General features: G+C 74.8%; 49 protein-coding genes and 3 pseudogenes (1 of these 52 cut by a window edge). 25 read left to right on the forward strand and 27 right to left on the reverse strand.

Translation table 11 applies throughout. The features are described 5' to 3' along the window. Window positions 1-106 precede the first annotated feature (106 nt). From ACIF8T_RS22175 to ACIF8T_RS22185, 3 genes are all read right to left on the reverse strand, one after another. Window positions 107-607 (reverse strand): MarR family transcriptional regulator, encoded by a 501-nt coding sequence (locus ACIF8T_RS22175; RefSeq protein ID WP_400037598.1) that lies wholly within the window; start codon window positions 605-607, stop codon window positions 107-109. A gap of 80 nt (window positions 608-687) precedes the next feature. Further along, window positions 688-1,554 carry an NADP-dependent oxidoreductase gene (locus ACIF8T_RS22180; RefSeq protein ID WP_400037985.1) on the reverse strand — a complete coding sequence of 289 codons (867 nt, stop codon included), beginning with the start codon at window positions 1,552-1,554 and terminating at the stop codon, window positions 688-690. Window positions 1,555-2,039: 485 nt separating this feature from the next. Then, the gene (locus ACIF8T_RS22185; RefSeq protein ID WP_400037600.1) at window positions 2,040-3,437 is read right to left on the reverse strand and encodes an FG-GAP and VCBS repeat-containing protein; all 1,398 of its coding nucleotides are present in this window, start codon (window positions 3,435-3,437) and stop codon (window positions 2,040-2,042) included. A 325-nt stretch (window positions 3,438-3,762) separates the two neighbouring features. On the opposite strand from ACIF8T_RS22185, the gene ACIF8T_RS22190 reads away from it, so the two are divergent. Further along, on the forward strand, window positions 3,763-5,430 hold the full coding sequence (locus tag ACIF8T_RS22190) for a multicopper oxidase family protein (protein ID WP_400037602.1): 1,668 nt from the start codon (window positions 3,763-3,765) through the stop codon (window positions 5,428-5,430). Window positions 5,431-5,520: 90 nt separating this feature from the next. Here ACIF8T_RS22190 and ACIF8T_RS22195 read toward each other — a convergent pair. Continuing rightward, window positions 5,521-5,754 (reverse strand): annotated as a pseudogene (locus ACIF8T_RS22195) (glyoxalase); the annotation flags it as partial. Window positions 5,755-5,917: 163 nt separating this feature from the next. After that, window positions 5,918-6,424, reverse strand: coding sequence for a hypothetical protein (locus ACIF8T_RS22200; RefSeq protein WP_400037604.1), 507 nt, complete (start codon window positions 6,422-6,424; stop codon window positions 5,918-5,920). Between the two features lie 273 nt (window positions 6,425-6,697). Here ACIF8T_RS22200 and ACIF8T_RS22205 point away from each other — a divergent pair, with 273 nt between their 5' ends. Together ACIF8T_RS22205 and ACIF8T_RS22210 are read left to right on the forward strand one after the other, a co-directional pair. Then, a complete protein-coding gene (locus ACIF8T_RS22205) occupies window positions 6,698-7,834 on the forward strand; it encodes an endo-1,4-beta-xylanase (protein ID WP_400037606.1) in 1,137 nt (378 codons plus the stop codon). Between the two features lie 142 nt (window positions 7,835-7,976). After that, entirely contained in the window at window positions 7,977-9,272 is a 1,296-nt protein-coding gene (locus ACIF8T_RS22210) for a PP2C family protein-serine/threonine phosphatase (protein ID WP_400037987.1), read from the forward strand. Between the two features lie 252 nt (window positions 9,273-9,524). Here ACIF8T_RS22210 and ACIF8T_RS22215 read toward each other — a convergent pair whose 3' ends face one another. Together ACIF8T_RS22215 and ACIF8T_RS22220 are read right to left on the reverse strand one after the other, a co-directional pair. Further along, complete coding sequence (locus ACIF8T_RS22215; protein ID WP_400037608.1) at window positions 9,525-10,274, reverse strand: SDR family NAD(P)-dependent oxidoreductase; 750 nt, start codon at window positions 10,272-10,274, stop codon at window positions 9,525-9,527. Window positions 10,275-10,598: 324 nt separating this feature from the next. Then, entirely contained in the window at window positions 10,599-12,050 is a 1,452-nt protein-coding gene (locus tag ACIF8T_RS22220) for a WGR domain-containing protein (RefSeq protein ID WP_400037610.1), read from the reverse strand. 135 nt (window positions 12,051-12,185) lie between these two features. Here ACIF8T_RS22220 and ACIF8T_RS22225 point away from each other — a divergent pair, with 135 nt between their 5' ends. The 5 genes from ACIF8T_RS22225 (at window position 12,186) to ACIF8T_RS22245 (ending at window position 17,570) form a co-directional block, all read left to right on the forward strand. Beyond that, complete coding sequence (locus ACIF8T_RS22225) at window positions 12,186-12,719, forward strand: hypothetical protein (RefSeq protein ID WP_400037612.1); 534 nt, start codon at window positions 12,186-12,188, stop codon at window positions 12,717-12,719. Window positions 12,720-12,930: 211 nt separating this feature from the next. Next, window positions 12,931-13,233, forward strand: coding sequence for a DUF1540 domain-containing protein (locus ACIF8T_RS22230; protein ID WP_400037614.1), 303 nt, complete (start codon window positions 12,931-12,933; stop codon window positions 13,231-13,233). Between the two features lie 106 nt (window positions 13,234-13,339). Next, on the forward strand, window positions 13,340-13,648 hold the full coding sequence (locus ACIF8T_RS22235) for a UBP-type zinc finger domain-containing protein (RefSeq protein WP_400037616.1): 309 nt from the start codon (window positions 13,340-13,342) through the stop codon (window positions 13,646-13,648). Between the two features lie 201 nt (window positions 13,649-13,849). Further along, a complete protein-coding gene (locus ACIF8T_RS22240) occupies window positions 13,850-16,546 on the forward strand; it encodes a GNAT family N-acetyltransferase (RefSeq protein ID WP_400037618.1) in 2,697 nt (898 codons plus the stop codon). A 442-nt stretch (window positions 16,547-16,988) separates the two neighbouring features. Further along, window positions 16,989-17,570, forward strand: a complete 582-nt coding sequence (locus tag ACIF8T_RS22245; protein WP_400037620.1) for a hypothetical protein — start codon at window positions 16,989-16,991, stop codon at window positions 17,568-17,570. Between the two features lie 77 nt (window positions 17,571-17,647). Here ACIF8T_RS22245 and ACIF8T_RS22250 read toward each other — a convergent pair whose 3' ends face one another. Continuing rightward, a complete protein-coding gene (locus ACIF8T_RS22250) occupies window positions 17,648-18,202 on the reverse strand; it encodes an ATP-binding protein (RefSeq protein WP_400037622.1) in 555 nt (184 codons plus the stop codon). A gap of 213 nt (window positions 18,203-18,415) precedes the next feature. Between ACIF8T_RS22250 and ACIF8T_RS22255 the strand changes: the two genes are divergently transcribed. Continuing rightward, on the forward strand, window positions 18,416-18,745 hold the full coding sequence (locus tag ACIF8T_RS22255; protein WP_400037624.1) for a deoxyxylulose-5-phosphate synthase: 330 nt from the start codon (window positions 18,416-18,418) through the stop codon (window positions 18,743-18,745). Between the two features lie 84 nt (window positions 18,746-18,829). On the opposite strand, the gene nhaA is transcribed toward ACIF8T_RS22255, so the two are convergent. Both nhaA and ACIF8T_RS22265 read right to left on the reverse strand, forming a co-directional pair. Further along, window positions 18,830-20,128 (reverse strand): Na+/H+ antiporter NhaA, encoded by a 1,299-nt coding sequence (gene nhaA / locus ACIF8T_RS22260; protein ID WP_400037626.1) that lies wholly within the window; start codon window positions 20,126-20,128, stop codon window positions 18,830-18,832. Between the two features lie 387 nt (window positions 20,129-20,515). Continuing rightward, window positions 20,516-21,361 carry a GntR family transcriptional regulator gene (locus ACIF8T_RS22265; RefSeq protein ID WP_400037628.1) on the reverse strand — a complete coding sequence of 282 codons (846 nt, stop codon included), beginning with the start codon at window positions 21,359-21,361 and terminating at the stop codon, window positions 20,516-20,518. A 315-nt stretch (window positions 21,362-21,676) separates the two neighbouring features. On the opposite strand from ACIF8T_RS22265, the gene ACIF8T_RS22270 reads away from it, so the two are divergent. The 5 genes from ACIF8T_RS22270 to ACIF8T_RS22290 all read left to right on the forward strand — a co-directional run bounded on the left by ACIF8T_RS22270 (window position 21,677) and on the right by ACIF8T_RS22290 (window position 27,947). Next, complete coding sequence (locus tag ACIF8T_RS22270; RefSeq protein ID WP_400037989.1) at window positions 21,677-22,909, forward strand: extracellular solute-binding protein; 1,233 nt, start codon at window positions 21,677-21,679, stop codon at window positions 22,907-22,909. A gap of 56 nt (window positions 22,910-22,965) precedes the next feature. Then, on the forward strand, window positions 22,966-23,946 hold the full coding sequence (locus tag ACIF8T_RS22275; protein ID WP_400037630.1) for a carbohydrate ABC transporter permease: 981 nt from the start codon (window positions 22,966-22,968) through the stop codon (window positions 23,944-23,946). 77 nt (window positions 23,947-24,023) lie between these two features. Then, window positions 24,024-24,833, forward strand: coding sequence for a carbohydrate ABC transporter permease (locus tag ACIF8T_RS22280; RefSeq protein ID WP_400037991.1), 810 nt, complete (start codon window positions 24,024-24,026; stop codon window positions 24,831-24,833). A gap of 44 nt (window positions 24,834-24,877) precedes the next feature. Further along, on the forward strand, window positions 24,878-26,437 hold the full coding sequence (locus ACIF8T_RS22285) for a beta-N-acetylhexosaminidase (RefSeq protein WP_400037632.1): 1,560 nt from the start codon (window positions 24,878-24,880) through the stop codon (window positions 26,435-26,437). A gap of 85 nt (window positions 26,438-26,522) precedes the next feature. Further along, window positions 26,523-27,947, forward strand: coding sequence for a cellulose binding domain-containing protein (locus ACIF8T_RS22290; protein ID WP_400037634.1), 1,425 nt, complete (start codon window positions 26,523-26,525; stop codon window positions 27,945-27,947). A 290-nt stretch (window positions 27,948-28,237) separates the two neighbouring features. On the opposite strand, the gene ACIF8T_RS22295 is transcribed toward ACIF8T_RS22290, so the two are convergent. Next, a complete protein-coding gene (locus tag ACIF8T_RS22295) occupies window positions 28,238-28,447 on the reverse strand; it encodes a hypothetical protein (RefSeq protein WP_400037636.1) in 210 nt (69 codons plus the stop codon). Between the two features lie 270 nt (window positions 28,448-28,717). Between ACIF8T_RS22295 and ACIF8T_RS22300 the strand changes: the two genes are divergently transcribed. Beyond that, window positions 28,718-29,446, forward strand: a complete 729-nt coding sequence (locus ACIF8T_RS22300) for a GAF and ANTAR domain-containing protein (protein ID WP_400037638.1) — start codon at window positions 28,718-28,720, stop codon at window positions 29,444-29,446. 51 nt (window positions 29,447-29,497) lie between these two features. Here ACIF8T_RS22300 and ACIF8T_RS22305 read toward each other — a convergent pair whose 3' ends face one another. Both ACIF8T_RS22305 and ACIF8T_RS22310 read right to left on the reverse strand, forming a co-directional pair. After that, window positions 29,498-29,857, reverse strand: coding sequence for a hypothetical protein (locus tag ACIF8T_RS22305; RefSeq protein WP_400037993.1), 360 nt, complete (start codon window positions 29,855-29,857; stop codon window positions 29,498-29,500). A gap of 146 nt (window positions 29,858-30,003) precedes the next feature. Next, a complete protein-coding gene (locus ACIF8T_RS22310; RefSeq protein WP_400037640.1) occupies window positions 30,004-31,401 on the reverse strand; it encodes a DHA2 family efflux MFS transporter permease subunit in 1,398 nt (465 codons plus the stop codon). Between the two features lie 102 nt (window positions 31,402-31,503). On the opposite strand from ACIF8T_RS22310, the gene ACIF8T_RS22315 reads away from it, so the two are divergent. Then, window positions 31,504-32,118, forward strand: a complete 615-nt coding sequence (locus ACIF8T_RS22315) for a helix-turn-helix domain-containing protein (protein ID WP_400037642.1) — start codon at window positions 31,504-31,506, stop codon at window positions 32,116-32,118. Between the two features lie 4 nt (window positions 32,119-32,122). Here the strand turns inward: ACIF8T_RS22315 and ACIF8T_RS22320 are convergent. Then, window positions 32,123-32,517, reverse strand: a pseudogene (locus ACIF8T_RS22320) (AfsR/SARP family transcriptional regulator); the annotation flags it as partial. Window positions 32,518-32,943: 426 nt separating this feature from the next. Next, complete coding sequence (locus ACIF8T_RS22325) at window positions 32,944-33,165, reverse strand: hypothetical protein (RefSeq protein WP_400037644.1); 222 nt, start codon at window positions 33,163-33,165, stop codon at window positions 32,944-32,946. On the opposite strand from ACIF8T_RS22325, the gene ACIF8T_RS22330 reads away from it, so the two are divergent. The 3 genes from ACIF8T_RS22330 to ACIF8T_RS22340 are packed head-to-tail and all read left to right on the forward strand — an operon-like array spanning window position 33,158 to window position 35,543. Beyond that, window positions 33,158-33,496, forward strand: coding sequence for a hypothetical protein (locus tag ACIF8T_RS22330; protein ID WP_400037646.1), 339 nt, complete (start codon window positions 33,158-33,160; stop codon window positions 33,494-33,496). The two genes, ACIF8T_RS22325 and ACIF8T_RS22330, sit on opposite strands and share 8 nt — an antisense overlap. 53 nt (window positions 33,497-33,549) lie before the next feature. After that, a complete protein-coding gene (locus ACIF8T_RS22335) occupies window positions 33,550-34,239 on the forward strand; it encodes a response regulator transcription factor (RefSeq protein WP_400037648.1) in 690 nt (229 codons plus the stop codon). Continuing rightward, complete coding sequence (locus tag ACIF8T_RS22340) at window positions 34,236-35,543, forward strand: sensor histidine kinase (protein WP_400037649.1); 1,308 nt, start codon at window positions 34,236-34,238, stop codon at window positions 35,541-35,543. Before ACIF8T_RS22335 ends, ACIF8T_RS22340 begins: the two co-directional genes overlap by 4 nt. A 6-nt stretch (window positions 35,544-35,549) precedes the next feature. On the opposite strand, the gene ACIF8T_RS22345 is transcribed toward ACIF8T_RS22340, so the two are convergent. Next, window positions 35,550-36,419, reverse strand: coding sequence for a CAP domain-containing protein (locus tag ACIF8T_RS22345; RefSeq protein WP_400037651.1), 870 nt, complete (start codon window positions 36,417-36,419; stop codon window positions 35,550-35,552). Window positions 36,420-36,639: 220 nt separating this feature from the next. Between ACIF8T_RS22345 and ACIF8T_RS22350 the strand changes: the two are divergent. Then, a pseudogene (locus ACIF8T_RS22350) lies at window positions 36,640-37,002 on the forward strand (sialidase); the annotation flags it as partial. Between the two features lie 162 nt (window positions 37,003-37,164). Here ACIF8T_RS22350 and ACIF8T_RS22355 read toward each other — a convergent pair. From ACIF8T_RS22355 to ACIF8T_RS22380, 6 genes are all read right to left on the reverse strand, one after another. After that, complete coding sequence (locus tag ACIF8T_RS22355; protein WP_400037653.1) at window positions 37,165-37,857, reverse strand: glycoside hydrolase family 11 protein; 693 nt, start codon at window positions 37,855-37,857, stop codon at window positions 37,165-37,167. 260 nt (window positions 37,858-38,117) lie between these two features. Beyond that, window positions 38,118-39,683, reverse strand: a complete 1,566-nt coding sequence (locus ACIF8T_RS22360; RefSeq protein WP_400037655.1) for a M28 family metallopeptidase — start codon at window positions 39,681-39,683, stop codon at window positions 38,118-38,120. Window positions 39,684-40,303: 620 nt separating this feature from the next. Next, on the reverse strand, window positions 40,304-41,377 hold the full coding sequence (locus ACIF8T_RS22365) for a hypothetical protein (protein ID WP_400037657.1): 1,074 nt from the start codon (window positions 41,375-41,377) through the stop codon (window positions 40,304-40,306). Window positions 41,378-41,632: 255 nt separating this feature from the next. After that, window positions 41,633-43,282, reverse strand: a complete 1,650-nt coding sequence (locus ACIF8T_RS22370) for an MDR family MFS transporter (protein ID WP_400037995.1) — start codon at window positions 43,280-43,282, stop codon at window positions 41,633-41,635. Window positions 43,283-43,480: 198 nt separating this feature from the next. Further along, a complete protein-coding gene (locus ACIF8T_RS22375; protein WP_400037997.1) occupies window positions 43,481-44,161 on the reverse strand; it encodes a TetR/AcrR family transcriptional regulator in 681 nt (226 codons plus the stop codon). A 188-nt stretch (window positions 44,162-44,349) separates the two neighbouring features. Then, on the reverse strand, window positions 44,350-45,591 hold the full coding sequence (locus tag ACIF8T_RS22380) for a Gfo/Idh/MocA family protein (RefSeq protein ID WP_400037659.1): 1,242 nt from the start codon (window positions 45,589-45,591) through the stop codon (window positions 44,350-44,352). Between the two features lie 500 nt (window positions 45,592-46,091). Here ACIF8T_RS22380 and ACIF8T_RS22385 point away from each other — a divergent pair, with 500 nt between their 5' ends. The 3 genes from ACIF8T_RS22385 to ACIF8T_RS22395 all read left to right on the forward strand — a co-directional run bounded on the left by ACIF8T_RS22385 (window position 46,092) and on the right by ACIF8T_RS22395 (window position 50,155). Next, window positions 46,092-48,104 carry a beta-galactosidase gene (locus ACIF8T_RS22385; RefSeq protein WP_400037661.1) on the forward strand — a complete coding sequence of 671 codons (2,013 nt, stop codon included), beginning with the start codon at window positions 46,092-46,094 and terminating at the stop codon, window positions 48,102-48,104. Window positions 48,105-48,408: 304 nt separating this feature from the next. Then, the gene (locus tag ACIF8T_RS22390) at window positions 48,409-49,623 is read left to right on the forward strand and encodes a globin domain-containing protein (RefSeq protein ID WP_400037663.1); all 1,215 of its coding nucleotides are present in this window, start codon (window positions 48,409-48,411) and stop codon (window positions 49,621-49,623) included. Between the two features lie 106 nt (window positions 49,624-49,729). Next, on the forward strand, window positions 49,730-50,155 hold the full coding sequence (locus ACIF8T_RS22395) for a hypothetical protein (RefSeq protein ID WP_400037665.1): 426 nt from the start codon (window positions 49,730-49,732) through the stop codon (window positions 50,153-50,155). A 222-nt stretch (window positions 50,156-50,377) separates the two neighbouring features. On the opposite strand, the gene ACIF8T_RS22400 is transcribed toward ACIF8T_RS22395, so the two are convergent. Next, a complete protein-coding gene (locus tag ACIF8T_RS22400) occupies window positions 50,378-51,112 on the reverse strand; it encodes a D-Ala-D-Ala carboxypeptidase family metallohydrolase (RefSeq protein WP_400037667.1) in 735 nt (244 codons plus the stop codon). A gap of 518 nt (window positions 51,113-51,630) precedes the next feature. On the opposite strand from ACIF8T_RS22400, the gene ACIF8T_RS22405 reads away from it, so the two are divergent. Next, window positions 51,631-52,020, forward strand: a complete 390-nt coding sequence (locus ACIF8T_RS22405; RefSeq protein WP_400037668.1) for a thiol-disulfide oxidoreductase DCC family protein — start codon at window positions 51,631-51,633, stop codon at window positions 52,018-52,020. Between the two features lie 17 nt (window positions 52,021-52,037). Here the strand turns inward: ACIF8T_RS22405 and ACIF8T_RS22410 are convergent, their stop codons facing one another. Continuing rightward, window positions 52,038-52,373, reverse strand: coding sequence for a WhiB family transcriptional regulator (locus ACIF8T_RS22410; protein ID WP_400037670.1), 336 nt, complete (start codon window positions 52,371-52,373; stop codon window positions 52,038-52,040). A gap of 186 nt (window positions 52,374-52,559) precedes the next feature. Between ACIF8T_RS22410 and ACIF8T_RS22415 the strand changes: the two genes are divergently transcribed. Next, the gene (locus ACIF8T_RS22415) at window positions 52,560-53,663 is read left to right on the forward strand and encodes a DUF475 domain-containing protein (protein ID WP_400037672.1); all 1,104 of its coding nucleotides are present in this window, start codon (window positions 52,560-52,562) and stop codon (window positions 53,661-53,663) included. A gap of 86 nt (window positions 53,664-53,749) precedes the next feature. On the opposite strand, the gene ACIF8T_RS22420 is transcribed toward ACIF8T_RS22415, so the two are convergent. From ACIF8T_RS22420 to ACIF8T_RS22430, 3 genes are all read right to left on the reverse strand, one after another. Further along, entirely contained in the window at window positions 53,750-53,956 is a 207-nt protein-coding gene (locus ACIF8T_RS22420; protein ID WP_400037674.1) for a hypothetical protein, read from the reverse strand. A gap of 22 nt (window positions 53,957-53,978) precedes the next feature. Beyond that, entirely contained in the window at window positions 53,979-55,322 is a 1,344-nt protein-coding gene (locus ACIF8T_RS22425; RefSeq protein WP_400037676.1) for a diaminopimelate decarboxylase, read from the reverse strand. A 227-nt stretch (window positions 55,323-55,549) separates the two neighbouring features. Continuing rightward, window positions 55,550-56,929 carry the 3' portion of a helix-turn-helix domain-containing protein gene (locus tag ACIF8T_RS22430; protein ID WP_400037678.1) on the reverse strand. It continues 288 nt past the right edge of the window, so only the last 1,380 of its 1,668 coding nucleotides appear in the window; the start codon falls outside the window, past its right edge — the gene reads right to left on this strand; its stop codon occupies window positions 55,550-55,552.

The raw sequence follows: 56,929 nt of genomic DNA on the forward strand, positions 1-56,929 counted from the left end.
GTCATCGTCCAGCAGAAGCGGTTCCAGCTTCGGACCACGACGCGGCACCGGCACACCGGCAGGAGAACTCATACAAGATCTAACGACGGACTACCAGCGCAGGACACTAGGCCGTCGGCGGTTGTGGAGGCCGCGGCCCGGGAGGGTCCCCCTCCGCGCGGCACAGGCGTGCCACGACGTGCGCGTACTTCTCGTCGAACCGCAAGGTGCTGAAGCGGGTGTGGAGTTCGTCGTCCAGCGTCCGGCTGGCCCGCGCCCAGACGCCGCGGCCCTGCTCGGTGGCCGCCACCCGGCTGATGCGCCGGTCGCAGGGCCACTCCACCCGGGCCACCCAGCCCGAGCGTTCCAGCTGGGCCAGCATCCGGCTCGCCGCCGACGCGCTGACGCTCAGCCGCCGGGCGACGTCCCCGACCGTCGCGGAGCCGGAGCGCGCCCGGACCAGTGCGCCGAGGGCCATCAGCGGGGCCAGTCCCACACCGTGACGGTTCGTCAGGACCCGGTCCAGCTGCCCCTGGAGCAACGAGAACATCGGCACGAGGCGCTCCCACAGCCGGGAGACGTCCTCGTGTGCGGCTTCCCGGCCGGCGCCGGCCCGCGGTTCGGTCACAGCGTCGCTTCCTCGGTCCTCGCGTCCGGTGCACCCGCCCCTCGCCGGGGGCGGGTGCACAGAGATCAGGGCGTCAGGGCTCAGGGCGTCAGGAGCAGCTTGCCCCGCACGCCGCCCGCCCCGAGGATACGGTGCGCCTCGCCCGCCTCCTCGAAGCCCAGTTCCTTCGCGGAGCGCAGTCCCAGCTCGCCGCGGTCCACGAGCGCGCCGAGGGCCGCCAGGCCGGCGCCGTCCTGCTCGACGTGGGAGACGGACACCCGGATGCCGCGCTCGGCCGCCGGTACGCGGGTGGGCACGATCGAGACCAGGCGGCCGCCGTCGCGCACGGCGGCGACGGCACCGGGCACGCCTGCGGTGTCCAGCAGGCCGTCGGCCCGCGCGTCCGTCGGCTCCTCCCCCACGACCACCCGGTGCGCGCCCAGCGCGCGGGCCGCGTCGGCGTCCCCGGCGGCCCGGACGTGGGCCACTACGGTCAGGTCGCGCAAGCGGGCGAGCTGCACCGCGAGACCGCCGACCGAGCCGACGGCTCCGGTGACCAGGAGGGTGGATCCCGCCGGCAGGGCGAGGGCGTCGAGCGCCTGTGCGGCGGTGAGGCCGGCCAGCGGCAGGCCCGCGGCGTCGGTCAGGGGGACGGACAGGGGGGCGGGGGCCACGATGTCCGCGGGCAGGGCGACGGTCTCGGCGTAGGTGCCGCGGCCGGTGGCCATCTGCGCGGACATCGCCACGACCCGGTCGCCGACGCGGAAGTCCGTGACCTCCTCGCCCACCGCGGTGATCGTGCCCGACACGTCCCAGCCCAGGACCATCGGCGGCCGGAGCGGACTGTGTCCCTGGTGCAGACCGGCGCGGGTCTGCAGGTCCACCGGGTTGACGGCGGCCGCGGCGGTGCGGACGAGGACGCCGCCCGGCTCGGGGGCGGCCGGATCCGGCAGCTCACGGACCGCCAGGTGCTCGGGGCCGCCGTACTCTTCTGGTCCCTGGCCGCGCTGAGCCTGACGGCAACGGCGCTGCTCCTGTGCTGCACCCTGCCCGAGCCTCGGCCGACGGCGGGCAAGACTCCGGGACGGACCCGCTCCGGCCCCCTGTTCTCCGGGGCCCTGCTGCGGGTCGCCCTGGTGATCGTGTTCGGCACCGCGGGTGTGTTCGCCCTCTACACCTACGCGTCCCCGTACCTCACCCGCGCCGCGGGCTTCAGCCCACAGGCCGTCACCGCACTGCTCCTGCTCTACGGCGCGGGCGGCGTCGCCGGGAACACGCCGGACGAGCCGGGCAGCGTCCGCCGGGACTGCGGGTGTGACGGCGAGGTGTTCCGGGCGGGCGGCCGGCAGCGGCCGCCCGCCCCTGCCGGGGCGACGGGTCCGGCGCCGGTGGTGCCGGGTGCCCTCCCCGCGTGGCCACCCGCTCGTCGAACCGGTCGGACACGTCACCGGCCCTACTCCACCGCCGCTCCGAAACCCGCCTTCCGGTACGGCGCCCCGAACGCGCGGCCGCCGGCCACCGACGCCGCCTCCGGCACGATCCCCTGCGCCCTGCCCCGCAGTTCCCAGACCGCCCCCTCCCCGGTGTTCTCGCCGACCGCGGCGGCCGCCAGGTCGGCGTGGCCGTCGGCGTCGAGGTCCAGCAGCCGGACCGTGCCGCCGAACGCGTCGCCGGGTTCCGCCGCGCCGGGGACGCCGCCGGTGTCCTGGGTGAAGGCCCGGGCACCGGTGCCGGTCGGGCCGGTGCGGGTGCCGCGCAGGACGACGACGGAGCCAGCGCCGTCGTCGTGGCCGAGTTCCTCGCCGGGCGCGCCGACGGCCACGTCGCCGATGCCGTCGCCGGTGACGTCGCCGACGGCGACCGAGGCGCCGAAGCCGTCGTCCGGCTCCAGGACGCCCGGGACGCCGGGGGTGTCCTGGCTGTAGGTCTTCCAGCCGCCGCGCGGGGCCACGCCGGCCGCCGAGCCCCGGGCGACGCGGACCACCGACTCGTAGGTGTCGCCCACCAGGACGTCGGCGTAGCCGTCGCCGTCGGTGTCGCCGAGCGCGAGGTCGCCGTCGCCCTGCGGGATCGCGTTCTCGCGGGGGGTCAGGCCGCCGGCGGTGGCGAGGTAGAACCGGGTGCCGTAGGAGCCGTCGCCCACGTGGAGGCCGAGGGCGAGGTCGTCGCGGCCGTCGCCGTTCACGTCGCCGACGGCGCCGTCCCGGACGTCGCGGTACTGCAGGTGCGCGCCGTCCAGAGCGCTGGTGCGGGCGGGCCGGCCGGCCCGGGTGACGGGGCCGGTCCACACGGTGGCCGTGGTGCCGACGGGGTCGTCGCCCTGCGCCGCCTGCGTGCGGAACAGCACGAGGTCGAGCCGCCCGTCCCCGTCGAAGTCGCCGGTCTCGGTGCGGGAGGCCGGGATCGACGTACCGCCGGACAGGCCGCGCGGTCCGCCCCACACGACCACCGCGTCGGAGGTCCTGGTCGCGGTGCCGACGACGAGGTCGGCGTAGCCGTCGCCGTTCAGGTCGCCCTTGGACACCTGCGTGCCGAAGCCCTGGCCGCGGGCCGGGCCGCCGGGAATGCCGCTGGTCGCCCGGTCGATGACGGCCCGCCGGAGCGCGGCGGCACCGGACGCGCCGCGCGGTCCGCCGTAGCGGACGGCGACGTACCCGGCCGCGGCACGGCCGTCGACGGTGGCCCGCGGCGCGCCGACCGCCAGATCCTGGTGGCCGTCGCCGTCGAAGTCGTCACGGACCGGGGCGCGGGCCGCGGTGTCCGTGCGGTCCGGCTCGGCGGACGGTCCCGGGGCCAGCGCCAGCAGGCCCGCCACCAGCGGCACGGCCCAGTACGAACTCACAGGATTCACGGGGGACGCCTTCCTCGCCGACAACACCGTCACCGCTCAAGACACCCGGGAACGCCGGGGGGTTGTGGTCCCGGCCCGTGCCGGCGCGGCGGTTTCCCCGGCTCGCGGGCCGCGCGCTCCCCGGTCCCGCCCCGGCCGGGCGCGCGGTGGGCGTCCACGGGCAGCAGGGCGTGCGGCGGACCCGGACCGGCCGGGTGCCGGGAGCCCTGCCGCGTTCCGGCCACACCCCCGGACGGCGTCCCGCGCGGCCCCGGTCCGTGCCCCTTCCGAAGACGCGCCGCACCGCTTCCCTGACATAACGGACTAAAACGTGTGTTATCTGATCATGAACACACCTAAGCGACGTACCTTGCTCGGTGCATCGATCGCAGCCGTCGGCGCGGGAGCCCTGGGGGCCTGCTCCGGAACCGGCTCGCAGTCCCCGTCCGCCCCGCCGTCCGCCTCCGCCTCGCGTCCCCGGTCCGCGTCGGGCTCCGGGGGCAACGGCCACGGCGGCGCCTTCGTCCCCGAGGGACCCAAGGGATACGTCAACCCGTCCGATCCGGAGGTCCTCGCAGCGGAGCGGGAACGCGGCTCAGGCCCCCTGCGCCGGGTCCGCCTCACCGCCGACGAGACGGTGCTCGACCTGGGCGGCAGACAGGTCAGGTCGTGGGCGTACGGCGACACGCTGCCGGGCAGCACGGTGCGCGTGACCGCGGGCGACGTCCTCGCGCTCACGCTGGCCAACCGCCTGCCCGCCGCCACGACGCTGCACTCGCACGGCCTGCGCCTGCGCTGCGACATGGACGGCGTGCCCGGTCTGACCCAGGCCCCCATCCCGCCGGGCACGGACTTCCTCTACCGCTTCGCCGTGCCGCACCCCGGGACGTACTTCCTGCACCCCCACTCGGGCATGCAGCCCGACCGCGGCCTGTACGCCCCGCTGATCGTCGAGGACCCCAGGGAGCCGCTCTCCTACGACAAGGAGTGGATCGTCGTCCTGGACGACTGGGTGGACGGCGTGGACGGCTCCACCCCCGACAGCGTGCTCACCCTGCTGCGGGGCGACGAGGAAGCACCGATGGCCATGGGGCCGCAGGCCGAGGCCAAGGGCACCGGCCGTCGCGCGTCCGCCCACCCGCACACCGGGGCGTCCGCTTCCCCCGGCGGCTCCGCCCGGATCCTGCACGACTCGCACAGCCGCATGCTGCACGGCGTGGGCGGGCACGTCGCTCACCCGTATCACCTGGTCAACGGGCGGCGACCGCAGGCTCCGTCGGTCTTCCGGGCCCGCCCCGGGGACCGGATCCGGCTGCGGATCATCAACGCGGCGGCCGACACGGCCTTCCGGCTGGCGCTGGACTGCCACGAGATGACGGTGACGCACACGGACGGCTACCCGGTCGTGCACCGGACGACGGACGCCCTGCTGATCGGCATGGCCGAGCGCTACGACGTGCTCGTGACCGCCAAGGACGGGGTGTTCCCGCTGGTCGCGCTCGCCGAGGGCAAGAAGGCCAGGGCGCTGGCCGTGCTGCGCACCGCCAAGAAGGCAGGCGCCCTTCCCCCGCCCTCGGCGCATCCGAGGGAGCTGGACGGGAGGACCGTGCCGGGCCGGCGCCTGGTGCCGGCGGAGAGCGTGGCCCTGCGGGACAGGGAACCGGACCGCGAGATGCGCGTGAAGCTGACCGGGAGCATGAGGAAGTTCGACTGGGCCTTCGACCACCGGCCCTACTCCGTCGAGCACCGCCACCCGGTCCGTGAGGGCGAGCGGGTCCGGGTGAGCGTCATCAACGCCACCGACATGTGGCACCCCGTGCACCTGCACGGCCACACCTTCGCCCTGACGGGCATCGACGGGGCGGGTGCCCGCAAGGACACCGCCATCGTCCTGCCGCACCGCAAGCTGGTGTTCGACTTCCACGCCGACAACCCGGGCCTGTGGATGCTGCACTGCCACAACCTGTACCACTCCGAGTCCGGCATGATGACCGTCCTCGGCTACCAGAAGTGACCTGAGGGCGGTCGGCGGTCCCCGGGCGGCCGGTCGCGCCGCCCGGGGCCGCGTGCGACCGCCGCCCGAGGCCCCCCGGCCTCGCCGCGCTCACAGCGACGCGGTCTCCGGCGCGGTCGCCCACGCGAACCCGTCCGGATCGGTGAACGGCCCGGCGTCGCCGGTGATCGTCGGCCGGTGCGATCCGGTGCCGCCGGGAGAGACCCCGGCGGCCTTCGCCGGGGCACGGCGCTCGTACAGCGCCGGTTTGACGGCTCCCGGCCCGGTGGCGAACTCGACGTACTTGCCGCCGAAGCCCTTCGCCACCGCGAGGCCGCGGCCGACGCGGCGGGGTCGGCCACCTCGAGGGGGACGGATCCGAGGGAAGCCATGGCGACGACGCCAGTCACGGTGCCCCTCCCCGGGCCCCTCGATTCCTGACCGGGACACGGCCGGGGATGCTGGACGCCACGCCGGTCGCCCCCGTCGCGGGCCGGGGCGCCCGGGGTCAGGCCTGCCGGGCCCGGGCGAGCGTGTCGGACACCCAGTCGGGGAAGACGAGCCGTGGGAAGAACCTGCCCTCCACCTCGAAGGGGAGCGAGAAGTCCGGGCTCATGCGCATGTCCCGGTGCGCGGTGCGGATGTGCACCCGGGTGTCCGGCAGGTGCCAGGCCGAGCCGTAGGGACCGATCTGGTTGAACCTCGCGTGGATGCGGTTCCCGTACACCAGCGCCGCGCAGCCGGTCTCCCGGGCCTTCGCCACGGGAACGCCGGCGGCCCAGCGGCTGAACTCGTCGAGGAACCCGTGCCGGGACAGCTCCCCGAACGTGACCGGCTCCACGCGCACGCCGTGCGGGCCGTCGAGCGACACCATGAGCCGCGGCACGCCCTTGCGGCGCCGCCAGCGGGCGGGCAGGTCCCGGACGACACCGTCCAGGATCCGCAGGAGGTCGTCACGTACGGCGGGGTCCGCTTCCCGCAGCCGACCCAGTATGAAGGCGCTGGTCTCGTTCACCCCGCGAGTATCCCAAGGCTCTGACGGAACGGTCCGTCTGCGCACCGGGCATCCACGCCGTCGGCGACAGCGGGCCGACCCCCGCGCGCCGGCCGGTGGCAGGGTCCGGGCAGCACCGGGGCGCCCTCACCGTCCGTGCGGCGAGCGAGGAGGAGACACCCGTGCGTGCAGGGGTATTGACCCCGCGCTCGCCGAGCCTTTAGCTTCCGTCAGCCCCAATGTTTCGGAATCAACTTCGAAACATTCGAAGACCGACGGAATGAGATCCCCCGTATGAGATCGCTTCGTTTCGCCACGGCGGCGGTGGCCGCCGTCGCACTGTCCGTGCCGCTCGTGGCGGGCACGGCCACGGCCGGCCCGTCGGCCGGCCGGCAGGCCGCGCCGCACTCCGAGGCCCGGTTCGACCGGCTGCGCTCGGCCGCTCCCGAGGGCTTCTACGTGGGCACCGCCGTGGCGGGCGGCGGGCACCACCTGGAGCAGGACTACCCGGACCCGTTCACCTCGGACAAGGAGTACCGGAAGATCCTCGGGCGCCAGTTCAGCTCGGTCTCGCCCGAGAACCAGATGAAGTGGGAGTTCCTCCACCCCGAGCGCGACCGGTACGACTTCAAGGCGGCCGACGCCATCGTCGCGTTCGCCGAGCGGCACGGCCAGGTGGTGCGCGGGCACACCCTGCTGTGGCACAGCCAGAACCCGGCGTGGCTGGAGCAGGGCGACTTCTCCAAGGAGGAGCTGCGCGCCATCCTGCGCGAGCACATCACCACTGTCGTCGGCCGCTATGCCGGCAGGATCCAGCAGTGGGACGTCGCCAACGAAATTTTCGACGACCGGGGCACCCTGCGCACCCAGGACAACATCTGGATCCGCGAACTCGGTCCGGGCATCGTCGCCGACGCCTTCCGCTGGGTGCACGAGGCCGACCCGAAGGCCAAGCTGTTCTTCAACGACTACGGCGTCGAGAGCGTCAACGCCAAGAGCAACGCCTACTACGCCCTCACCCAGGACCTGCTCGCGCAGGGCGTTCCCGTGCACGGCTTCTCCGTCCAGGCGCACCTGAGCACGCGCTACGGCTTCCCGGGCGACCTGGAGCAGAACCTGCGGCGGTTCGACGCGCTGGGGCTGGAGACGGCCGTCACCGAGCTCGACGTACGGATGGACCTGCCGGAGAGCGGCGTGCCCACCGACGCGCAGCAGAAGCAGCAGGCCGACTACTACCGGCGCGCGCTGTCGGCCTGCCTGGCCGTCGAGGGCTGCAACTCGTTCACCATCTGGGGCTTCACCGACAAGTACTCGTGGGTGCCGGTGTTCTTCCAGGGCGAGGGCTCCGCGACGGTCATGACCGAGGAGTTCGACCGCAAGCCGGCCTTCTACGCCCTGCGGTCCACGCTGAAGGCGGCCCGGGAGGACTGAGCGCGCAGCGCCCCGTCCGCACCGTGACCGAAGTGCCCCCGTGTCCCCGTACCGGCCGGCTCCACCGGCCGGTACGGGGACACCCGCCGGGTCCGGGTACTCCGGGAGGGGGTGACGTGTCGGCCGGGCGGGAGATGACGTGGTGTCCTTCGGACCGGACAGGGAGACGGGCGGGTGGCGGATGCTGGCGGGCCTGCTGGCGGAGAGCCATCTGATGCCGCTGGAGTCGTTGCCGGCCAAGGCGCGCGAGAACGCCGCGAAGGCCGGTTTCCCGCAGGTGCTGATCTACCTCGGGGATCTGCAGCGGCAGGTGCTGCGGTTGCTGACCGGGCAGGACGGGGACGGCGAGGAGCACCGGGCGCGGCTGCCGGTGCAGGGCAGTGTGGCCGGACGGGCCTTCCAGCACGGGCAGATCCTGCCAGCCGGGCCCGCGGGGGCGGACGGCCGCGACTGGTGGGTTCCACTGCTGGACGGCACCGAGCGTCTGGGCGTGCTGCGGGTCACCTCGGTGCACGACGACGACCGGGCGCGCGAGGCCGTGGAGCGGCTGGCCGCGCTGCTGGCGCTGATCCTCCACAGCAGACGGGAGACCAGCGACCTGCTGGCGCGCACCGAACGGGTCGAACCGCTGAACGTCGCGGCGGAGATGCAGTGGAAGCTGATGCCGCCGCGGGTGTACGCCGACGGACGGGTGGTGATCGCGGCGGCGATGGAACCGGCCTACCGGATCAGCGGGGACGCGTTCGACTACGCCACCGACGGTCCCCTCGTCCATCTGTCGGTCTTCGACGCGATGGGGCACGACACCGCCGCCGGCCTGTCCGCCAACCTCGCCGTCGCCTCCTGCCGCAACACCCGCCGGCAAGGAGGCGGCCTCGTGGCCTGCGGCGAGGCGGTGGAGGCGGCACTGATCGAACAGTACGACCAGCAGCGCTACGTCACCGGCGTGCTGGCCACCCTGGGCACCCGCACGGGCGTCCTGTCGTGGGTCAACCGCGGCCACCACCCGCCGCTGGTCATCCGGGGCGGCCGGTGGGCCACGCAGCCGCACTGTCCTCCGGCCCACCCGATGGGCACCGGTCTAGGCCTGGAGAGCCGGGTGTGCCGCGAGCAGTTGCAGCCCGGCGACCGCGTCGTGCTGTACACCGACGGCATCGTGGAAGCCGGCGGCGTGGGAGACGCCCAGTTCGGCGTCGAACGCTTCACCGACTTCCTCGTCCGCCACCACGCCGACGGGCTGTCCGTCCCCGAGACCCTCCGCCGGGTGGTCCGCGCGGTGCTCGAACACCACGACGGCCGGCTCCAGGACGACGCCACCGTGCTGTTCTGCCAATGGCTCGGCCCCGAGCCCGAGCCCGGCGCGGAGGCGGCCGACCTGGCCGGTGTGCCCGAGTCCGGCCGGCCCGCGACGGCCGCCGGGGACAGGGGCACCCCGTGAACGCCGCCGGCCCGCACCTGGGCGTCACTGAGACCGCCCTCCCCCGCCGGGCCGACGTCACCGGGCTAGGGGCTGTCGTTCGGATCAGGTCGCGGGGAATCGACTGTAGGTCGTCGGCGCCGGTGAGCGGGGCCCGGTGCGTGTAGCCGCAAGGCGGAGGAGGGCGGCGATGCGGAGCATCGGCAACCGACGACAACGCCGCGGATGCGCGCACCGGGCCCCGCGTCCGCGGCGTGATCCGAACGACAGCCCCTAGCCCAGCGTGTGTCCGCCGTTGACCCTGATGCGCTCGCCGGTGACGAACGCCGCCTGCGGTGAGGCCAGGAAGGCCACGGCCGCGGCGACGTCCTCCGGGTCGCCCATGCGGCGCAGGGGCACGTCGGCCGTGTACGAGGCCAGTGACGCGGGGCTTGCTCCGGCGTGCCGTTCGACCGGGATCCAGCCCGGGGCGACCGTGTTGACCGTGATCCTGTACGGGCCGAGGGCACGGGCCCAGCACTCGGTCAGGCTGTGCTGGGCGGCCTTGGCCGCGATGTAGGCGGACATCTCGGGCAGGACGCGTTCCGGCGCGTCCGAGCCGATCTGGATGATGCGGCCGCCACCGCGCTCCCGCATGGCCGGCAGCACCGCCTGCATCAGCAGGGTGGGGCTCTTGACGAAGAAGGCGAGCTGGTCGAGGTGTGCTTGCCAGGTCACCGCCGCCGGGTCCTGCTCCGGCTGCGGTCCGGTGGCGTTGAGGACGAGGGTGGTGACGGGGCCGAGACGGCTCGTGACGTCCGCGACGAGTTCCGTGACGGCTGCTTCCTCGGTCACGTCCGCGGCGAACACCTGGGCCGTCCCTCCCGCCGCCCGGATGTCCGCCACCACTCCACGGGCCTGCTCGGCGCCGCTCCGGTAGTTGACGGCGACGCGATGCCCGTCGGCCGCGAGACGCCGGGCGATCACGGCACCGAGACCACGGGAGGCCCCGGTGACCAGGGCGGTGCCGGCCGTGTGTGTCATGCGGCCAGGATAGACGGCGGAGCGTGCGGGCCTGTCCCCGAAGAGCGGTCGCGCTGCGGGGAGTTGAGCCGACGGCTCGGCAGACGGGACGCGGCGGGCCGCCTGCCGGGCCTCCGGCTGACGGGAGGCCCTCCCGGCGCCGGCCGTCGGGCGCCCGGCGTCGGCAACCCGTGCAGCGGCGAGCAGCCCCCTGCGGTCAGGTGGGCCCTGGGGGGCCGCGTCCGCCCGTCCTCGTCGGGGAAGGGCAGTACCGCCGGCCGCCCCCGACGGCCCGCACCGCGGCCTCCTGGCGGCCCTGACCCGCTGGTGACCGCGCGGGGCGGCTCAGAGGAGGCGGCGGATCTCGCCCCGGACCCGGTAGAAGCCACCGGCCGCCGGGTGCAGGGCGTCCACGGCGTAGCGAGCCCCGGGCTCGCGTATCGCGCGGGGGAACTGGACGTTCCAGGTGGAGTCGTAGCCCTCGGAGAGGACGTGGACGCGCAGCCGGCCGGCCTCGCGGACGCACTCGACCACGACCGTCCCGGCGGGGGCGTGGGCCACACTCGCCACCGCGTCGAGGGTGGTGGCCGGTGCCTGGGCCGGCAGGGCCGCGGCGAGCTTGATGTCCCGGGCGACCGGGACCGTGCCCTGCTGGGCCGCGGCGACGGCCTCCTCTCCGGCGTCGACGCACACCAGGGAGCCGTCCGTGGTCACCAGGTACAACCGCTCGTCGCGGTACTGCATCGACAGGGCCGAGCCGCTGCCCGTGCCCAGTTTCCACAGGCGCCTGCCGTCCTGGTCGAAGCAGTAGACGGACGAGGCCGCGTCACCGGCGAAGACGAACCGTCCGCCGGGCGAGGTGGCGCACGAGTAGACCGCGCTGTCGCAGGTGTAGGTGGCCTCGATCGCGCCGGTGGTCTTGGACAGCCGCTGGATGACGCGGTGGGCGGTCGCCGCGTAGACGACGTCGGTCTCCTGCCAGCCGAACAGGACGCCGCCGCGGGTCGGGGTGTGCCACAGTTCGCCGCCGCCGTCGGGCGCGTAGGCCGTCACGCCCTGGTGGTGGCCGTGGTAGACGGCCCGGTCGTCCGCGCGGACCATCCAGGCGTGGGAGCCCTGGCTGCGGCGGGCCCACTGGTGCTCGTCCTCGTGGTCGATGACGGTGAGCCGGCCGTCGCGGTCGGAGACGTTCAGGACGCCCTCGTGGATGTCCAGCCAGAAGATGTCGACGTCCGCGGTGATGTCGTACGCGGCGAACGGCAGCTTGGCGGACAGGTCGTAGACCTTGCCGTCGTCACAGCCCGCGTAGATCCAGAAGTCGTCGGCCACCAGGCACTTCACGCCGTCGGGCAGCTGGAAGCGGCTCAGGACGGTGCCGTCGTGGTCCAGGGTGTAGACGTCGCCGGACTGGTTGCCGACCCAGCAGTGGTCGTCGTCGACGTGGATGCCGAACGCCGACGAGCCGGTGTTGAACCGCCACAGCACGGGGGCGGTGGCGCGGGCGGTGGACGGCGCGGAGGTCACCTGGCGCCGGGTGACCGGGCGCGGCGCGCGCTGCCCGGCGACCGCCGGGGCGTAGCCCTTGCGGACCTTCTCCCCCACCTTCTTCGCGGCGGCGGCCTGCGCCTTCTGCGCGGTGGCGAACGTCGTGGTCTGGGTCTGGCCGGAAGCGCCGATCCGTCCGTAACGGACGTTCACCGTGCAGCCGTTGACGGTCACCTCGTAGAACTTGTGCGCGCTGCCGTCCTCCTGGGACAGCTCCAGATACGTCGTCGACACCGCGGACCCGGCAGACATGACAGACCCCTCCCCACGCCAGGTTCGGACCCGCCACCGTTTCGGCGGGTTCCACTGATCACACCGTAGGAGGAGGCACTGACAATCGCCCGGGGCCGGCGAACGGGCCCGTGACGGCGGGGTGATGATGGCCGCATGTTCTCCGAGGACCTCGGCCCCTACACCTACGGGGGCGAGGACGACACGTTCACCGATCTCACCGACGGCATGCGCTTCGTCGGCTTCCGCCCCGCCTACCGGCGCCTCGCCGTCGGCTGGCCGGCGGCCGGCCACCGCTGGGCGAGCGGCCCGGCTCCCGGGTCCTTCACCGGAAAGCTCCTGGCCGTCGTCGACGCCCAGCAGGTCAACGCCCTGCTGGGCATCCACGCGTGCGCTCTCTGCCCCACGCCGCTGCCGGACGCGCACCCCTGGTACGTCCCTCGGCCGGGGCACCTGCGCGCGAGCGCCGGAACCGGTGAGATCCGTGTGCCGGGCGCCCCGGGCACGGCTTTCGCGGCTCCGCACCTCATCGGCCACTACGTCGCCGACCACGGCTACCTGCCGCCCCGGCCGTTCGTCGACGCCGTGCTCGCCTTCGACCCGTACGGCCCCTGGCCGGCGCGCTTCCCCGGGATCAGATTCCCCTGGATCCCCGACGACGCGGTGCTGCGCCACGTCGACGACATGTGATCCGGGGGCCGGCGCGTCCCGTCGCGGCCGGCGAAGGCAATGTCACCGCCGCCGGGCCGGGCGGGGCCGCGCGGGGCACCCGGCCTCACCCGGTACGGGTCCGGTCCGCGGCTCGAAGTGCAGCGCAGGCCGAAGTCCTGGACAGTGTTACGGAGACAGGCGCGCACCCGTCGCGCCGCCCGCCCCGCGTGACGCACGAAGGACCACTGACATGTCGAACGCACCCGTCATGGAACTGCCCCTCATCAACGACTGTTCGGCCGAGAACTGCGCGTACAACACCGATCACACCTGCCACGCCGCCGCCATCACCGTCGGAGACGTCCACAGCGCCGTCTGCGACACGTACATGGACGCGGACACGAAGGGCGGCGAACCGTCCTTGACCGGCCGGGTCGGTGCCTGCAAGATGGCCGACTGCCGCCACAACAGGGGGCTGGAGTGCCACGCGCCGGCGATCACCGTCGGGTACCAGCAGGACGAGATCGACTGCCTCACCTACGCGCCGGCCTGACCGCACCCCCGCGCCGATCGGCTGCAACCGTGCGCGCCCCACGGCGGGAATCGAGGGCAGGACGGCGCGAGGCCGTCACGCGACGACGCCGAGGGGAGGTCACACCGTGGCCGGATGGACGGTGCGCCCGGACGGCGGCCGGCCGGAGGGGCGCGGGTGCGGGCATCTCGACCTGCCCGACGGTCCCCCGGCGGCGACGAACGGGGTCTGCCGGGAGTGCGCGCTCCGCGGGTGGACGTGGGTCGGCCTGCGGCTCTGCCTGACCTGCGGCCATCTGGGCTGCTGCGACAGCTCGCCCGGCGCCCACGCCACCGGGCACCACGAGGCCAGCGGGCACCCGGTGGCCCGTTCCGCCGAGCCGGGCGAGCGGTGGGCGTGGTGCTACGCCGACGAGGTGTACCTGGATCCGCGGTGAGGTGACCGCGGTGGAGCGACCGCGGTGGAGTGACCGCGGTGAGGCGGCCGGAGCAGTGCCGGTCTGCGCGAGTGCCGCTCCGTGATCACCGGGGCCGGTGGGTCCGGGACCTCCGGCCCTGTCCGTGCCCGACCGGCCCATCGGACCCGGGGCCCTCCCGCGCGAGGCTGACCGTGCAGCCCCGTCGACGAGAGGCACGCCATGACCACCGCCCCGGCATCCGGCGAACGGGTGCACGCCCTCCTCACCGACGGCACCACCGTGTGCGTGCGGCCCGCGGGACCGGACGACCGGGAAGCCGTGCTCCGGCTGTACACGGGGATGTCGGAGGCGAACCTGCGCCTGCGGTTCTTCGCCGTCAGCCGGCGCTCCGCCGAACAGGCCGCCGCCCGGGTCGCCCGGCCGGCGGACTCCGGGTACCTCGCGCTCCTCGCCGAGCACGGCGGCCAGGTCATCGGCATCGCCGAGTACCAGGTCGACGGCGGGAAGGCCGCCGACAGCGCCGAGATCGCGCTCGCTGTCGGCGACGGCCGGCACCACCGCGGAGTGGGCACCCTGCTGCTGGAGCACCTGGTCTCCGCCGCCCGGGCGCGCGGCATCCGGACGTTCACCGCCGACGTGCTGGCCGACAACCACGAAGTCCTGAAGGTCCTCACCGACCTCGGGCTGCGCGCGGAGCGGCTCCGCGACGGATCCGAGGTCCACCTCCTCGTCCCGCTGGACGACAGCGAGGCCTACCGCGTGAGTGTCGAGGGGCGGGGCCGCACCGCCGACGTGGCGAGTCTGGCCCCGTTGCTGCGGCCGAGGACCGTGGCGGTCGTCGGCGCGGGACGCGGGCCGGGGTCGGTGGGCCGGGCCGTGCTGCGCAACCTGATCACCCGCGGGTTCACGGGCCGCCTGTTCGCGGTCCACCCGGACGCCTCCTCGATCCTCGGCGTGCGCGCCTGCCCGTCCGTCGGCGCGCTGCCGCGCGTCCCCGACCTCGCGGTGATCGCCGTGCCCGCCCGGGACGTCCCCCGGGTCGCCCGGGAGTGCGGGCGGTCCGGCGTACGCGCTGTGCTGGTGGTCTCCTCGGGCCTCGACGCCGGACAGGCCGGGGCACTGCTGACCGCTTGCCGCGAGCACGACATGCGGCTGGTCGGTCCCGACTGCCTGGGCCTGGCGAACACCGAGGACGGGGTGCGTCTCGACGCCACCTTCGCCGCCGACCGCCCCGCCCCGGGCACCGCCGGGGTCGCGGTCCAGTCCGGCGGGGTCGGCATCGCCCTGCTCGGCGGGCTGACCCGCCTGGGCATCGGCGTGTCCAGCTTCGTGTCGCTCGGCGACAAGTACGACGTCAGCGGCAACGACCTGCTGCAGTGGTGGGAGTCCGACGGACGCACCGACCTGGCGCTGCTGCACCTGGGGTCGTTCGGCAACCCGCGTGCCTTCTCGCGGACGGCGCGCCGGGTCACCCGGCGCATGCCGATCCTGACTGTCGACGCCGGCCGCACGGCTGCGGGCCGGCGGGCCGCCGCCTCGCACACCGCGGCCGCCGCCCCCACGACCATGACCCGGCGCGCGCTGTTCGCCCAGGCCGGGATCACCGCGGCACGCACCGTTCCCGAACTCCTGGAGACGGCGGCCCTGATGCACTCCCAGCCGCTGCCCACGGGCAGCCGGGTCGCCGTGGTCACCAACGCGGGCGGCGCCGGCGTGCTCGCCGCGGACGCCTGCGCGGAGGCGGGCCTGAGCCTGCCCGCGCTCCCGCCCTCCCTCGTCGAGGACCTGCTGGCCGTGCTGCCCGCGGGCGCCGGCACCGCCAACCCCGTGGACACGACGGCGGCGGTCTCCGAGGAGCAGCTGCGCGCCTGCCTGGACCGCCTCGCCGCGTACGACGGCGTCGACGCGGTGGTGGTCGCGCTGGTGCCCACCGCGGTCGCCGCGGCCACCGGCGACGTCCTGGTCAGGGCCCTCACCGACGCCCCGGGCCGCCGCTGCCGAACGGTCGCCGCGGTCCTCCTCGACCAGGAGGTGCCGGTACGGCTGCTGCCCTCGGGCACCGGCCGTGTCCCCGCGTACGCCGACCCGCAGGCGGCCGCCCGCTCGCTGGCCCACGCCGCGGAACGCACCCGCTGGCTCGCCCGGCCGCCCGGCGCCGTCCCGTCTCTCGACGACGTCGACACCGCCCGTGCCCGCGCGGTCGTCGCCCGCTTCCTCGGGGACCGGCCCGAGGGCGGCCGGCTCGACCCGCGCACGTGCGCCGAACTCCTCGACTGCTACGGCATCGCCCGGTCGCCGTGGGCGTGGGCGGAGACGGAGGACGAGGCCGTACTGGCCGCCGAGCGGCTGCGGGGCCCGGACGGCCGGGTCGTGCTGAAGGCGTACTGGCCGGGTCTGCTGCACGGGGCGGCCCGGCACGCCGTCCACCCGGACCTGCGCGGCGACGCCCAGGTCCGCGCCGCCTTCCGGGACTTCGAGGCGCGGTTCGGCCACCTTATGACCGGGGTGGTGGTCCAGCCGCTCGCGCCCCGCGGGACCGAGCTGTTCGCGGGGGTGACGCAGGACGAGGTGTTCGGGCCGCTGGTGCTTTTCGGGCTGGGCGGCACGGCCGCCGAGGTGCTCGCCGACCACGCCGCACGGCTCGCCCCGCTCACCGACCGGGACGTGCGCGACCTGATCACCGCACCGCGCTGCGCGCCCCTCCTCCTGGGCGGTGACGGCACCGGGCCCGTCGACCTGGGAGGTGTGGAACAGCTGCTGCTGCGGCTGTCCCGGATGGCGAACGACCTGCCGCAGCTCGCGGAGGCCGGCCTCGACCCGGTCCTCGCCCGGCCCGACCGCGTCACCGCACTCGACGCCCGCATCCGGCTGCTGCCCCGCCGGGCCCACGATCCCTACCTGCGCCGGCTGAGGTGAGCCGGCGCGGATGCGGGCGGCCCGGCGGGCACCGCGGCCGGGCGGGTGCGCACGGGCCTGGCGGTCTGCTGGTCTCCGGGGGCGCGCGGACGATCGTCGAGGCCGGTCCCGCCCGCGCCGGTTCCGCCCGCGCCGGTTCCGCGTCCGCCGTCGGTGCGGCGCTGGTCCCGGTCGATCCGCCGCGGCCCCGGCACGTCGCTGCCGGCCCGTTCCGGGAACGTGCCCGGTCCGGTGCGGGCCGGGACCCGCCGCACCCGGCGGGACCGGACCCGATCGCCCCGCTCGTGCCGGCTCCCTCGCCGCCCGCGCCTGCGCGACCGCTCGCCGGAGGTCTCGTCACCGACGCCGCCCTCGCGGACGGCGGCCGCCGGGCAGGGCCCCGGCGGCCGTGCCCGCGGGGTGCGCCGGACCTAGGCTGGAGGGGCAGCCGGAGGTGAGCACGATGCACGCGAACCGGGCCGCGCGGCGGTCGCTGTGGCGGTGGCGCCGCAGTCCGCTGCGCCGCCGTGTGGACGTGGTGGAGGCCTGGATCCTGGTGCTCGTCTGGCTCGTCGTCGCGGTGGGAGGGCCGCTGGCGGGTGTGCTGAGCGCCGACGCCACGGTCGACGCGCTCGCCGAGCGCCGCGCGCAGCGGCATCCGGTCACCGCCGCCCTCGTCCGCGACGCACCGCGCGACAGCGCCGTCGGTGCGACGGTGGGCGACCGCGTGTTCGCCACCGTGCGCTGGACGGCGGCGGACGGCACGCGGCACACGGGGAAGGCGCTGGTGGACGGGGACCGGAGAGCCGGCGATCGGGTGGTCGTGTGGACGGACCGGCAGGACCGGATCACGCCCGAGCCGCAGACACCGGCCCAGGCCGAGCTGGAGGCCGCGTTCATGGGAACCGCCTCCGCCATCGCCGTCACCGGCGTGGCCGCCGCCGCGTTCCGGGCGGCGCGCGTCGTCCTCGACCGGTGCCGCGGCCGCGCCTGGGACGCGGAATGGCGGGAGGCCGGGTCCCGGTGGGGGCGGACGGCCGGCTGAGCGGGCCACCGGCGCGTGGCCGTCGCCCGCTCGGCCCTCCCTCCCCTCGGCGCTCCTCGGACGTGGGGCGGAGACCGTCACGGAGGAGGCGCGTGCCCGCCCGGAGAAGCTGGTCCCGTCCCCGGCGCAGGCCTGGTGCGGCGGGACGGGACGGGAGCCGGGCGTCGGGCACCGGTGACCGGGTTCCGGTGGTGGAGGGACGTGACCGCACGGGCGGGCGCCGCGTCGGGCCCGAGGTCGAGTACGGCGTGCACCGTCTTGCCGTGCGGCACGGGCTCGACGGTCACCCGGGCACCCAGCTCGGCGAGCATGGCCATGCCGAAGCCGCCGTGCTCACCGGCGCGGTCCGGGTCCTCCAGGTGGGGCGGCTCCGCGCTGGTGTCGGTGACGGCGACGTCCACCACGGCGCCGTCGTCGGTCAGGGTGAGCAGGCACGGGCCGCTGGTGTGGCGCAGGGTGTTGGTGACCAGTTCGGAGACGACCAGCACCGCGTCCGAGGCCCGGTCCGCCGTGCCCCGGCCGGCGGCGAACCAGCGGAACGCGACCCTGCGGGCCACGGCGGGCGCGTGCCGGCTGCGGGGCAGGGCGATGCTGCGGGACGGGCGGTGTTCGAACGGAGCAGTGGTGGTCATGGCCGCCCCCTCGGGCGTCGGGCGTGGACTCTGCGTCCTCACCAGTACTTCGCCGCCGCGAGCGTTTTGGATGCATCACTCGTACAATGCGGTCCCGCGACGACCGAGCGGGAGGCGTTCCGCCCGCCGTCTCCCTTGCGCGGGCCGCCGGTTCGCCGACCGCTCCCGGGAAAACCGCTGGTCGGCTCCGGGAGCGATCCCTACTCTGAGCCCATGTCCCACGCGAAGACCTCGTACGTCTGCCTGCCCTGCCGGGTCTCGTACAAGCAGCCCTACGACCGGGCGAGGCAGCGGATCTGCCCGCGCTGTGCGGAGCCGATGGTGCACGCGGGGTCGGCCTTCGCGGCGCCCCGGCGGCGGGACGTCGCCGCATGGCGGACGCTCACCGTGCTGCTGAACGCGGGCGTGGGCTTCCACAAGAGCTGCTGCGGCGGGCCCGGGTACCGGCCCCGGACGCTGCGCGACGTGCGCGAGCGGATGACGTACGCGCGGCGCAGCGGCGAGCCCGTCGCCAGGGCCCTGGTGCGGCGCGATGTGCCATGAGGGCCTGACGTCCCGGACCCTCCGCCCGCCCCGACGTCCGCCTGCCCTCCGGAACGGGGGCCGGCGCGTGCCGCGCGCCGGCGGTCAGCTCTCGGCGGCGCCGGTCCGCTGGTAGGCGTCGGGGACGCCGTCGCGGTCCTCGTCGCGGGTCTCCTCCTCGTACAGGCGCCGGTAGACCCCGTTGCGGCGTCTGACGAGGAGGGCGGCCAGGAGGGCGGCGGTCAGCGAGCCGGTCAGGACGGCGGCCTTGACGTGTTCGGCGGCGGCGGGGTCGGGGAACGCGAGCTCGCCGATCAGCAGGGCGACGGTGAACCCGATGCCGGCCAGGACCGCGAGCGCGAGGACGTCCGCCCAGGCCAGTTCGGGGTTGAGCCGGGCCCGGGTGAAGCGGACGGCGAGGTAGGTGCCGGCGAAGATGCCCAGGGTCTTGCCGACGACCAGACCCAGCACGACCCCGAGTGGCTCGGGCCGGGTGAAGACCGCCTCCAGGGCCGCGGCCGAGATGCCGACCCCCGCGGCGAAGAGGGCGAAGAGCGGCACCGCGACACCCGCGGAGAGGGGGTGGAGCAGGTGGGAGGCGCGTTCCGCGGGAGAGGCGGATTCGCCCTCGTCGCGGGTGGTGCGCAGGATCAGGCCGAAGGCGACACCGGCGACGGTGGCGTGGACGCCGCCGTGGTACGTCAGTGCCCAGGCGACGAGGCCGAGCGGGACGTACCACCACCAGCCGCGCACCCGGAAGCGCTGCAGCAGGTGGAGGAGGACCAGGCAGGCGGCGGCTCCGCCGAGGGCGGCGGGGTTCAGGCCGCCCGTGAAGAAGAGGGCGACGACGAGGATCGCGCCCAGGTCGTCGACGACGGCGAGGGTGAGCAGGAAGGCGCGCAGCGCGGAGGGCAGGTGGGTGCCGAGGACCGCCAGGACCGCGAGGGCGAAGGCGATGTCGGTGGCCATGGGGACCGCCCAGCCCCGGAGGCTGCCACCGCCGGCCGTGACCGTGGCGGCGTACAGGGCGACGGGCACGATCATGCCGCAGAGGGCGGCGATGACCGGCAGGACCGCCGTGGCGGGGGTGCGCAGTGCGCCGAGGACGAGTTCGCGTTTCAGCTCGACGCCCGCGACGAGGAAGAAGACCGTGAGCAGGCCGTCCGAGGTCCAGTGCCCCACGGACAGGTCGAGGCCGAGGGCGGGCAGGCCGAAGCGGAAGTCCCGTATCCGTTCGTAGGCGCCGCTCCACGGCGTGTTCGCCCACACCAGCGCGACCACGGTGGCCGCGAGGAGCACCAGTCCGCCCGCCGTCTCCGTCCGCAGCGCCCGGACCACGGCGTTGCGCTCGGGCAGCGGCAGGATGCCGAGGAAGGCGGGACGGGTACGGGGCGCGGCAGCCATCAGAGGCGACCTCCGGGGCGTCGGCTTCGGGACGTACGGCCCCTCGGACGCCGACCAGACTTCCCGGCACACCCCGCGTCGGACACCACCGGATCGGGGCAGGTCACCGACGCGTTCCTTTCAGCCTATCCACCGGCCGGAGGGGCCGCCAGGCGGTCCGTCTCCTCCGCCCCTTGCCGCAGGCGGCGCGTCGGCATCGTTCCGGCACGGTCTGCCGCCGTCGGAGACGGGCGACGGCGGCGTACCACCGGACGGTGCGCAGGAGGGCGGCCCGGATCGGGCGGGAACCCGGGAAGCAGGCGACGGCCCGGGGGAACAGGGGGACGGGGGGCCGACCCCCTGGCCCCGCTGTCCTGCCGGATCTCACGCGGCCGGGCCGGGCCGTGGTCACATGCCTTCCTGCACCACCCCTCGCGCGGAGAACGTCACCGGATCGCCGTGTGCCAGGTCTCCCGGGGGGATGCCCGGGTGGTGGCCTTCGCGCTGCGCCGGCGGACGGGTGCGGGGGCCGAGGGAGAGCCGGGACACGATGCGGTAGCGGTCGCCCCGGTAGAGCGAGTGCACGTACTCCACCGGGCGGTCGCGGGTGTCGGAGGTGAGGCGTTCGAAGAGCAGGGCGGGGGACAGTTCCGGCACGTCGAGGAGGTCGGCCTCGGCCCGGGTGACGACGGTGGGCTCGATCGACTGCACGGCCTCGCCGACCTGGACGCCGTGGCGGTCGTGGAGATGCTCGTACAGGTCGCCCTGTTCCAGTTCCTCGCTGGTGAGGTCGGGGACCAGGGACGCCGGTACGTGCAGGTGCTCGATGGCCATCGGCGCGCCGTCGACCAGCCGGAGCCGGGCCACGTACCGGATGTCCGCCGCCGGTGAGATGCGCAGTTTGCGTCCGACGCGGGCGCCGGCCGGCAGGGTGCGGAACTCCAGCAGTCTGCTGGTCCAGACGCCGCCGGCCTGCGGCAGGCTGAAGGCGTGGCGGTCGGAGACGAGTTCCTGGGTGATCTTCTCGGCGGCCACGAACATGCCCCGGCCGTGCTCGCGCACCAGCAGTCCCGCGGCGACGAGTTCGTCCACCGCGGCGCGCAGCGTGGGCCGCGAGACGCCGAGCCGCCCGCACAGGGTGCGTTCGGAGGGGATGGCGTCGCCCGGTTGCCGCTCCTCGATGAGCTGGAGGATCGCGTCCCGGACCCGCTCGCGCTTGAGCACCGCGCCGGAGGCGGCGGCATCGATCTCCATGCGGGGCTCTCGTTCGTCGTCGGCTGGGCAACTGGTATGACGCTGACCGCAACTGGTCTGCTGGTCGGCAGAGTCTAGTCCGCCGCCCGCGGACTGATCCAGCCGTACTGCAGCGTTGTTTCCAGGTGCCCCGTCCCGTGAACTCCGTTGTGTACGGGGAGGGTTGACGTCTGGATTGGTCTATGCCACCTTCGTCCGACGTCCACTGGTAAAGCCCCGGAGGCCAACTGGTCAACCGAGGGTGTCGTGCGCCGCCCGTCCCCAGGTATCCCGAGGTGAACCGTGAAGTCCTCCTCCCTCGCCCTCCTCACTGCCATGTTCATGACCATCGGACTGACCGCCTGCTCCTCCGGTGGCGGGTCGCAGGACGCCGCGGGCGGCAGGACCGCGCTCGACGTGTGGCTGATGCGCGACAGCGTCTCCGCCGCCTTCCAGAAGGAGTTCGAGACCGGCTTCGAGAAGGCCCGTCCGGACATCGACGTGAAGATCCAGATCCAGGAGTGGGAGGGCATCGGCGAGAAGGTCACCGCGGCGCTGGCCAGCAACGACGCCCCGGACGTCATCGAGGTCGGCAACACCCAGGTCGCCCGGTACGCGCAGAGCGGCGGCCTGACCGACTTCACCGGCAAGGTCGCCGAACTGGGGGGCGAGAGCTGGCTGAAGGGCCTCGCCGAGCCGGGCGCGTACGACGGCAGGCAGTACGGCATCCCGTTCTACGCGGCCAACCGGGTCGTCGTCTACCGCAAGGACCTCTTCGAGAAGGCCGGGGTGGACGCCGACCGCATCACGACGCGCGACCGGTGGATCGCCGCGACCCGCACGCTCGACCGGGGCGGTACGCAGGGCATCTACCTGCCGGGCCAGAACTGGTACGTCCTCGCCGGGTTCGTCTGGGACGAGGGCGGCGACCTCGCCGTCGAGTCCGGCGGCGGGTGGAAGGGGACGCTCGACAGCCCCGCCGCCCTGCGGGCCATGGCCTTCTACGAGCGGCTGCAAGCCCTCGGCAAGGGCCCCGAGGACTCCGACGAGGCCCGTCCGCCGCAGGCCGAGGTGATGGCCGGGGGACAGGTCGCCCAGATCATCGCCACCCCGGGCAACGCCAACGCCGTCGTGCAGCACAACCCCGGACTCAAGGGAAAGCTGGGCTACTTCCCCATCCCGGGCAAGAGCGCGGGGACCCCGGGCGCCGTCTTCACCGGTGGCTCCGACCTCGTCGTCCCGGCCGTCGCCGCGCACCAGGAGGAGGCGTTCACCTTCATCGAGGAACTCACCGGCGACGCCTGGCAGAAGAAGCTCGCGCTGGCCATGAGCTACGTACCGAACAAGACCACGCTCGCCGGTGCCGTCGCCTCCGACCCCGGTGCCGCGGCGATGGCGGTCGGCGCCGCGAACGGCCACGCCACACCCAACACCCCCCGGTGGGCGGCCGTCGAGGCGAAGAACCCGATCAAGGAGTACATGACGGCCGTGCTCACCGGACGGGACGCGAGGACGGAGGCGGCCAAGGCGTCGCGCGCCATCACCAGCGCCCTCGACGGCGCCTCCTGACCGTGGACGTGGCCGCCGAGCGGGACGACACCCGACAGCCCGGCAGAGGAGGGACCGTGCCGACCGTCCGTGAGCGAGGCGTGCCCCGCGCGGCCGGCCGCCGTCCGGCGCGGCCCGCCGGGCGACCGGTGCGGACCCGCGCCGCCCGCCGGGGCTCCCCCTGGCCGTACCTCCTGGTCGCGCCCGCGGTGCTGGGCATGCTGTACCTGCTCCTTTATCCGCTGGCCCGGGCCGTGGTGATGTCCTTCCAGGACTTCGGGCTGCGCCAGCTCATCCTGGGGGACGCGGAGTTCGTCGGACTGCGCAACTACCGGACCCTGCTGTCCGACCCCCGGTTCTGGGCGGTGGTGCGCCGCACGTTCCTGTTCATGACGGTCGACGTGGTCGTCATCATGGTCCTGTCCACCCTGGTCGCCCTCATGGTCGAACGGCTCGGCAGGACCGGCAGGACCGTGGTCCTCAGCTCCCTGGTGCTGGTCTGGGCGGTTCCCGTGGTGGCCGCCACCACGGTCTTCCAGTGGATGTTCCACTCGGAGTTCGGCATCGTCAACGAGCTGCTCACCGGCCTGGGCCTCACCTCGTTCGAGGGCTACCCGTGGTTCGCGCACGGCGGCGCCGCGTTCGCCATCATCGTGACGCTCGTCGTCTGGCAGTCCGTGCCCTTCGCGGCGATCACCCTGTACTCGGCCCTCACCACGATCCCCGGCGAGCTGTACGAGTCGGCCCGGATGGACGGCGCCGGCGCGGCGCGCGTCTTCCGCTCGGTGACCTTCCCCCTGATCCGCCCGGTCTTCATGCTCGTGCTGTCGCTGGAGGTCATCTGGACCTTCAGGACGTTCGTGCAGATCTGGGTCATGACCCGGGGCGGGCCGGGGGACGCCACCACCGTCCTGCCGGTGTACGCCGTGCAGACGGCCCTCGCCCACCAGCGCTACGACCTGGGATCGGCCGCCTCCATGGTCACCGTGCTGCTCATGAGCGGCGTCCTGGTCGTGTACTTCCGCCAGTTGTTCCGTCAGGAAGGCGAACGTCCGTGACCGCCGCACCCTCCCCCGCCGGAACGGCCCCGGCCGCCCGCCCCCGCACGACGGCGCCGCGCCGCGCGGCACGCCGGCTGCCGCTGCACGCGGCCGCCGCCCTGACCGTGGTGATCTGCCTGTTCCCCGTGTGCTGGATGGCGGCGACCGCGTTCAAGCCGTCGCGCGACATCCAGTCCGACGACCCGCGGCTGCTGCCGGAGCACTGGACGCTGGACCACTTCCGGCGCGCGGTGGGCGCCGACGGCTTCGCCCTGTTCTGGCGCAACAGCGTCCTGGTCACCCTCGGCGCCGTCCTGCTCGCGCTCGTCGTCGCCCTCGGCGCGGCCTACGCCGTGGCCCGGCTGCGCTGGCGCGGCCGGCGGCAGTTCATGCTCGCCGTGTTCATCGCGCAGATGGCGCCCTGGGAGTCGCTGGTCATCCCGGTCTACATCATCTCCCGGGACACCGGCATGCTCGACCGGCTGCCGACGCTGACCCTGGTCTACTTCATGATCACCCTGCCGTTCACCGTGGTGGTCCTGCGGGGCTTCATCGCCGGCATCCCGCCCGAGCTGGAGGAGGCGGCGCAGGTCGACGGCTGCAGCAGGCAGGCCGCCTTCCGCAGGGTCGCCCTGCCCCTGCTGGCGCCCGGCCTCATGGCCACCTCCCTGTTCGGGTTCATCACCGCCTGGAACGAGTTCACCTACGCCAACTTCCTGATCATCAAGCAGCAGGACAGCCGCACCCTGCCGGTCTGGCTGTCCTCCTTCCAGTCCACGTTCGGCACGGACTGGGGCGCCACCATGGCCGCCTCCACCCTCTTCGCCCTGCCCGCGCTGATCGTCTTCCTCGCCCTGCAGCGCCACGTGACCTCGGGCCTCGCGTCCGGAGGGGTCAAGGGCTGAACCGCCTCCGCCGACCCGTGTCCCGCCGACCCCGGAGACCACCTGTGGACCTGCCGCACCCCGGCCTCGCCCTCGTCCCCCGGCCCCGCGAACTGCGCCCGCGCCCCGGCCGCTTCCGTCTCGACAGCACCACCCGGCTGCGGGTCACCCCCGGCACCGAACGGGCCGCCGCCCTGCTGCGGTCGTACCTCGCCCCGGCCACCGGGCTGCGCCTGGAGCACGCCGACGACGGCACCGTCGTCCTCGCCCTGGACGCCGCCCTCGGCCTCGGGGCGGAGGGGTACGGGCTGACCGTCGGCGCGCACGGCGTGCTGCTGCGCGCGGCCCGCCCGGCGGGGCTGCTGCGCGGCATCCAGACGCTGCGCCAGCTCCTCCCCCACCAGGCCCTGTCCGACCGGCCCCGGCCCCTCCCCCACTGGGAGCTGCCCGCGGTGGACATCACCGACCGGCCGCACCACACCTGGCGCGGCGCCATGCTGGACGTCGCCCGCCACTTCCAGCCGGCCTCCTACCTGCGCCGCTACGTCGACCTGCTGGCCTTCCACAAGCTCAACGTGCTCCAGCTGCACCTCACCGACGACCAGGGCTGGCGGATGCCGGTGGCCGCCCACCCCCGGCTGACCGAGGTCGGCGGGTGGCGCCGCGAGTCGATGACCGGGCCCGCCGGAAGCGACCGGTTCGACGGCCGGCCGCACGGCGGTTCCTACACCCGCGCCGAGCTGGCCGGCCTCGTGGCGTACGCGGCCGAGCGCGGCGTGACCGTACTGCCGGAGATCGACATGCCCGGACACGTCCGCGCCGCCCTGGCCGCCCACCCGGAACTCGGCAACGATCCCGGGCGGCGGCTGGACGTGTGGACGCGGTGGGGCGTGTGCGAGAACGTGCTCGGCGTCGGCGACCACGTCCTGGACTTCTTCCGCACCGTCCTGGACGAGGTGATGGACGTCTTCCCGTCCCCGTACCTCCACATCGGCGGCGACGAGTGCCCCACGGTGGAATGGGAGAACAGCCCGGCCGCGCTCGCCCGCGCCGCCCGCGAGGGGCTGCGCGGCCCCCGCGCACTGCACGGCTGGTTCCTGGCCCGGATCGCCGACCACGTGCTGCGGGCGGGCCGCCGTCCGGTGGCCTGGGCCGAGACCGGCATCACGCTGCCGGTGGACTGCGCGGTGATGAGCTGGCGGGAACCGGCGCACGCCTGGGCCGCCGCCCGCCGCGGCCACGACGTCGTCCACGCCGACCACCGCACCACCTACCTCGACCACGCGCGCGGCCCCGGCCCGCTGGAGCCCCCCGCCCAGCCGGGCCCGGTCGTCGACCTGCCCACCGTGTACGGACTGGAGCTCACCCCCGAGGCCCCCGATCCGCGGCTGGAGGCACGGATCCTCGGCGCGCAGGGCCAGGTGTGGACGGAGTTCGTCACCACCCCCGAGCACATCGAGTACCTGTCCTTCCCCCGTCTGTGCGCGCTCGCCGAGCGGGTGTGGCATCCGACGCCCGACTGGCCGGACTTCCGCGCGCGCCTGGCGGGACACCTGCTCCGCCTGGACGCGCTGCGCGTCCCGCACGCCGTACCGCCCCGTCCGCCGGCGCACACGGCGGTGTGACGTCGCGTCCCGCCCCGCCGGCACCACCACGACTCTCCCGCAGCAAGCGGGAGCCCTCCCCTCCCCCCGGAAAGGACCCACGCGGATGAGCACTCGTCCGACCGGCCTCCGTGCCCGCTCGGCCCTGGCCCTGTCGGCCCTGCTGGGCAGCGCGGCCCTGGCCGCCCTTCCCGCCGTCACCGCCTCCGCCGCCGACGGCGGCCTGGTGGTGCAGTACCGGACCAGCGCGGGCGGCGCGACCGCCGACCAGAGCGAGCCCTGGTTCAAGGTCCGCAACACCGGCTCCGCCCCCGTGCAGCTGAGCCAGGTGAAGATCCGCTACTACTTCAAGGCCGACGCGCCGGGCGCCGCCTACCGCTTCGCCTGCTCCTGGGCGGTGAAGGGGTGTTCCGCCGTCACCGGCACCTTCGGCACGCTGAGCAGCCCCACCGCCACGGCCGACCGCTACCTGGAGATCGGCTTCACCCCGTCGGCCGGGACGCTGGCGCCGGGCGCCGACACCGGGGACATGCAGCTGCGCTTCCACCGGTCGGACTGGCAGACGCTGCGGCAGAGCGACGACTACTCCTTCGGCGCCGCCCAGACCTCGTACGCGGACTGGAACAAGGTCACCGCCCGGCTCGCCGGGAGCACCGTGTGGGGCACCGCGCCCGCCGACGACGACCCCACGGACCCGACCGACCCCACCGACCCGCCCGGCGGCGGCCAGACCCTGTTCGACGACTTCACCTACACGTCCCACACCGACCCCGCGCTCTCCGCGCACGGCTGGAACGTCCGCTCCAACTCCGGCGGTCCCGGCGTGCCCGGTGCCACCTGGGACCCGTCCAAGGTCACCTTCACCACCGAGGGCGGCAGCAGGGTGATGAACCTGGAGACCTCCACCGCGGGCACGGGCGAGTCCACCCGGCACACCGAAGTCCTCACCCGGGACATGAAGTTCAAGAACGGCACCTACGCGGCCCGCGTCAAGTTCTCGGACGCCCCGAAGTCCGGCCCCGACGGCGACCACATCGTCCAGACCTTCTTCACCATCAACGACCTCAAGGCGCCGATGGCCGACGACTACGCCGAGTACGACTTCGAGTACCTGCCCAACGGCGGCTGGGGCGAGCCGGCCAACATCCTGTACACGACCTCCTGGGAGACCTACAACCCCGACCCCTGGCAGGCCGTCAACCAGCACAGCGAGAGCCGGACGAGCTTCGCCGGCTGGCACGACCTCGTCGTGACCATCGACGGCAACGCCATCACCTACTACGTCGACGGGCAGCTCTTCGGCACCCACGACGCCCGGTACCTGCCCGAACGGCCGATGTCGATCAACTTCAACCAGTGGCTGATCGACCTGAACGGCCAGACCTCGACCGCCCCGCGCGCCTACGACCAGCGGGTCGACTACGTCCTGCACGTCAAGGACCAGGTCCTCACCCCGGCCCAGGTGAACGCGAAGGTCGCCGCCTACCGCGGCGCCGGCACGGCCTTCGTGGACGAGGTCCCCGCTCCCTGAGGCCCCGACGGCCGGTCCGGCCCGGGCCGGACCGGGTGGGGCGCCGTACCGGACGGCGCCCGGTCCCTCACCCCGTGCACGGGAGCGGCGGCCTGCGCCACCGCCGGGCCCGCGTCCCGGCCGGGGCCGGACGCCTCCCAGAGGCCCTGGCCGAGGCGGCCGACGTCCGCGGCGCGGCGTGGCGGGAGTTCCCCGCACGACGGGAGGACCGACCCCGCCGCGCCGCCCGCCGGTCCGCGCCGGGGCACCGGCACGACGTCACGGGCACCGGCGTGCCCGCGGTGCGGTCGTCACCGCTCCGCACGCCGGTCGCGGTTCTCGAACATGCGGCGGACCACGGCGCCCTCGTCCTCGACCAGTCCGGAGGCGTCCGGGAGGACGAGTACGGCGGCGCAGTGCGCGCACAGCCGCGCGGCGCCGCCGGCCGGGTCGGCCGGCCTGCTGCCGCACGCCTTGCACGTTCCCGTGCCCCGACCGTCCTGTGCTGTCTGCTGTCCCACCGGTGCCCTCCTCCGCTCGACCACGCCGGTCGCCTCCTGCTCTCGGTCCGGGTGCCCGGCTTCCCCCGCCCGACACGGTCACGCCCCGTCCCGACGCTCCGCTCGCCGGAGTGCGGCGGCGTACGGTGGGCAGTCGGAGGTCTGTGACGGGCCGGCGGCGCAGGGGCCCTCCGGTGACGAGCGCCGCGGAAGCGGTGCTCGTCACCGGAGCGGAGCGCCGTCGCTCCGGCGGTGGGCCACGAGGCCGGAGGGCCGAGGGAGGAGAACGCTGTGGGCACCGACCGCGCGACCGACGGCGGCGTACAGATCACCCAGTGGCTGCTCGAGGTGGAGTCGCTGGAGGAGTTCCTGCAGACGCTGGCGGAGACCGCCCGCGACCTGACCGGTGTCGAGGGCACCGGCGTGACGCTGGAGCGGAACCGGCGGCCCCTGACCGTGGCCAGCGCGGGACCGCCGGCCCCGAAGCTGGACGAGAAGCAGTACGACCAGGACGACGGCCCCTGCCTGCGGTCCCTGCGCAACGGCGAGGAGATCGTCGTCGGCGACATGCTGAGCGAGGAACGCTTCGGCGACTATCCCGCCTACGCCGCCGCCAGCGGCATCCGCTCCTCCCTCTCCCTGCCGATCGCCGTCGGCCCCGACACCGCCGGTGCCCTGAACTTCTACGCCGCCGAGCCCGATGCCTTCAAGGACACCGACGTCACCGGACTGCGTTCGCTCGCGGCGCAGGCCGCCGGCGGCATCGCCCTGGCCCAACGCATCATGGACGCGCGGGACCTCGCCGAGCAGATGCAGACCGCGATGCGCTCCCGCAGCGTCATCGACCAGGCCATGGGCGTGATCATGGGTCAGCGCCGGTGCACCGCGGACGAGGCCTTCCGGATCCTGCGCTCCGCCTCGCAGCACCGCAACATCAAGATCCGTGATCTCTGCACCGAATTGATCACCAACCTGACCGGCGAGTCCCCCACCGCTCCGGAGCTGGGCCCCCGCCCCTGACCGTCCGGCTCGGGCCGGCCGGCGGGAGCGCCACGGACCGCCGGGGACGGCTCAGCGGAACGTGTGGACCAGCCGGATCCTGCCGACGAGGTGACGGTTGAACTCGTCGAGCTCCTCCGCGGGCACCCACAGCTCGAGAAGGGTCCGCCCGCCCGCCTGCCGGACCGGATACCTGCGCAGGAACTCGGACTCGACCTCGAACCGGGTGACGAAACCGGCGCCGTCGTGCTTGACGTTCCAGTCCCGGGCGATCCTGACGGCGTAGTCCTCGTCGAGGACCGGGTAGAAGATCGGCTGCTCGGGGAGGCGCGGCGGCCAGGCCCGCCAGTCCAGCTCCCGCACCAGTTCCAGCTCCTTGGGGCCGGTGGGACGCCACAGGGTCGTCGTCGCGCGCTGGCTGGTCACGGGGATCACTCTCGGGACGGGGCAGCCGTGGTCACGGCCGGCCGGGGCCTGGAGCGTACCGGGGGCCGGGGGCCGCGGCCACCGGGTTTCCGGTGGCTCGGCGCCTGCGGCGGGGCACCCGTGCGGGGCGGGCCTGCGCCGGCGTGATCGCCTCACGCCCCCGCGGTCGCCGGGCGGGCGGTGCGCGCCGCGGCGAGCAGGAACAGGCCGCAGGCCGTCACGAGCAGCCATCCCGCGTGGGACGCCCCGGCGAGGCCGGCGGGGCCGACGTCGGTGACCAGGGCTCCGGTGACGGCGATGCCCACCGCCGAGCCGACCTGGCGGGCCGTGGAGGTGACGGCGCCGGCGACTCCGGCCCGGGTCGGCGGCAGCCCGCCGACCGCGGTGTCGGTGAGCGGGGCGTTGGCGAAGCCGAAGCCGATGCCGATGAACAGGTAGGCGCACAGGAGCAGCGGCACGCCGGTGTCCGGGCCGAGGTCCACCAGGCTCAGGCCGCCCGCGGCGATGAACCCGCCGGCCAGCAGCAGCGGACGGCGCGGTCCCAGGCGTCCCACCAGGACGCCGGACCAGGGCGCGCACACGGCGGCTCCGAGCGCCATGGGCAGGGTCGCCGCGCCCGCGGCCAGCGGGGTCCAGCCGCGGCCGTGCTGGAGGTAGAGCGTGGTGAGCAGCAGGCTCACGTTCAGGGCGACGAAGACCGCCACCGCGCCCAGCACCGCCGTGCCGAAGGCCGGTCGCCGGAAGAGCCGGAGGTCCATCAGGGGTTCGGTCCGGCGCAGTTCGACGCGGACGAACGCGGCGGTGACGGCGGCGATCAGGACGTAGCCGGTGAGTGCCGTGGGCGAGGCCCAGCCGATGCGGGGTCCTTCGATGAGGACGCCGACGAACAGGAACAGCGCCGCCGTGAGGAGTGCCTGGCCGGGCAGGTCCGGTCGCCGGGCGCGTTCCCCGCGGGACTCGGGCACGAACACGGCGACCAGGACGAGCGCGGCGACGACGACCGGCGCGTTGATCCAGAAGACCGACCGCCAGCCGAACGCCGCGATGAGCGCCCCGCCGGTGACCGGGCCGGCCGCCATGCTGAGCCCGAAGACCGACGCCCAGACACCGATCGCCCGGGCCCGCTCCCGGCGGTCGGGCATGGCGTTCACCACGATGGCCAGGGCGACGGGGCTCAGCATCGAGGCGCCGATCCCCTGGACCGCCCGCGCCGCGACGAGCGCGCCGAGCGAGGGGGCCAGGGAGCAGGCCAGGGAGGCGACGCCGAAGAGCACCAGCCCGCCCCGCAGGACCCGGCGTCGTCCCAGGCGGTCGGCGAGCGCGCCGGACACGATCAGGAGGCTGGCCAGGACCACGGTGTAGGAGTCGACGACCCATGCGAGGCCGCGGGTGCCGGCGTCCAGGCCGCGGCCGATCTCGGGCAGGCCCACGGTGACGATGGTGGTGTCCACGCCCACCAGGAACATGCTCAGCGCGCAGACGGCGAGCACGGTCCAGCGCCGGCGGGCGTCGAGTGCGGGGGGTGGGGCGGTCAGGGAGGTGGTGGTCACAGGCGTTCCCCTTCGGTCGGGCCGGGATCGGCTGCCCGCTCATGCTCGGTTCGGGAGACCCGGCCCACCGAGGGTTTTTGCGAAGGCTGCAAAATGGCCCCCATGGACGCGGAACTCGCCGGGATTCTGGACGGCATCGGGCCACGGCTGCGCGCACTGCGCCGCGACCGCGGGCTCACCCTGGAGGCCCTCGCGGACGACACCGGGATCTCGGTGAGCACGCTGTCGCGTCTGGAGTCGGGGCGGCGGCGCCCGACGCTCGACCTGCTCATCCCCCTCGCCCGGGCACACCGCGTCGCACTGGACCAGCTCGTGGCGGCGCCGGCCACCGGCGATCCCCGCGTGCACCTCAAGCCCCGCAGCCGCGGGCCCGGCAGCGTCCTCGTCCCGCTGACCCAGTACCCGGGCCGGGTCCAGGTGTTCAAGCAGGTCCTCGCGCACCGCGAGCCGCGGCTCGTCAGCCACTCCGGCTACGAGTGGCTGTACGTGCTCGCCGGCGAACTCCGGCTCGTCCTGGGCGACCGCGAGGTCACCCTCCGGCCGGGCGAGGTGGCCGAGTTCGACACCTCCGAGCCCCACTGGTTCGGGCCCGCCGGTCCCGACGCCGTGGAGATCCTGCACTTGTTCGGTCCGCACGGCGACCAGGCCGTCGTCCGCACGGGCCCGGACGCGGCACCGGTTCCAGAGAACGCTGAAACCACCCTGAAACCGCGCTGAGGGGGGTGCCCTCCCACAGCGCGAGCCCGGCCTCGGCCGCCGCCGGCGACCCCGCGTGGTCGCCCGCCCCGGCCCGGGCCGCGCTCGCGGCGGCGTGCGGCAGCAGGGCGGAGCCGTCGACCTGTCCCTCGGCGAGGGTGAGCCGGTATCCGGTCGGCGTGCCGCCGATGACTCGGCGCCGAGCCGCGCCCGCGCCCGTGCCCGGGACACGGGGGCCTGCAGCGCCTTGCCCGGCCGCTCCGGCAGCCGGTCCGGCCACAGCTCCGCCACCAGCCGCCCGGTGCCGCAGCCGGTGCGCGGGTCCTCCGCGAGCAGGGCGAGGGGAGCGCGGAGGCGAGGCGCGGTGACCTCCTGTCCGCGGTGGGCGACACGCGGCGGCAGGGTCAAGTCGGTGGTCACCCCAGGAGATCGGCCAAGGCACCGGCCGCCGGTCCCCCGCCCCGGCCGGGTGTCCGGTGCACGCCGGCCCGACGGCACGCGGGGCCCGACGGCACGTGGGACCCGACGGCACGCGGGGCCGCGTGCGCGGCGGCACCCCGGGCGCCCCGAGGACGTCCGCCCGCGTCCCCGGGCGGGCGCGGTCCGGGGCCCCGGCCGCGTCCTCTTCCGCGACCGCGGCGGCCGCGCGCGGAACCCGGGCGCCGGCATCGGGTACTCCGGCGGCGGCGCCCCGACCGGCGTGCTACTGCCCTCCGTCAGCGGGGGACAGGACCCTCAGCGCTTGCCCCGGGGGTACAAGCGCGCGGGTCCGGCGCGGCGGTGCCGGCCTGCTCGTCGACGCCGGCTCGCCGGAGGACACCACGCACCCGTGAGGAGTGCGGCGCCTCAGAACGAGGTCTCGCGCACGCTCGCCCGGTTCTGCGGGCCGGCCGTGGCGGTGATCTCGGAACGGTGGCGGCCGCCCGAGAACGTCACCGTCAGGCTCTGCGGCGCGGTCTGCCGGGTGCTGGCGGTGAAGCCCTGGTTCGGCACCGCCGACACCAGGCACACCCTGCCGCCGCCGAAGCGCACGGTCGCCTTGCCGCCCTGGGACGGAACCGTGTACACGCCGGACGCGTCCTCCCCGCAGCCCGCCTCGCCGCCGCCCGTCCTCGTCGGCCGCGGGGAAGGGCGGACGGTCGCCGCCGGTGCGGGACGCGTCGTGCGGGGCGGCTCTGCCGTCCGGGACGGGACCGGGCCGGGCGGCTTCCTGCTCGGTGCCGGGCTGGGGACCGGCTCCGGGCTCGCCGACGGCGTGGGCCGCGGCGACGGCGGGAGGTCCTGCGGGACCGACTGCGCGACGGGTGCGGTGGGCCGGGTCGAGCCCACGACGAAGTGGATCGTCAGGATGACGGCCGTGACGCTGGCTGCCGTGCAGGACAGCCAGATGAGCAGGTAGCGCAGGAGGCGGGGCACGACACCATGGTGACGGACCGGCTAACGTTCCCGACCATGGCCTCCGTACTTGTCGTCGAGGACGACGCTGTGATCCGGGCCGCGCTGATCGAGGTCCTCAGCGGACACGGCCACGCGGTGCGGACCGCCCACCAGGGGTTCGAGGGGTTGCGCGAGGTCACCCGGCACCCGCCGGACATCGTGGTGCTCGACCTCGGTCTGCCCGACCTCGACGGGCTCGACGTGCTGCGCATGATCCGGGGGATCTCGCGCGTGCCGGTGCTGGTCGCCACCGCCCGGGACGACGAGACCGAGATCATCCGGCTGCTCAACGCGGGGGCCGACGACTACCTGGTCAAGCCGTTCTCGGGCGGCCAGTTGGCGGCCCGGCTGGCCGCCGTGCTGCGCCGCTCCGCACCCGCCGACGTCCGCGCCGCCGGGGGGTCCGACCTCCGGGTCGCCGACCTGCACATCGACCCCGCGGCGCGCACCGCCCGGCTCGCGGGCCGCGAACTGCCGCTGACCCGACGCGAGTTCGACCTGCTCGCCTATCTGGCCGCCCACGCCGACCAGGTGATATCCCGGCAGCGCATCCTCACCGAGGTGTGGCGGCAGCCGTATCTGGAGGAGCAGACGGTGGACGTCCACCTCTCCGCGCTCCGCAGGAAGATGGGCGAGAAGGCACGGCAGCCGCGCTATCTCCACACCGTGCGCGGCATCGGCATCAAGCTGGTCGGTTCGCCGTGAGACGGGCGCTCGCCGGCATCGCGCTCGCCGTCACCTCGATGGTGGCGCTGTCGTTCCTCGTCCCGCTCGCCCTCCTGGTCCGTGAGCAGGCCCGCGACCGGGTCACCACCGTCGCCGGACAGCGGGCCTCGGCGCTGTCACCGGTCCTGGCCCTCACCACCCGCCGCTCCCACGTGCAGCAGGCCGTCACCGAGATCGGCTCGCCCGACCGGCTCGCCGTGCGGCTGCCCGACGGCACCTTCGTCGGCACCCCGCACGCCCCGCGCGGTGCGCTGGAACGGGCCGTGCGGGGCCGGGAGACCCTCGCGCTGGACACCCCGGACGGCTGGATCTACCTGCAGCCCGTCGTGCTGCGCGGCGACCAGGTGGCGGTCGTGGAGGCCTATGTGCCCGCCGCCGAGCTGAACCGGGGGGTGGCCGCGTCCTGGGGTGTGATGGCGCTCCTGGCGCTGGGCCTGGTCGGCGGTTCGGTGCTGGTCGCCGACCGGCTGGGGGCCCGCGTCGTACGGTCCTCCCGCAGTCTGAAGCGCGCCTCGCTCGCGCTCGGCTCCGGGGACCTCGGCGTACGGGTGGAGCCGGACGGCCCGCCCGAACTGCGGGAGGCGGGGGCGGCGTTCAACACCATGGCCGACCGGGTCGTCGACCTGCTCGCCGTCGAACGGGAGCTGGTCGCCGACCTCTCCCACCGGCTGCGCACCCCGCTGACCGCCCTCTACCTGGAGGCGGACCGGATGGGCGCCACGCCGAGCGCGCGCAGGGTGGCCGACGCGGCGGCGCAGCTGGAGAGCGAGCTCGACGCGATCATCACGGCCGCCCGCGCGCCGCTGGCCGCCTCCCCGCCGGGCGGCGCGGGGTCCGAGCCGGCCAAGCCGTGCGACGTGGCCGAGGTGGTCGCGATGCGCCTGGACTTCTGGTCCGTCCTCGCCGCCCAGCAGGACCGCCCGTGCGAGCGGTACTTCACCCCGCGGCCCACGCCCGTCCGCTTCACCGAGGACGACCTCGCGGCCGTCGTCGACGCCCTGATCGGCAACGTCTTCCGGCACACCCCGCACGGCACCGCCTTCACCGTCCGGGTGGAGCGGACGGAGGGGCAGGTGCTGCTCACCGTCGACGACGCGGGCCCGGGTGTCGCGGACCCGGACGCCGCGCTGACCCGGGGGGTCAGCGTCGGCGGCTCCACGGGTCTCGGTCTGGACATCGTGGCGCGTGCGGCCCGGGCGGCGGACGGCGAACTGACCATCGGCCGTGCGCCGACGGGCGGGGCGCGGGTGCGGGTGTCGTTCGCCCTGGGGGCGGGGCGGTGATCCGGTTCAGCGGCTCGTGCCGAAGTTCTGGGTCCACCAGGGCCCGTTGTCGCCGAAGTGGACGCCGACGCCGAGTTCCTGGAACGCGCAGTTGAGTATGTTCGCGCGGTGGCCGGGGCTGTTCATCCAGGACTCCATCACCGACGCGGCGTCGGCCTGCCCGCGGGCTATGTTCTCGCCCAGCGTGGCCCACCGGTATCCGGCGGCCTCGACCCGGCCGGCCATCGTGGAGCCGTCGGGGCCCGTGTGGGACATCACCCCGCTCGCGGCCATCACGTCGCTGTAGTCGTCGGCGGCGCGGGTCAGCCGGTCGTTCGCGGTGACCGGCGAGCAACCGGCCTCGGCCCGCTCCTGGTTGACGAGGGCGAGCACCTGGGCCTCGGGGCCGTTGCCGGAGTCGTCTGACCCGCTCGTGTTCCCCGGCGTGCTCGTCCCGCCCGAGCCGGACCGCGCGGCGCTGTCCCCGCCGGCGGACCGGCCGCCGCCCGCCTCGGCCGAAGCCTTCACGGTCTCCGTGGGAGCCTTCGTCACCGGCTCGGCCGTCGGCGTCGCGGAGGCGGACCGGGCGGGCTTCCCCGGCTTCTTCCGGGGGGACGGGGAGGCGTCGGCGGACGGGGAGGCCGTGACGCTCGCGCTGACGGACGGCGAGACGGGTGCCGAAGTCCCGCCGGGGGCCGGCGCCTCGGCGGCGGAACGCGCGGCGACCCGGTCCGAGGCGTCGCCGTCGTCCCCCGGGAGGCCGGTCAGCGCGACCCCGACCCCCGCGGCGAGCGCCGCCGCTCCGAGTCCCAGTGCGGTGGTGCGCCTCCGCGGCCCGCCGCCGGGCCGGGCGTGCGAGCGGGAGCGGGACGGGCGGGCGGCTCGGCGAGAACCCATGGACAGGACACCTCGGTAGGTCGGTCGGCAGAGGAGCCCCGGCGGGCACGACCGCACCCACCGGGGCTGTGTGGGGGTGCGGTGAGCCTAGGCCCGGCCCTGGCGGAAACCGCCCCTGCGCAGGCCGGCTTCAAGAAGCCTTAAGGAAAACGGCAGACTGCCCTAAGCGAGTCAGCGTGAGCCGACCGCGTTCCCGCTCCCCCTCGGCGGAGGCTCCGGCCTCCGGGGCGGCGGCGACCTCGGCCCGAACGTCGTCGTCGGCCCGTCCACGCCGAACCCGCGGCAGAAGTCCGACCAGGTCTTCGCGCAGCAGGAGGAGAGCCGGTTCGGCAGCGGCCGCCACCGGTTCCCGCTGAAGCCGGGCACCTGTCACGACATCGACGCCCAACCGGGCTTCTGAGCCTCGGTCTGCGGGCTCGGCCCCGGCCCCGACGACGTCCGGATCAACGGTGACATCACCGTGGACGCGGGCCGGTTCAACGGCAGCGCCACCCGGACCTTCCGGCGTTCGGCCGGGAACCTGGCCGTCGACCCGGTCGACGGCACCGACCGGTGGGCCGTCGCCCAGGCCGCGCCGTCCCGGCCGAGGGACGGCGACGTGGCGCCGGGACCGGCGGCCCCGGCCGGGACTTCCCCGGCCGGGGCCGCCGCCCGCCCGTTCAGGACCGCCGAGCGGCGGCCCCGCAACGGGGTTCCGCGAGGCGGCGAGCACCGCCGCACGCGGGGGCGGCGACGGGTCAGGGGCTCAGCCGCTCACCGTGATGCTGGAGCTCCCGCTGCTCTGGTATCCCTCGGTGGCGAGGATCATGTAGTAGTTGAAGCTGCCGAGCCGCATGCCGTAGCGGGCCCAGGCGTCGAAGTGGTTGCCGGTGGTGATGGTCCCGCCCGTCCTCTTCGACTGCCGCACGCTCCAGTACTGGTTGAAGGTCTTGGTGCCCTCCACGGACGGGGCGTTGTACCGGGTGGTCTGGTAGACGTCGTACGTGCCGCCGTCGCTGGTGACGGTGCCCTTGTACGTGCCCGTGGGCCGGTAGGTGCCCCAGTTGTCGACGATGTAGTACTCGACGAGGGGGTTGGCCGTCCACCCGTAGAGGGTGAGGTAGCCGTTGCCGGACGGGGCGAAGCTGCCCGAGTAGCGCACCGTCCGCCGTCCGCCGTTGCTCCAGCCCTTGCCGGCCACGAAGTTGCCGCAGTTGGTCCAGTTGGTGCGGTAACTGCCTCCCGACGACAGGGTCATGGAGACCGAGCCGCCGCCGTCGGTCCAGAACGAGTAGTAGAAGCCGTTGTTGGTGCCGGTCTGGTTGGTGGTGATGGTCGTGTCCGCGTGCGCGGTGCCGGGCAGCAGCAGACCGGAGGCGGTGGCCAGCGTGAGGGCACCGGCACCGCCGAGGAGGCTCCGGCGGGAGAGCGTCGGTGCGGGTGGGGGGTTCTCGTGCATGTTTCCTCCTGGTGACAGCCGAGGGGGGAGGTTCCGGTTACGAGGGATCGCTGGAGAGTATGAACCCGGCCCGGAAAGGCGGTCAATGACTCTGTTTCCGAAAGTACTCCGAAAGTTAATTGGAGATCAGCAGTCAGAGCTGCGAAATGTTTCGGCAAGGCCCATTTCCGCCCACTTACGGAATCCTCGCCGACCTCTCCGCCACCTCACCGTTCCGAAAGCCGTCGAATGTTTCGGCGCTCCCGCCGGGAACGGCTTCGCTACTCCGTCACCTCGCGGTCGTGGCCGTCGTGGAGGCCGCCGCCGCTGCCCGTGCCGCCCCCGGTCGGCACGGTGGTGACCGGCTCGCGCAGGGAACCCAGGTCCTGGGCGTACGTACCCACCGCGTGGGCGATGACGTCGATGTTGACGTCGAACGCCCGCATGCCGACGTTGTCGAGGTCGTCGCACGCGGCGTGGTAGCACGCGTCGTACGCGACCCCGGCCGTGCCGCCGAACTTCTCGGCCTGCGGGGCCGTCTTGATCTCCTCGGCGCCGGTGAAGGTGCCGCCGGAGGGGATGCCCGCCTCGACGAACGGCCCGTAGTCGGAGCGGCCGGTGAAGTCGGTGCCCTCGTACGGCGTGCCGGTCCGGTCGAGGAACTCGCCGATGTCGCGCTCCAGTTGCGCGGAGCCCGCCGGGCCGGCCGGTGCGCCCACGCCGTCGGAGTCGTCACCGTCGTAGACGAACAGGCCGTGGTTCGGTGACGCGATCATGTCGAAGTTGAGGTAGAGCCTGATCTCCTTCCTGCCGGAGTCGCCGAGGTGCGCGACGTAGTGCTCGGAGCCGAGCAGACCGTTCTCCTCCGCGCCCCACCAGGCGAAGCGCACCTTGTTCGCGGGGCGTTCGCGGGTCTCGGCGAGCTCCAGGGCCACCTCCAGCAGACCGGCGGAGCCGGAGCCGTTGTCGTTGATGCCGGGGCTCGCCGTCACGCTGTCGAGGTGGGCACCGAGCATCACCGTGCCGGCGGCGTCGCCGTGCGGGGTCTCCGCGATGACGTTCCTGGTGGAACGTTCCTCCTGGTGCTGGCGGATCTCGAAGGCCACCTTCACCGGGCCCCGCGCGAGGTCCGCGGCGAGCTTCTCGCCCGCCGCGAGCGTGATGCCGCCGATCGGGATCCCGTCCGCCGCCGGGTCGCCCAGGGTGCCGGAGAGCGCGCCCTCGACGTTGTTGTAGACGATCGCGCCGACCGCACCCGCGGCCGCCGCGTTCTCCTGCTTGACCCCGAAGGCGCAGCCGCCGCGCTTGACGAGCGCGATGTTCCCGGTGAAGGCCCCGGGCGCGAAGTCGCCGGGCTCGCAGCCGTGGGTGCCGTCGGCGTCGACGGGCGCGGCGGCCAGCTTCGCCGTGATGCCGCCGGCCGGCGTCGACTTCGTGTACGTCATGGCCGCGATCGCGACGTCGCGCGGCGCGGGCGAGACCACGGACAGCTTCTCGGCCCGGGTCTCGGTGTAGACGAACTCGAAGTCCTGGTACCAGACCCGGTACCCGGCCTTCTTCAGCAGCCGGTGCACGTACGCGGCGGACGCGGCGTGGCCGGGCGTTCCGGCGGCGCGGTTGCCGCCCGCGCGGTCGGCCGTCCGCTGGAACTCCCGCAAGTGCTCGAAGGCGTCCCGGGCGGACGACTCGCGGACCAGTTCCTCGGAGAGCTCGGCCGCTTCCCCGGCGGCGCGGCCGGCGGGGTCATGCCGGTGCGCGGTGACGGGGGACGCGGATGCCAGCAGGAGCGGGGTCGCGAGTGCGGCCGCGGCCAGGGCGGCCGCGGCTCTGCGAGGGGTTGCGCGCACAGAGATCCGATCCTTCCCGATGCGGACGAGAACGAGGGGCAGCCGGCCGTCTCCGGGTGACCCGTGATCACTTGTGCCGCGACTCCCGCGAGATGTAGCAGGACCGCATCACCTTGTACGTCTTCGAGCGTACGGGTGTGCTGTTCGGACGCCTCCGCCTGGCGCTTCGTCCCGTTCCCGTGTGACGCCGGCCGGTGGGTCCGGCGGCCCTCCGGGACGCGGAAGGGGCGCGGAGGTGGCCCACCGGCCCGCGGGGGTGCCGCGGCCCCGGCATCCCGGCGGCCGGTCGTGAACGGCCGTCACCGGCAGGCGGGTTGCGGCGTCCGCTCCGCACGGGGTCCCGCGGGCGCGGAACGACCCGCGTCGGGCGCCGGGTGCGCCGTGGTCGCCGACGCCCTGTCGTTCACGGCCCCGGTGCGGTCGCGGTCGACGCCGGGACGCGTGTCTTCCCGTGTCCCCGACGGCGTGCGACCGCTGCCGCGTGCGCCGCGCGGCACGGCGCGGAGCCGGCCGCCGGACGCCGGACGCCGGGCGGCCGGCCCGGGCGTCGCCCTGGTCGCTCCCCCGGAGCCGCCGCGCGGTGAGGCGCGGTACGGCCGCCGGGCGGGCCGGCCGGTCGCTCAGTGCCGGCCCGACCCGCGCACCGCCCGGTCCCGCCAGCGGCAGTACGCGGCGGCCGGGTCGCTCCAGTACCGCCACGGGAGGGCGTCCACGTAGCCGTCGACCAGGCGGAACTGCTCCAGGGCCGCGTCGTGCCGGCCCTGCCGGGTCAGGAAGTACGCCAGCAGGTGCCTCACGCGCGCCGTGTCGGGGTGGTCCGGCGGGGCCGCGGCCAGGTCCTCCAGGGCCGCGTCGACCAGGGCGAGCAGGTGCGGCGCGCGGAAGTCCGCCGCCTCGGCGCCGCTGTCGTGGTGCTCGTACCAGGCGATCAGCGGCAGCGCGGCGAGCAGGCTGCCGGGCGGCGCGGTGGCCGCGGCCTCGCGGGCGAAGGACACGGCCAGGGCCTCGGAGCCGCGCCACTTCGCGCACCAGTACTGCAGCGCCGCGCCGTGCGCGCCGAAGTGGTGCGGGGCCCGGGCGGTGACCTCCTTCCAGATCCGGCGCATGTCCTCGTGGGAGCAGCCGAGGCCGAGCCCGGTCCAGATCTCGCAGAGGTACGGCGTGGGATCGTCCGGGTTCGCCCGCGCGGCCCGCGCGGTCTCCCGCCGCGCCCGGTCCAGCGTGCCGTGGAACGACGCGAACTGTTCCCGGCTGGTGTCCTTCGCCCAGCCGCCGCCCCGCAGGTGCCAGGCCAGGGACACCGTCGCGCAGGCCCGCACCACCGCCACGTCCGGGTCGTCCGGACCGGCCGCCGCCTCCCACGCGTCCAGCCAGCCGCCCGGGTGCGCCGCCTGGTGGGAGCCGAACGCGTCGGCGTAGTACGCGCGGCGCGCCCAGTCCCGCTGCTCCCGGGCGGCGGCCAGGAGCCGGGCCGCCGGTTCCCACCGGCCGTCGGCGGCCGCGGCCCTCGCCTGCTCCAGCTCGGGGCCGGGTGCCGCCGCCCACGAGGTGTTCTGCCGGGACTCCGGAAGCAGCCCCAGGGCCCTGGCCTTGCGGGACGCGCCCCAGGAGGGCAGACCTCCCGTGAGCCGACGGTAGTAGGCGACGGCGCACGCGATCGCGAGCCCGAGGACGACGGCGCGGGTGATCTCCACCGGTCACGCACCGCCCTTCGGGACCGCGGCGGACACCACGGCGTGCTGCGCGCACGCGAGAACACTCATCGGGCAGAGCCCCTGTCGGAAGAGGACGGCACGGCGGACAACGGTGGGGGGACGGGGAGTATCACCCGCCGGTGGCGGGACTCGCAAACCCGTTCCCGCGCCTCACGACGGCGGACGGGGCGGCCCCCCATGGCTGGTGGGCCGCCCCGTCCGGTTGCGTCCGCGCCCCGTCCGCCGGGTGCGCGCTCAGCCGACCGGTGTCACCGGGTCCTTACCCGCAGGCCCCGCCGACTCCTCCGGCTCTGCCGGTTCCACCGGCTCCACCCGTGACGGGCTGTGCCCGGTACCCCGCTCCGGCGCGGTGCCCGGGGCGCCGGTCTCCTCGGCGAGGCGCTCCAGGCCGCTGGTGGTCTTGAGCGGCTTCTCCTTCACGAACACGACGGCGACCAGCGCGAGCAGCGCGAACGGCGTGGCGATGAGGAACAGGTCGGCCGTGGCGACACCGTAGGCGTGCTCGACGACGGACCGCATGGGGGCGGGCAGCGCCGCCATGTCCGGGACGCTGCTCTCGCCCGAGCTCTCGCCGGCCGGCGCGGTGACGCCCGCTTCCCTGAGGCCCTTGGTCATCTCGCTGGTGACGCGGTTGGCGAGGATCGCGCCGAGGACGCTGGTGCCGATGGTGCCGCCCATGCTGCGGAAGAAGGACAGCACGGAGGTCGCAGCGCCCAGTTCGGCGGCGGGCACGTCGTTCTGGGCGGCGAGCACCAGGTTCTGCATCAGCATGCCGACGCCGACGCCGAGCACCGCCATGTAGAGGCTGAGGAGGCCGAAGTGCGTCTCGACGCCGATGGTGGAGAGCAGCCCGAGACCGGCGGTCATGACGACCGCGCCCGCCACCAGGTACCGCTTCCAGCGGCCGGTGCGGCTGATCACCTGTCCGGCGACGGTGGAGGACACCAGCAGGCCCAGGATCATGGGCAGGCTCATCAGACCGGCGACAGTCGGCGACTTGCCCAGGGAGACCTGGAAGTACTGCGAGAGGAAGACGGTCCCGCCGAACATGGCGACACCGACCAGGAGGCTGGCGACGGTGGTCAGGGTCACCGTGCGGTTGCGGAAGATGTCGAGCGGGATGACCGGCTCGGGGGTGCGGGCCTCGACGAGGACGGCGGCGGTCAGCAGCAGCACGCCACCGCCCACGAGGGCGGCGGTCTGCCAGGACGCCCAGGCGAACTCGTTGCCGGCCAGCGACACCCAGATGAGCAGCGCGCAGACGCCGGCGACGATGAGGAGGGCGCCGAGCCAGTCGATGCGCGCCTCGCGCCGCGTGGTGGGCAGCCGCAGGGTGCGCTGGAGCAGGGCGATGGCGAGGAGGGCGAACGGCACGCCGATGAAGAAGCACCAGCGCCAGCCCAGCCAGGAGGTGTCGACCAGCACGCCGCCGACCAGCGGTCCGGCGACGGTGCCCACGGCGAAGACGGCGCCGAAGATGCCGGCGTACTTGCCCAGTTGGCGGGGCGGGATGACGGAGGCCATCACGACCTGGGCGAGGGCGGTCAGGCCGCCCGCGCCGATGCCCTGCACGACCCGGCTGAAGATGAGCAGGCCGACGCCGTGCGAGAAGCCCGCGAGCAGCGAGCCGACCACGAACATGCCCAGCGAGAGCTGGAGCAACAGCTTTTTGTTGAACAGGTCGGACAGCTTGCCCCACAGGGGCACCGTCGCGGTCATGGCCAGCAGTTCGGAGGTGACGACCCAGGTGTAGGAGGACTGGCTGGCGCCCAGGTCGGCGATGATCGTGGGCAGCGCGTTGGACACGACGGTGCCGGCCAGGATCGCGACGAACATGCCGGCCATCAGCCCGGACATGGCCTGGAGTATCTGCCGGTGCGTCATGGAGGTGGGAGGCGCGTCGTCGGGCGCCGCGAGTGAGGTCACGGGTTCTCTTTCGGTGAGGTCGGACGGTCCGCGCCGGCCGGACGCCGACAGGGTCGGGCGCACGCGGGCGCGGAGCGACAGCGGGGGTGGGAGCGGGTGCCGGAGGCCGGGGCCGCGCGGAACCACGCGGCGGGTGCCGGACGGCCGGCGCGATGACTACGCGGTGGGCGCCGGGAGACCGGCGGCGAGGAGGTCGAACACCTCCTGGAAGACGTCACGGAAGGCGGCTTCCTCCTGCCGGGCGCACCAGTGCTCCACGCTGACGCGCACCGCGGCGCCCGCCACCGCGGCCAGCAGCCGCGGGTACAGGTCGAGCGCCTTGCGTCGCTCCTCGTCGCACGCCGTCCCGGGGGCGGAGGCGGACGGCGGCCCGCCGGCGGAGCGGATGCGGGCGGTGATGGCCTCGGCCAGTTCGGTCTCGTCCGCGATGTGCGCGCCGAGACTGCGCACCAGCAGGTGCGGCGAGGCGCGCAGCACCTCGGCGTGCAGCCGCCACAGCTCGTGCTGCCGCTCCGCCTCGGTCAGTTCCGCCGCCATGGCCTCGCGCAGGGCCTCCAGCGGGGAGAGCCCGGCCGGCGCGTCGAGCACCGCGCGGCGGATCCGTACGCCCGCGTCGGCGTCGATCACGACGAAGGCGTCGTCGCGCGTGGTGAAGTAGTTGAAGAAGGTCCGTACGGACACTCCGGCCGCGGCGCTGATCGCCTCGACGGTGACCTTGTCCACGCCGTGTTCGGCGGCCAGCCGCACCGCGGCCTCGGCGAGTGCGGCGCGCGTCGCCCGCTTCTTGCGCTCCCGCAGACCGTCCCCCGCGGCACCCTTCTCCGACATAACTTGCATGCTATGCAAAGATGCACGCCATGCAAAATCGTCCGGTGGCGGGCCGTCGGACGGACGTCCCGGGTCCGCGTCCCGCGGCGCGCGGGGTCGGGTGCCCGTCGGCTGCTGCCCGGCCGTGCGCGGCCGCGGGCCGCCGCCGGCGAGCGGTACGCCGAGCCCGAGGTCGTCGATCAGCACCGGCCGCCCGGTCAGCGTCGACTCGTTGGCGGCGATGCCCACGGCCACGGCCCGGACGCCGTCGAGGTGGCCGGCCGCGCGGCCGAGCGGGTCCGGTTCCAGGCGCAGGGCGCGGCGGAAGACGTCCTGGAGGAGGGTGTCGCCCCCGCCGTGGCCGCCGATGCCGTCCGGGACGACGACTTCCGTCGCGCGCCGGAAGTGCTGCTGCACGAGGAGCCGGTGCCCGGCGGTGCGGACCCGGTCCTCGCGCGAGGCGTCCGCGGTCGCGGAGGGGTCCGGCACGGCGTCCCCGCCGGAGTCGGCGTGCCCGCGCTCGACCACGTCGAGTTCGGCGCGGCCCCGCGTGCCGTTGACGCAGACCCGGTAGCCCCCCCGGGGCTGTGGGCGTTGAGGGAGTAGGCGAGGGTGGCGCCGCGGGCGTAGTCGACGAGGACGGACATGTCGTCCTCGACGGTGACGCCCGGGGCGAAGGGGTCCTGGTCGCGGCGGTAGTCGTCGTGGCGCTCGGCCCGCGGGTAGAGCGCCTCCAGGCGGGGGTCGTCGCGCGGGTCGAGCGAGAAGGGGTCACCCTTCGCGCCGGTGCCCCGCCCGGGGCGCGGGCCCATTCCGCGGGCGGCGTCGGCGTCGCCGTAGAAGCGCGGCCCGCCGGAGGCGTACACGCGGGTGGGGACGTCGTCGATCCACCAGTTGACGAGGTCGAAGTGGTGGCCGGCCTTGTGGACGAGGAGGCCGCCGGAGTCGGTCTTCCCACGGTGCCGGCGCCGGAAGCAGTCGGCGCCGTGCACGGTGTCCGGCACCCATGCGATGCGGAGGCCGGTGACCTGGCCGATGACACCGTCCGCGATGACCTGGCGGAGCGTCGCGTTGCGGGGCGCGTAACGACAGTCGAACGTCATGACGACGTCCCCGCCGGTGTCGGCGACGGGCCGGGTGATGCGCCGGCAGCCGGCGGCGTCCGTGGTCAGCGGCTTCTCGACGACGACGTCGGCGCCCGCGCGCAGGCTCCGGTCGACGGGTTCCGCGTGGGTGCGGTAGACGCTGGTGACGACGACCGTGTCGACGGCCTGCTCGCCGGTCATGCGTTCCAGGTCGGCGGGGGCGTAACGGGGCAGTCCCGCGGGCCCGTCACCGCCGAGGGCGCGTCCGGCCCGGTCGTCGTGGTGGTCGATGCGGGCGGGGTTGGGGCCAAGCCGGGCGACCGGCTCACCGACGTCGGCGTGCTCACCGGTGAGGGCGTCGACGTGCAGGCCCACCCGGTGGCCGTGCCCGCCATCGCGTAGCGGCGCCGGGGCCGGTCCGCGGCGGGCGGTGCGAAGCGGGGCACCGCGCCCGGCCCGTGGGCCGTGCCGCCGCTCGCCGGGGCCGGGGAGCGGCCGGGTTCCGGCCGGGGGACTGTGTCCGGTCACGGGTTCCTCGGCTTTCGGTGAGGCGGCCGGGGTACGGGACGGTCCGCCGGGCGGGAGGGGGGCCGGGTTCCGGCTCCCGCCGCGGGAGAAAACCCTTGCTGGGCACGCTGGCCCCGCCGCGGGCCCAGGGGAGGGGCGCGACGGCCGGCTCACGAACCGGCAGCAGGGGCACACCGGTTGCCGGCTGCGGACTCCGTCCCTGCGAAGGGCCGCCGGACGCGCTCCCGCCGGGGCCGCGCCCGGCCCTTGACAGCCCTCCGCCCCGCTCTTAGCGTGCTCAGGCCGCAGAAAGCCCTTTCTGCCAGTCCGTGACCACCGCTCGCTCCGACGCCCGAAGGACCCACCGGATGACCACGCCCAGCCCCTGGCCGCTCGACGTCCCGGGCATCGCCTACGGCGGTGACTACAACCCCGAGCAGTGGCCCCTCGACGTCCAGCTGGAGGACGTCGAGCTCATGCGCCGGGCAGGCGTGAACCTCCTCAGTGTCGGCATCTTCTCCTGGGCGATGCTCGAACCCCGCGAGGGCGACTACGACTTCGGCTGGCTCGACGCCGTGCTGGACCGCCTGCACGCCGCGGGCATCCGCGTGGCGCTGGCCACCGCCACCGCCTCACCACCGCCCTGGCTGACGCGCCGGCACCCGGAGATCCTGCCCCGCACCGCCGACGGCACCGTCCTGCAGCAGGGCAGCCGGCAGTCCTACGCCGTCTCCTCCCCCGTGTACCGGGCGTACGCGGTCCGCATGACCCGCAAGATCGCCGAACGCTACGGGGAGCACCCCGCGCTCGCGCTGTGGCACGTGGACAACGAACTCGGCTGCCACGTCCCCCATGACCACTCGGACGCCGCCGCCACCGCCTTCCGCGCCTGGCTCGCCCGGCGCTACGGCACCGTGGACGCCCTCAACTCCGCCTGGGGCACGGCGTTCTGGTCGCAGCGCTACGACACCTTCGACGAGGTCCTGCCGCCGCGCACCGCCCCGACCACCGTCAACCCCACCCAGCAGCTCGACTTCGCCCGGTTCTGCTCCGACGAGCACCTCGCCCACTACCGGGCCCTGCGCGACGTGCTGCGCGAGGTCACCCCGCACGTGCCGGCGACCACGAACCTCATGATGACCACCCGCACCAAGTGGATGGACTACTTCTCCTGGTCGGCGGAGCTGGACGTGATCGCCAACGACCACTACCTCGTCGCGGCCGACCCCGAGTCCCACATCGAGCTGGCGTTCAGCGCCGACCTCAGCCGCGGGGTCGCCGGGGGCGACCCGTGGATGCTGATGGAACACTCGACGTCGGCCGTCAACTGGCAGCCGCGCAACCGCCCCAAGGGTCCCGGGGAGATGCTGCGCAACTCCCTGACCCACGTGGCGCGCGGCGCCGACGCGGTGATGTTCTTCCAGTGGCGGCAGTCCGCGGCGGGCTCCGAGAAGTACCACTCGGCGATGGTGCCGCACGCCGGCCCCGACAGCGACGTCTTCCGCGACACCGTCGCACTGGGCCGCCGGCTGCAGGCCCTCGCCCCCGTCCGGGGCAGCAGGGTCCGCGCCCGGGCGGCGCTCGTCTTCGACTACCCGGCCTGGTGGGGCAGCGAGCTCGACAGCCACCCCACCCAGGCCCTGCGGTACCCGGAGGAGGTCATGCGCTGGTACCGCGCCCTGTGGCGGCGCGGCGTCACCGTCGACGTCGTCGGCGCCGGGAGCGACCTGTCCGGCTACCGGGCGGTCGTCGTCCCCACCCTCTACACGGTCACCGACCGGGACGCCGCCCGGATCGCCGAGGCGGCGCGCTCCGGGGCCTCGGTCCTCGTCACCTTCTTCAGCGGCATCACCGACGAGCACGACCACGTGCGCCTCGGCGGCTATCCGGGGGCCTTCCGCGACCTGCTCGGCGTGCGGTCGGAGGAGTTCTGGCCGCTGCTGGAGGACGAGACCCCGCTGCTGGACGACGGCGGCCGGGCGGACCTGTGGAGCGAGAAGACGCGCCTGGCGGGCGCGCGGGCCGTGCGCACCTGGGCGGAGGGACCGCTGGCCGGCCTCCCCGCCGTCACCCGCAACGACCACGGGCAGGGCGCCGCCTGGTACGTGGCCACGCGCCTGGACGAGGCCGGCACCGCCTCGGTCGTCGACGCGCTGCTGGCCGAAGCGGGCCTGACCGCCGAGGTCCCGGGCCTGCCCGCCGGGGTGGAGGCCGTCCGGCGCCACGGCGAGGACGGCTCCCGTTTCCTGTTCCTCGTCAACCACACCCGGGCCGGGGTACGAGCGGCCGTCTCCGGACGGGACCTGCTGAGCGGCGCGACCGCCGGCGAGAACGGCCTGACGGTTCCGCCCGGCGGGGTGGCGGTGATCCGCGAGGCCTGACCGCCGGCCCCGGACGTCCGGGGGCGGTGCGCGGGCTGCCGTGCGCCGCGCCGGTGGCCGGCGCGCCGCCCCGGTGGGCGTACCGGCGGCGGACAGGGCCGGCCCGTCCCCGTCCCGGGGCCGTGCGGCCCTGCGACGGGGACGGGCCGGTGGGCCGGTGGTCCTCGGCGGGGACGCCGTTCGGCCCCTCTTCGCCCCGGGGCGGTCGACGGCGCCGGAACGCCGCCCGGCTCCTGCTAGACAGAGTTCGTCGCCGCGCTGCCGGGCGGCGCCCTTCCACCCCGTCCCCCTGCCGGGAGGCCTCATGCTGTCCGAAGAATCCGCCGCCGTGGTCCGTGCCACCCTGCCCGCCGTGGCCGGGGCACTGGACGAGATCACCGCGCGCTTCTACGGGACGATGTTCCGCGACCGGCCGGAGCTGCTCGACGGGATGTTCAACCGGGGCAACCAGGCCAGCGGGGCCCAGCGCCGCGCCCTGGCCGGGTCGATCGCCGGGTTCGCGACCGCGCTGCTGGAGCACCCGGACGTACGGCCGGACGCCCTGCTGGGCCGCATCGCCCACAAGCACACCGCGGTCGGCGTCACCGAAGACCAGTACACGCTCGTGCACAAGTACCTGTTCGGTGCGATCGCCGAGGTCCTCGGCGACGCGGTCACCCCGGAGGTGGCCGCGGCCTGGGACGAGGTGTACTGGCTGATGGCGGGCGCCCTGATCGCCCAGGAGGCCCGCCTCTACCAGGAGGCCGGCGTCGAGCCCGGCCGGACCTGGCGGCAGTGGACGGTCGTCGAGCGCCGCACCGAGACGCCGGACGTGGTGTCCTTCGTGCTCCGCCCGGCCGACGGAGCACCGGCGCCCCGGGCGCGGGCGGGCCAGTACGTGAGCGTGCGCGTCCGCATGCCCGACGGCGTGCACCAGCTGCGCCAGTACAGCCTCTCCTCGGACCCCGGCGGCGCACTGCGGCGGATCACCGTCAAGCGGGTCGCGGGAACGGCGGGCGCCCCCGACGGCGAGGTCTCCCGCCTGCTGCACGAGCGGGTCCGTCCGGGGGACGAACTGACGCTCTCCGCGCCGTTCGGCGACGTCTTCCTCGACGAGGCGGCCGACTCCGCCACCCCGCTGGTGCTGGTCTCCGCGGGCATCGGCTGCACCCCCATGACCGGCATCCTGGCCCGTCTCGCCGCCCTCGGCTGGGCCCGCCCGGTCCTCGTCCTGCACGCGGACCGCTCCCCCGCCGACCACGCGCTGCGCACCGAGACCCGGCGGCTGGCCGGACAACTGCCGGACGCCCGCCTCGTGTTCTGGTACGAGCGGCCGGACGCGTCCGAACCCGGCGCCCGCTCCGGCCTGATGGACCTCGACGGCGTCGAACTGCCCGAGGACGCCACGGTGTTCCTCTGCGGCCCGCTGCCGTTCATGCGCGACGTCCGCGGCCGGCTCCTGGGCGCCGGAGTACCGGCGCGGAAGATCCGCTACGAGGTCTTCGGACCGGACCTGTGGCTGCCCGGGCCGGCGGCCTGAGCGACCCCGCGCGCACCGGCCGGCGTCCGGGAGGACACCGGCCGGCCGTTCGTCGTCCGGTCACCGTCCGGAGCCGTTGTCAGTGCCTGCTGGCACGATCACCGGCATGACACCGTTGCTGCTCACCGACATCGAACGCGCCGTGCGCGGAAGCTGGACCGCCGAGACGTGCACGCCCGAGTACCGGTCGCGCTGGACCGAGGACAATCCGGCCCGCGACCAGTGCGGGGTGACCGCCCTGGTGGTCAACGACCTGCTGGGAGGGGAGCTGATCCGGGGGGAGGTCCACGTCGACGGGGAACGCGTGGACTACCACTGGTGGAACCGCCTGGGCCGGGGCGTCGAGATCGACCTCACCCGCGAGCAGTTCGGGCCCGAGGAGATCGTCACCGGGGGCGTCGTCGTCCCCCGCCCGCCCGACGGCGAGCTGCGCAGACTGCGTGAGGAGTACGAGCTGCTCCGCGACCGCGTCCTGGAGAAGCTGAACCGGCAGCAGGAGGCGGCTTCTTCGGCTGCCGGCGCCCGGGGCTGAGACGGGCCCGCGGAGCACCGCCGCCCGGGGCGGAGCCCCCGGAGCGCCGTCTCGCCCCTCCGCCGCCACCCGGGCCGGCCGGTGCCGCGGCACCGGCCGGCCCGGGTGGCTCTCGCGCCCGTCGCCGTCATGGCGTGCGACCGAGGCATGGGGCGGGACGCCGACGCGCCCCGGGTGCTGCCCGGCCGTCCGGCGATGCGGCGTTCGCCGGGGGTGTGCCGGTCAGATGCCGCAGCTGGGGGCGGACCAGTAGGGCGACGGGTCGAAGGCCAGGTGGGTGTGGTCGTTGTGGCCGGGGTAGCCCGGGCCGAGAATCTCCGAGAAGCCGTGCGTCCTGGCCTGCTGGGCGAGCCGGCACAGGGTCGGCGAGCCGGTGAGGTCGGCGGCGTCGCCGTACAGGTGACGGCTGGTGGACGAGCCGCCGACCGCGTTGTTGCAGGCGTAGGAGCGGAAGCCGCTGGAGATGGTGATCGGCACGTCGCCCAGGGCGTGGCGCATCGCCTCCAGCTTCCACATGGTCTTCAGGGCGTTCGCCTTGGCGGTGGCCGCCGGTACCGCGCCGCCCGACCAGTCGGAGTTGCACCGGTTGAGCTCCGCGTAGCTGAAGTGGACCGGCGTGCAGTCAGCGTCCTGCAGCGAGTAGATCTTGGAGAAGGTCTGCGGTCCGGCGACGCCGTCCGCGGGCAGCCCGTACGCCGCCTGGAACTTCGCCACGGCCGCGGCGGTCCGCGCGCCGTACTGGCCGTCGTAGGACAGCCGCTCGCCGGAGGTCACCCACCCCGCGACGCGGATCTGCAGCTGGGTCACGTCGCTGCCCGACGAGCCCTGGGAGAGCGTGCGGCTCCAGGTGTAGCACTCGTCGGCGTGCGCGGTGCCCGCGGTGGCACCGACCCCCAGCACCACGCCTGTCGCGACCATGACAAATGAGACGAGCAAGCGTGCCACGCGTTCGAACATCCCGGCCTCCCGACCGTCGTTCCCGGAATGGAGCGAGCAACGGCCGCCGCGCGGGCGGCCGTCGACCAGGGTGAGGCCGACGGGCTACGCGCGTCAACAACCCCCTCGCCTTCCCGTCGCCACCTCTTCGGCCGCACGGCCGCCCGGCCGCCTCGGCCATGGGCGGCACGGCCGTCGGCGGCGGGGGTACGAGGGTGATCGCGTGACACCCACGGGTCACCCGGCCGGGCAGGAGAAGCGGGGCCGGCAGGGCGGCGCCCCGGCCGGCCGCCGGCGCACCTGGCGGCCGTGGCGCTCCCGGGGCGGCACCGCACCGACCGGGGGGACGCGCGCTCCTGCCGGGGAGGAGCAGGCACCGACCCGGCTCACGACCACGGCGGCGGGGCCGTCCCGGCGGCGGCCGGCACGGCCGCTCCGGCCGCCGCGGCGGAGACCCGCCCGGCATCCGCCCCTGCCCCGGCCGGCACCACCACCGCCGCCCGGAACCGCGAGGGCGGCGGGCGCGGCATGATGGGGGGATGCGGACCCGGCCTGTGCTCGTCTACGACGGAGACTGCGGCTTCTGCACCGGCTCGGTGCGTCTGGTCGCACGTGTGGTGCGTCCCCGGTGCGACGCGGTCCCCTCGCAGCGGGCCGATCTCGCCGCTCTCGGCGTCGCACCGGAACGCGCGCGGCACGAAGCCCTCTGGGTGACCCCGACGGGCACGGTGTACGGCGGCGCCCAGGCGGTGGCGAAGCTGCTGCTGAGCGCCGGCGGCGCGTGGCCGGTCGCGGGAGCGCTGCTCACCCTGCCGCCCGTGCGCTGGGCGGCCCACGTCGTCTACCGGCTCGTGGCGGACAACCGCCGGCGCCTGCCCGGCCGGACGGCGGGATGCGCGCTGCCGGCGGACCGCACCCCGCCGACCTGACGTGACGGGGGCGGGGATCAGGAGGCCGTCCGCTCCTCCCGCCCCGGCCGGTCGGACCATCGGCGGGCGGGACCGTCGAACAGGGCCCGGCGGATCGCACGGCGCTGGGCGGCCGTGGTGGCACCCCAGATGCCGGCGTCCTCGCCCTGGTCGAGGGCCCACGCCCGGCAGTCGAGCAGGACGCGGCACCGGCGGCACACCGCCCGGGCCCGGGCGACCTGCGGATCGTTCTCCCGCTCGTCCAGGGGGAAGAACAGCTCGGGATCCTCCCCGATGCAGGCGGCCTCCAGCAGCCAGCCGCGGTCGTCGGGCAGCCGCACATCGCGTCGGGAAGGGGCGGGGCGAGAAGCCACGAGGCACCTCCGCGTGATGCCGGCCGGGGCCGGCGGGTGGCTGAGGCACACGAAGGCCCCAGGCCCGGCAGAGGTCGTGGTTTCCACTGTACGGCGCCCGCGGCGGGACTTCCCGTACTGGACGGCCGTGATCAGGGCACTGAACCCGGAGTCATCGTCACGCGTGCGACGAGAGGAAGAGTGCCCGTGCTGCTGAAGACGTTCCGGTGGGCTTTCGCCGTCACCGCCCTCGGCCTGGTGGCCGGCGTGCTGTACGACGGCTGGACGGCCCTCGGGCTGGTCGCCGTCCTCGCCGTCCTGGAGGTCTCGCTGTCCTTCGACAACGCGGTGATCAACGCCGGCATCCTGGGGAAGCTGAACGCCTTCTGGCAGAGGATCTTCCTCACCGTCGGCATCCTGATCGCCGTCTTCGGCATGCGCCTGCTCTTCCCGATCGTCGTCGTCGCGGTCAGCGCCCGGATCGCGCCGCCGGAGGCCGTACACCTCGCGCTGACCGACAAGGAGCGCTACCAGCAGCTCGTCACCGACGCGCACCCGTCGATCGCCGCCTTCGGCGGCATGTTCCTGCTGATGATCTTCCTCGACTTCGTCCTGGAGGACCGTGAGGTCAAGTGGATCGGGTGGCTGGAACGGCCGCTGGCCAGGCTCGGCAGGGTGGACATGCTGTCGGTCTGCGTCGCGCTCGGCGTCCTCCTCGTCACCTCCCTGACGTTCGCCGTCCACGCCCACCAGCACGGCGGCGCGCACGCGGACAAGGCCCAGACGGTCCTCGTCTCCGGCATCGCGGGCCTGATCACCCACCTGGTCGTGGGCGGGCTCTCCGACTTCTTCGAGAGCAGGCTGGCCGGCGGGGAGGGCGAGACGGAGGAGGACGGCGAGGGCCGCACCGGGCAGGGGTCCGAAGGCTCCGGCCGGTCCGCGACCGCCCTGGCGGGCCGGGCCGCCTTCTTCACCTTCCTCTACCTCGAAGTCCTGGACGCCTCGTTCTCCTTCGACGGCGTCATCGGGGCCTTCGCCATCACCAACGACATCGTGCTGATGGTCCTGGGCCTGGGCATCGGCGCCATGTACGTCCGCTCGCTCACCGTCTACCTGGTCCGCCAGGGCACCCTGGACGACTACATCTACCTGGAGCACGGCGCCCACTACGCCATCGGCGCCCTGGCCCTGATCCTGCTGGCCAGCATCCGGTACCAGATCAACGACATCGTCACCGGCCTCGTCGGCGTCACCCTGATCGGCGCCTCCTTCCTCTCCTCCGTCCGGCACAACCGCGCCGTGGCGCGCTGAGGCGTGCCCGGCCGGCCGGGCGGATCAGACGGATCGGCCGGGCCAGGCAGATCGGCCGGGTCAGACGGTCGGACGGGTCGGTCGGGTCAGTCGATGATCTGGTCGAAGAACACGACGGCCATGGCGCTCGCGCCGCTGCCGACGCTGACCGCGAGGGGCCAGACGTTGCCGGCCAGGGCCGCCAGGACGGCGGCACCGACGCCGACCAGCGCGGCCAGCAGGAACACCACGGCGGCGCGCTGGCTGAGCAACGGCCTGCCGCCGTCGCCCCTCGTCCGGTTCTCGTGTTCCACCTCGGTGCTCCTCGCGGGACGGTCAGCGGCGCACGAGGCCGCGGGACGGGGGGACGGGCACGGCGCGGCCGGCGGAGTCCGGCAGCGCGTGCGGGTCCTGGGCGGGCCGGACGAGCGTGAAGTCGACCCGGCCGTCCTCGCCCGTGCGGACGCCGTACACGGCCGGTTCCGGCAGGCTGTTGTAGTGGAACGGCGTCGAGAAGTAGTAGGCGCCGGTGTCCGGGAGCACGACGAGGTCGCCGGGCTCCAGCAGCGGCAGCGCACGGTCGCGGGCCAGCAGGTCGCCGGTGAAGCAGGCGGGTCCGGCGATGTCCTGCCGTACCGGGCTGCCCTGCTTCACCCGGCCGTGCGGGTCGTGCGCGGTGATCCGCAGGGGCCAGGACTCGGGGTCGAACACCGTCCGGGTGGCGACCTGGACGCCGGCGTGGGTGAGGGCGATGGGCCGGCCGCCCGCGGACTTGGTGTATTCGACGTAGGCGGCGAGGAACCCGTTCTTGGCCAGGATCGCCCGGCCGAACTCGGTGACGATCTCGTACCGTCCGGAGAACAGGCCGGGCGCGTGGGTGCGCAGCAGCCGGGCGTAGGTGGCGAAGTCGGGCGTGATCTCCTCGCCGGCGAAGTTGACGGGCAGCCCGCCGCCGATGTCGATGCCCGTCACCCGGCGCGGCCCGAGGACGTCGTTGACCTCGTCGGCGAAGGCGACCGCCTCGGCCACTCCGCGGGCCATGAGGTCCAGCGGGCAGCCCTGCGATCCGGCGTGGGTGTGCACCCAGGTCAGCCAGGGGTGGGTGCGGAACGCGCGCAGCAGGTCCCGGCGGCTGCCCGGGTCGGACAGGGGGATGCCGAACTTCGAGGTCCGGGTGGCCGTGCTCATCGCGGCGATGGCTCCCCCGCCCACCTGGGTGTTGACGCGGACGCCGATCCGGGAGGCGGTCGCGCGTCCGGCGAGCAGCTCGCCGATCCGGGCCAGTTCCTGGAAGTTGTCCGCGTTGACCGTGACGCCCAGGTCGAGGGCCCACCGGAGTTCCGCGCGGGTCTTGGCCGGTGAGTCGAACACGATCCGGTGCGGGGGGAAGCCCGCCGCGAGCGCCCGGGCCAGCTCGCCGCCCGTGGCCACCTCGCAGCCCATGCCGTGCCGTTCCAGCTCCGCCAGGACGGGGACCAGGCAGTTGGCCTTCGCCGCGAAGGCGTGCAGCACGCGGGGCCCGGCGGGGAACGCCGCGTGCAGCGTGCCCACCGTGCGGGCGACGCCGTCGAGGTCGACGAACCCGGCGAGCAGGGACCGCTCGGGGTCCAGCAGGCCCTGCCGTACGGCCGCGCGCAGGATGTGCTCCCGCCGTGCGGCGGCGTCGGTGCGATCGGTCATGGGTCCCCTCCGGGGTCGGTGTGCCGGATGCCCGGCGGGCCCGGGCGGATTCCAGGCTGCGCCGTGTCCGGGCGGCACGTCTTCGTGGAGACCTCAAAGACGCCGGGGGCGGGACCGGGGTGGCGGGCGGCGTCCGGGACGCGGCCCGCCGGCCGTTGTGCGCGGCCACGAAGGACGGGCCGCGTCATGGTGCCGGCGCACAGTCGGCCGCCGTGGCCGCCGGGCCGTCAGTCCGGGGTGCCTCCTTCGTCGCCGTCGCGCAGCCGGAGCTGGAGCTGGGCCAGCAGCCGGGCGTCGGAGCTGCCGAGGTCGAGTCCGGAGACCTCGGTGATGCGGCGGAGCCGGTAGCGCAGGCTGTTGGGGTGCACGCACAGCGCGCGGGACGCGGCGGGCACGTCCCCGAAGTGGTCGAGGTACGCCCGCAGCGTCCGCAGCAGGCAACTCCCGCTGTGCGCCGCGTCGAACGCCGCCAGCCGCTCCACCGGGGTGCCCTGCGGCAGCGGCACCTCCCGCAGCGCCTCCACGACCCGCATCAGGCCGACCGTCTCCGCGACGTCCTCGGTCCGGGCGACGACCCGGGGGCCCGCGGCCGTCCTCAGCGCGGCGAGGGCCAGTTCGGCCGACCGGCGGGAGGCGGGCAGGTCCGCCAGGCCCGCGACCACGTCTCCCAGCCCGACCCGCACGGTCGCGCCCAGGCCGGCCGCGACCTGCCCGGCCAGCGAGGTGCCGAGCTCCGTCACCTGCGTGCCGGCCCGCTCCCGGTCGCGGTCCAGGGCGCCCAGCACGACCAGCACCGCTTCCCCGGCCCGTACGACGACGGCACGGCGGCCGTGGGCGGAGCAGTGCAGGGCCAGCAGGCCGTGCAGGCGGGACACCTCGTCGTCGTCCCGGTCCGTGCCCTCGGCGTGCACGGCGAGGACGGCGCCGGCGCCGTTCTCCGGCAGCGCGGCGCGCTCGGCGAGCACCTCGGCGGAACCGCGCCCGTCCAGCACCGCTCGCGCCGCCTCCTCCACGAGCCGGGTGTCCGCGCCGCGCGTACGGTGGTGCAGCAGGTGCGGGGCGGCCGCCCGGGTCGCGGCCCGCAGGGCCTCGGCGGCGTTCGGGGCGAGGGAGCGGCCGGCGATCGCCGCCACCCATACGGACCCCAGCACCTCGCCCCCGGCCCGCACGGCCCCCACCAGGCGCTCCGGGTCCGCTCCGCCGGCCGGCCGGTACAGCACGTCGCCCTGCCCCCACAGCGCCCGGAAGAACCCGGCCTCGCGCATCGCGGTCACGCGCCAGGACGGGACCCGGCGGCCGAGGATGGTCAGCCGGCGCAGTTCGTCCACGTCCTCCTCGGTGTCGGTGGAGGAGTAGGCCAGCACCCGCGAGTCCATGTCCTCGATGGTCACCGCGCCCCCGACCAGGGCGGCGACCGCGTCGGCCAGCCCGTTGAGGTCGCCGAGCGGCACGGCCTGCGTGGTGAGGTCCGGCGGGAGGCCCGCCGCGGCCAGTCCCGCCCGCAGGACGCCCAGCACCTGGTCCCAGGTGCACCAGGAGGTGCGGAACAGCACCGCCGTGCCGGCCTCCTCGGCCGCCCGGCGCAGCGCGGGAGCCGGCGGCCCCGC

It is taken from the genome of Streptomyces sp. NPDC085946, assembly GCF_044540485.1.
Lineage (GTDB): Bacteria > Actinomycetota > Actinomycetes > Streptomycetales > Streptomycetaceae > Streptomyces.

Coding starts and splice junctions, on each gene's coding strand:
- ACIF8T_RS22425 (WP_400037676.1), bottom strand. CDS start 55,322: ATGACCGATCGCACCGACGCCGCCGCACGGCGGGAGCACATCCTGCGC.
- ACIF8T_RS22290 (WP_400037634.1), top strand. CDS start 26,523: ATGAGCACTCGTCCGACCGGCCTCCGTGCCCGCTCGGCCCTGGCCCTG.
- ACIF8T_RS22370 (WP_400037995.1), bottom strand. CDS start 43,282: ATGACGCACCGGCAGATACTCCAGGCCATGTCCGGGCTGATGGCCGGC.
- ACIF8T_RS22255 (WP_400037624.1), top strand. CDS start 18,416: ATGTCCCACGCGAAGACCTCGTACGTCTGCCTGCCCTGCCGGGTCTCG.
- ACIF8T_RS22270 (WP_400037989.1), top strand. CDS start 21,677: ATGTTCATGACCATCGGACTGACCGCCTGCTCCTCCGGTGGCGGGTCG.
- ACIF8T_RS22395 (WP_400037665.1), top strand. CDS start 49,730: ATGACACCGTTGCTGCTCACCGACATCGAACGCGCCGTGCGCGGAAGC.
- ACIF8T_RS22405 (WP_400037668.1), top strand. CDS start 51,631: ATGCGGACCCGGCCTGTGCTCGTCTACGACGGAGACTGCGGCTTCTGC.
- ACIF8T_RS22345 (WP_400037651.1), bottom strand. CDS start 36,419: ATGGGTTCTCGCCGAGCCGCCCGCCCGTCCCGCTCCCGCTCGCACGCC.
- ACIF8T_RS22400 (WP_400037667.1), bottom strand. CDS start 51,112: ATGTTCGAACGCGTGGCACGCTTGCTCGTCTCATTTGTCATGGTCGCG.
- ACIF8T_RS22265 (WP_400037628.1), bottom strand. CDS start 21,361: ATGGAGATCGATGCCGCCGCCTCCGGCGCGGTGCTCAAGCGCGAGCGG.
- ACIF8T_RS22245 (WP_400037620.1), top strand. CDS start 16,989: ATGCACGCGAACCGGGCCGCGCGGCGGTCGCTGTGGCGGTGGCGCCGC.
- ACIF8T_RS22385 (WP_400037661.1), top strand. CDS start 46,092: ATGACCACGCCCAGCCCCTGGCCGCTCGACGTCCCGGGCATCGCCTAC.
- ACIF8T_RS22315 (WP_400037642.1), top strand. CDS start 31,504: ATGGACGCGGAACTCGCCGGGATTCTGGACGGCATCGGGCCACGGCTG.
- ACIF8T_RS22190 (WP_400037602.1), top strand. CDS start 3,763: ATGAACACACCTAAGCGACGTACCTTGCTCGGTGCATCGATCGCAGCC.
- ACIF8T_RS22250 (WP_400037622.1), bottom strand. CDS start 18,202: ATGACCACCACTGCTCCGTTCGAACACCGCCCGTCCCGCAGCATCGCC.
- ACIF8T_RS22240 (WP_400037618.1), top strand. CDS start 13,850: ATGACCACCGCCCCGGCATCCGGCGAACGGGTGCACGCCCTCCTCACC.
- nhaA (WP_400037626.1), bottom strand. CDS start 20,128: ATGGCTGCCGCGCCCCGTACCCGTCCCGCCTTCCTCGGCATCCTGCCG.
- ACIF8T_RS22375 (WP_400037997.1), bottom strand. CDS start 44,161: ATGCAAGTTATGTCGGAGAAGGGTGCCGCGGGGGACGGTCTGCGGGAG.
- ACIF8T_RS22230 (WP_400037614.1), top strand. CDS start 12,931: ATGTCGAACGCACCCGTCATGGAACTGCCCCTCATCAACGACTGTTCG.
- ACIF8T_RS22205 (WP_400037606.1), top strand. CDS start 6,698: ATGAGATCGCTTCGTTTCGCCACGGCGGCGGTGGCCGCCGTCGCACTG.
- ACIF8T_RS22225 (WP_400037612.1), top strand. CDS start 12,186: ATGTTCTCCGAGGACCTCGGCCCCTACACCTACGGGGGCGAGGACGAC.
- ACIF8T_RS22355 (WP_400037653.1), bottom strand. CDS start 37,857: ATGCACGAGAACCCCCCACCCGCACCGACGCTCTCCCGCCGGAGCCTC.
- ACIF8T_RS22220 (WP_400037610.1), bottom strand. CDS start 12,050: ATGTCTGCCGGGTCCGCGGTGTCGACGACGTATCTGGAGCTGTCCCAG.
- ACIF8T_RS22335 (WP_400037648.1), top strand. CDS start 33,550: ATGGCCTCCGTACTTGTCGTCGAGGACGACGCTGTGATCCGGGCCGCG.
- ACIF8T_RS22215 (WP_400037608.1), bottom strand. CDS start 10,274: ATGACACACACGGCCGGCACCGCCCTGGTCACCGGGGCCTCCCGTGGT.
- ACIF8T_RS22390 (WP_400037663.1), top strand. CDS start 48,409: ATGCTGTCCGAAGAATCCGCCGCCGTGGTCCGTGCCACCCTGCCCGCC.